47 protein-coding genes, 2 tRNA genes and 2 rRNA genes (1 of these 51 running past the window's edge) are annotated in these 57,671 nt (G+C 61.2%); 33 read left to right on the forward strand and 18 right to left on the reverse strand.

The features are described from left to right. The 6 genes from PHAMO_RS15675 to PHAMO_RS15705 all read left to right on the forward strand — a co-directional run. A 23S ribosomal RNA gene (locus PHAMO_RS15675) occupies nucleotides 1-190 on the forward strand; the annotation flags it as partial. 83 nt (nucleotides 191-273) lie between these two features. Next, a 5S ribosomal RNA gene (rrf, locus tag PHAMO_RS15680) occupies nucleotides 274-388 on the forward strand. Nucleotides 389-450: 62 nt separating this feature from the next. Further along, a tRNA-Met gene (locus PHAMO_RS15685) sits at nucleotides 451-527 on the forward strand. 357 nt (nucleotides 528-884) lie between these two features. Further along, nucleotides 885-2,108 carry a polysaccharide biosynthesis/export family protein gene (locus tag PHAMO_RS15695; protein WP_002730738.1) on the forward strand — a complete coding sequence of 408 codons (1,224 nt, stop codon included), beginning with the start codon at nucleotides 885-887 and terminating at the stop codon, nucleotides 2,106-2,108. A 270-nt stretch (nucleotides 2,109-2,378) separates the two neighbouring features. After that, nucleotides 2,379-3,269 carry a glycosyltransferase family 4 protein gene (locus PHAMO_RS15700; RefSeq protein WP_456085344.1) on the forward strand — a complete coding sequence of 297 codons (891 nt, stop codon included), beginning with the start codon at nucleotides 2,379-2,381 and terminating at the stop codon, nucleotides 3,267-3,269. A gap of 185 nt (nucleotides 3,270-3,454) precedes the next feature. Beyond that, entirely contained in the window at nucleotides 3,455-5,245 is a 1,791-nt protein-coding gene (locus tag PHAMO_RS15705) for a capsular polysaccharide export protein, LipB/KpsS family (RefSeq protein WP_162136967.1), read from the forward strand. Here the strand turns inward: PHAMO_RS15705 and PHAMO_RS15710 are convergent, their stop codons facing one another. From PHAMO_RS15710 to PHAMO_RS15765, 12 genes are all read right to left on the reverse strand, one after another. Beyond that, nucleotides 5,246-6,484: a capsule biosynthesis protein gene (locus tag PHAMO_RS15710; protein ID WP_002730745.1), complete on the reverse strand. Its 1,239-nt coding sequence runs from the start codon at nucleotides 6,482-6,484 to the stop codon at nucleotides 5,246-5,248. Between the two features lie 38 nt (nucleotides 6,485-6,522). Then, nucleotides 6,523-8,148 carry an LTA synthase family protein gene (locus tag PHAMO_RS15715; RefSeq protein ID WP_002730754.1) on the reverse strand — a complete coding sequence of 542 codons (1,626 nt, stop codon included), beginning with the start codon at nucleotides 8,146-8,148 and terminating at the stop codon, nucleotides 6,523-6,525. A 184-nt stretch (nucleotides 8,149-8,332) separates the two neighbouring features. Beyond that, nucleotides 8,333-9,115, reverse strand: coding sequence for an SDR family NAD(P)-dependent oxidoreductase (locus PHAMO_RS15720; RefSeq protein WP_002730756.1), 783 nt, complete (start codon nucleotides 9,113-9,115; stop codon nucleotides 8,333-8,335). Then, complete coding sequence (locus tag PHAMO_RS18720; protein WP_002730758.1) at nucleotides 9,112-9,729, reverse strand: GNAT family N-acetyltransferase; 618 nt, start codon at nucleotides 9,727-9,729, stop codon at nucleotides 9,112-9,114. The genes PHAMO_RS15720 and PHAMO_RS18720 overlap by 4 nt, the downstream gene beginning before the upstream one ends. A 46-nt stretch (nucleotides 9,730-9,775) precedes the next feature. Further along, nucleotides 9,776-11,140: an aminotransferase class I/II-fold pyridoxal phosphate-dependent enzyme gene (locus tag PHAMO_RS15730; RefSeq protein ID WP_002730760.1), complete on the reverse strand. Its 1,365-nt coding sequence runs from the start codon at nucleotides 11,138-11,140 to the stop codon at nucleotides 9,776-9,778. Beyond that, nucleotides 11,137-18,618, reverse strand: coding sequence for a type I polyketide synthase (locus tag PHAMO_RS15735; RefSeq protein WP_002730767.1), 7,482 nt, complete (start codon nucleotides 18,616-18,618; stop codon nucleotides 11,137-11,139). Before PHAMO_RS15735 ends, PHAMO_RS15730 begins: the two co-directional genes overlap by 4 nt. 758 nt (nucleotides 18,619-19,376) lie before the next feature. Continuing rightward, a complete protein-coding gene (locus PHAMO_RS15740) occupies nucleotides 19,377-20,162 on the reverse strand; it encodes an ABC transporter ATP-binding protein (protein WP_002730768.1) in 786 nt (261 codons plus the stop codon). Further along, nucleotides 20,159-20,953 (reverse strand): ABC transporter permease, encoded by a 795-nt coding sequence (locus tag PHAMO_RS15745; protein ID WP_002730770.1) that lies wholly within the window; start codon nucleotides 20,951-20,953, stop codon nucleotides 20,159-20,161. Before PHAMO_RS15745 ends, PHAMO_RS15740 begins: the two co-directional genes overlap by 4 nt. A 1-nt stretch (nucleotide 20,954) precedes the next feature. Beyond that, a complete protein-coding gene (locus PHAMO_RS15750; RefSeq protein ID WP_002730772.1) occupies nucleotides 20,955-22,103 on the reverse strand; it encodes a capsule polysaccharide export inner-membrane protein BexC in 1,149 nt (382 codons plus the stop codon). After that, entirely contained in the window at nucleotides 22,100-23,467 is a 1,368-nt protein-coding gene (locus PHAMO_RS15755; RefSeq protein WP_002730774.1) for a phosphohexomutase domain-containing protein, read from the reverse strand. Before PHAMO_RS15755 ends, PHAMO_RS15750 begins: the two co-directional genes overlap by 4 nt. Then, complete coding sequence (locus PHAMO_RS15760; protein WP_040567604.1) at nucleotides 23,467-24,882, reverse strand: mannose-1-phosphate guanylyltransferase/mannose-6-phosphate isomerase; 1,416 nt, start codon at nucleotides 24,880-24,882, stop codon at nucleotides 23,467-23,469. The genes PHAMO_RS15755 and PHAMO_RS15760 overlap by 1 nt, the downstream gene beginning before the upstream one ends. Nucleotides 24,883-25,385: 503 nt before the next feature. Further along, entirely contained in the window at nucleotides 25,386-26,282 is an 897-nt protein-coding gene (locus PHAMO_RS15765) for a prenyltransferase (RefSeq protein ID WP_002730780.1), read from the reverse strand. Between the two features lie 266 nt (nucleotides 26,283-26,548). On the opposite strand from PHAMO_RS15765, the gene PHAMO_RS15770 reads away from it, so the two are divergent. Then, the gene (locus PHAMO_RS15770; RefSeq protein ID WP_002730782.1) at nucleotides 26,549-27,640 is read left to right on the forward strand and encodes a GGDEF domain-containing protein; all 1,092 of its coding nucleotides are present in this window, start codon (nucleotides 26,549-26,551) and stop codon (nucleotides 27,638-27,640) included. A gap of 31 nt (nucleotides 27,641-27,671) precedes the next feature. Beyond that, entirely contained in the window at nucleotides 27,672-28,199 is a 528-nt protein-coding gene (locus tag PHAMO_RS15775; protein ID WP_235720867.1) for a gamma-glutamylcyclotransferase, read from the forward strand. A 123-nt stretch (nucleotides 28,200-28,322) separates the two neighbouring features. On the opposite strand, the gene PHAMO_RS15780 is transcribed toward PHAMO_RS15775, so the two are convergent. Continuing rightward, nucleotides 28,323-29,537: a class I SAM-dependent rRNA methyltransferase gene (locus PHAMO_RS15780; RefSeq protein ID WP_051002458.1), complete on the reverse strand. Its 1,215-nt coding sequence runs from the start codon at nucleotides 29,535-29,537 to the stop codon at nucleotides 28,323-28,325. 143 nt (nucleotides 29,538-29,680) lie between these two features. On the opposite strand from PHAMO_RS15780, the gene ccoN reads away from it, so the two are divergent. The 10 genes from ccoN to panC are packed head-to-tail and all read left to right on the forward strand — an operon-like array spanning nucleotide 29,681 to nucleotide 39,069. After that, nucleotides 29,681-31,117, forward strand: coding sequence for a cytochrome-c oxidase, cbb3-type subunit I (gene ccoN / locus PHAMO_RS15785; protein WP_002730789.1), 1,437 nt, complete (start codon nucleotides 29,681-29,683; stop codon nucleotides 31,115-31,117). A gap of 15 nt (nucleotides 31,118-31,132) precedes the next feature. Then, nucleotides 31,133-31,873 carry a cytochrome-c oxidase, cbb3-type subunit II gene (gene ccoO / locus PHAMO_RS15790; protein ID WP_002730790.1) on the forward strand — a complete coding sequence of 247 codons (741 nt, stop codon included), beginning with the start codon at nucleotides 31,133-31,135 and terminating at the stop codon, nucleotides 31,871-31,873. Between the two features lie 16 nt (nucleotides 31,874-31,889). Next, nucleotides 31,890-32,069, forward strand: coding sequence for a cbb3-type cytochrome oxidase subunit 3 (locus PHAMO_RS15795; protein WP_002730791.1), 180 nt, complete (start codon nucleotides 31,890-31,892; stop codon nucleotides 32,067-32,069). After that, the gene (ccoP, locus tag PHAMO_RS15800; RefSeq protein ID WP_002730792.1) at nucleotides 32,057-32,956 is read left to right on the forward strand and encodes a cytochrome-c oxidase, cbb3-type subunit III; all 900 of its coding nucleotides are present in this window, start codon (nucleotides 32,057-32,059) and stop codon (nucleotides 32,954-32,956) included. The genes PHAMO_RS15795 and ccoP overlap by 13 nt, the downstream gene beginning before the upstream one ends. Continuing rightward, nucleotides 32,953-34,359, forward strand: a complete 1,407-nt coding sequence (ccoG, locus tag PHAMO_RS15805; RefSeq protein WP_002730793.1) for a cytochrome c oxidase accessory protein CcoG — start codon at nucleotides 32,953-32,955, stop codon at nucleotides 34,357-34,359. Before ccoP ends, ccoG begins: the two co-directional genes overlap by 4 nt. Further along, nucleotides 34,356-34,841: a FixH family protein gene (locus PHAMO_RS15810; RefSeq protein WP_002730794.1), complete on the forward strand. Its 486-nt coding sequence runs from the start codon at nucleotides 34,356-34,358 to the stop codon at nucleotides 34,839-34,841. The genes ccoG and PHAMO_RS15810 overlap by 4 nt, the downstream gene beginning before the upstream one ends. Beyond that, complete coding sequence (locus tag PHAMO_RS15815; protein ID WP_002730795.1) at nucleotides 34,838-37,186, forward strand: heavy metal translocating P-type ATPase; 2,349 nt, start codon at nucleotides 34,838-34,840, stop codon at nucleotides 37,184-37,186. The genes PHAMO_RS15810 and PHAMO_RS15815 overlap by 4 nt, the downstream gene beginning before the upstream one ends. A 3-nt stretch (nucleotides 37,187-37,189) precedes the next feature. Then, nucleotides 37,190-37,384: a cbb3-type cytochrome oxidase assembly protein CcoS gene (ccoS, locus tag PHAMO_RS15820; RefSeq protein ID WP_002730796.1), complete on the forward strand. Its 195-nt coding sequence runs from the start codon at nucleotides 37,190-37,192 to the stop codon at nucleotides 37,382-37,384. Further along, nucleotides 37,381-38,211 (forward strand): 3-methyl-2-oxobutanoate hydroxymethyltransferase, encoded by an 831-nt coding sequence (panB, locus tag PHAMO_RS15825; RefSeq protein ID WP_002730797.1) that lies wholly within the window; start codon nucleotides 37,381-37,383, stop codon nucleotides 38,209-38,211. The genes ccoS and panB overlap by 4 nt, the downstream gene beginning before the upstream one ends. Before the next feature lie 3 nt (nucleotides 38,212-38,214). Further along, nucleotides 38,215-39,069: a pantoate--beta-alanine ligase gene (gene panC, locus PHAMO_RS15830; protein WP_002730798.1), complete on the forward strand. Its 855-nt coding sequence runs from the start codon at nucleotides 38,215-38,217 to the stop codon at nucleotides 39,067-39,069. Between the two features lie 69 nt (nucleotides 39,070-39,138). Here the strand turns inward: panC and PHAMO_RS15835 are convergent, their stop codons facing one another. Together PHAMO_RS15835 and PHAMO_RS15840 are read right to left on the reverse strand one after the other, a co-directional pair. Continuing rightward, nucleotides 39,139-40,005, reverse strand: coding sequence for a TIGR01459 family HAD-type hydrolase (locus tag PHAMO_RS15835; RefSeq protein WP_002730799.1), 867 nt, complete (start codon nucleotides 40,003-40,005; stop codon nucleotides 39,139-39,141). After that, nucleotides 40,002-41,078 (reverse strand): quinone-dependent dihydroorotate dehydrogenase, encoded by a 1,077-nt coding sequence (locus PHAMO_RS15840; RefSeq protein ID WP_002730800.1) that lies wholly within the window; start codon nucleotides 41,076-41,078, stop codon nucleotides 40,002-40,004. The genes PHAMO_RS15835 and PHAMO_RS15840 overlap by 4 nt, the downstream gene beginning before the upstream one ends. Before the next feature lie 267 nt (nucleotides 41,079-41,345). On the opposite strand from PHAMO_RS15840, the gene PHAMO_RS15845 reads away from it, so the two are divergent. After that, nucleotides 41,346-42,008 carry a response regulator gene (locus PHAMO_RS15845; RefSeq protein ID WP_002730801.1) on the forward strand — a complete coding sequence of 221 codons (663 nt, stop codon included), beginning with the start codon at nucleotides 41,346-41,348 and terminating at the stop codon, nucleotides 42,006-42,008. A 43-nt stretch (nucleotides 42,009-42,051) separates the two neighbouring features. Here the strand turns inward: PHAMO_RS15845 and PHAMO_RS15850 are convergent, their stop codons facing one another. Together PHAMO_RS15850 and fliI are read right to left on the reverse strand one after the other, a co-directional pair. After that, the gene (locus tag PHAMO_RS15850) at nucleotides 42,052-42,492 is read right to left on the reverse strand and encodes a hypothetical protein (RefSeq protein ID WP_002730802.1); all 441 of its coding nucleotides are present in this window, start codon (nucleotides 42,490-42,492) and stop codon (nucleotides 42,052-42,054) included. Between the two features lie 3 nt (nucleotides 42,493-42,495). After that, nucleotides 42,496-43,857, reverse strand: a complete 1,362-nt coding sequence (fliI, locus tag PHAMO_RS15855; RefSeq protein ID WP_193372226.1) for a flagellar protein export ATPase FliI — start codon at nucleotides 43,855-43,857, stop codon at nucleotides 42,496-42,498. Between the two features lie 108 nt (nucleotides 43,858-43,965). Here fliI and ctrA point away from each other — a divergent pair, with 108 nt between their 5' ends. Further along, a complete protein-coding gene (ctrA, locus tag PHAMO_RS15860; protein WP_040567607.1) occupies nucleotides 43,966-44,697 on the forward strand; it encodes a response regulator transcription factor CtrA in 732 nt (243 codons plus the stop codon). Nucleotides 44,698-44,802: 105 nt separating this feature from the next. Here the strand turns inward: ctrA and PHAMO_RS15865 are convergent, their stop codons facing one another. Beyond that, nucleotides 44,803-45,315 carry a helix-turn-helix domain-containing protein gene (locus PHAMO_RS15865; RefSeq protein WP_002730805.1) on the reverse strand — a complete coding sequence of 171 codons (513 nt, stop codon included), beginning with the start codon at nucleotides 45,313-45,315 and terminating at the stop codon, nucleotides 44,803-44,805. 99 nt (nucleotides 45,316-45,414) lie between these two features. Between PHAMO_RS15865 and PHAMO_RS15870 the strand changes: the two genes are divergently transcribed. The 13 genes from PHAMO_RS15870 to PHAMO_RS15925 all read left to right on the forward strand — a co-directional run. Then, the gene (locus PHAMO_RS15870) at nucleotides 45,415-47,118 is read left to right on the forward strand and encodes a sensor domain-containing phosphodiesterase (RefSeq protein ID WP_002730807.1); all 1,704 of its coding nucleotides are present in this window, start codon (nucleotides 45,415-45,417) and stop codon (nucleotides 47,116-47,118) included. After that, complete coding sequence (gene ubiA, locus PHAMO_RS15875; protein ID WP_002730808.1) at nucleotides 47,115-48,029, forward strand: 4-hydroxybenzoate octaprenyltransferase; 915 nt, start codon at nucleotides 47,115-47,117, stop codon at nucleotides 48,027-48,029. Before PHAMO_RS15870 ends, ubiA begins: the two co-directional genes overlap by 4 nt. A gap of 230 nt (nucleotides 48,030-48,259) precedes the next feature. Continuing rightward, nucleotides 48,260-48,919, forward strand: a complete 660-nt coding sequence (locus PHAMO_RS15880; RefSeq protein ID WP_002730811.1) for a class I SAM-dependent methyltransferase — start codon at nucleotides 48,260-48,262, stop codon at nucleotides 48,917-48,919. A 105-nt stretch (nucleotides 48,920-49,024) separates the two neighbouring features. Beyond that, nucleotides 49,025-49,486 carry a hypothetical protein gene (locus tag PHAMO_RS15885; RefSeq protein ID WP_002730813.1) on the forward strand — a complete coding sequence of 154 codons (462 nt, stop codon included), beginning with the start codon at nucleotides 49,025-49,027 and terminating at the stop codon, nucleotides 49,484-49,486. Between the two features lie 271 nt (nucleotides 49,487-49,757). Further along, nucleotides 49,758-50,216, forward strand: coding sequence for a cache domain-containing protein (locus tag PHAMO_RS15890; protein ID WP_002730815.1), 459 nt, complete (start codon nucleotides 49,758-49,760; stop codon nucleotides 50,214-50,216). 38 nt (nucleotides 50,217-50,254) lie between these two features. Continuing rightward, on the forward strand, nucleotides 50,255-51,952 hold the full coding sequence (locus PHAMO_RS15895; protein ID WP_002730817.1) for a methyl-accepting chemotaxis protein: 1,698 nt from the start codon (nucleotides 50,255-50,257) through the stop codon (nucleotides 51,950-51,952). A 99-nt stretch (nucleotides 51,953-52,051) separates the two neighbouring features. Next, nucleotides 52,052-52,138 (forward strand) — tRNA-Leu (locus tag PHAMO_RS15900). Between the two features lie 77 nt (nucleotides 52,139-52,215). Continuing rightward, nucleotides 52,216-52,911, forward strand: coding sequence for an RluA family pseudouridine synthase (locus tag PHAMO_RS15905; RefSeq protein WP_002730819.1), 696 nt, complete (start codon nucleotides 52,216-52,218; stop codon nucleotides 52,909-52,911). A gap of 54 nt (nucleotides 52,912-52,965) precedes the next feature. After that, nucleotides 52,966-53,823, forward strand: coding sequence for a DUF4743 domain-containing protein (locus PHAMO_RS15910; RefSeq protein ID WP_002730821.1), 858 nt, complete (start codon nucleotides 52,966-52,968; stop codon nucleotides 53,821-53,823). A gap of 35 nt (nucleotides 53,824-53,858) precedes the next feature. Further along, nucleotides 53,859-54,089 (forward strand): hypothetical protein, encoded by a 231-nt coding sequence (locus tag PHAMO_RS19615; RefSeq protein ID WP_002730823.1) that lies wholly within the window; start codon nucleotides 53,859-53,861, stop codon nucleotides 54,087-54,089. A 368-nt stretch (nucleotides 54,090-54,457) separates the two neighbouring features. Continuing rightward, complete coding sequence (locus tag PHAMO_RS15915) at nucleotides 54,458-56,305, forward strand: phosphoenolpyruvate carboxykinase (GTP) (protein WP_002730825.1); 1,848 nt, start codon at nucleotides 54,458-54,460, stop codon at nucleotides 56,303-56,305. Nucleotides 56,306-56,584: 279 nt separating this feature from the next. Beyond that, nucleotides 56,585-57,121 (forward strand): DUF1285 domain-containing protein, encoded by a 537-nt coding sequence (locus PHAMO_RS15920; RefSeq protein ID WP_235720868.1) that lies wholly within the window; start codon nucleotides 56,585-56,587, stop codon nucleotides 57,119-57,121. After that, on the forward strand, nucleotides 57,118-57,671 hold the 5' portion of the coding sequence (locus PHAMO_RS15925) for an NUDIX hydrolase (protein WP_235720869.1). The gene runs 58 nt beyond the window's last position; only the first 554 of its 612 coding nucleotides appear in the window; its start codon is at nucleotides 57,118-57,120; the stop codon falls past the right edge of the window. Before PHAMO_RS15920 ends, PHAMO_RS15925 begins: the two co-directional genes overlap by 4 nt.

Below are 57,671 nucleotides of genomic sequence, written 5' to 3' on the forward strand. Positions count from 1 at the left end.
CGCGCCAGCGGCATTGCCGGGTAGCCACGTGCGGACGAGATAACCGCTGAATGCATCTAAGCGGGAAGCTCCCCTCAAAACAAGGTTTCCCTATCAGAGCCGTGGAAGACCACCACGTTGATAGGTGGCGTGTGGAAGCGTGGTAACACGTGAAGCTAAGCCATACTAATCGCTCGATCGGCTTGATCGCCCATGCGCGGCGGCAAGCCCGACTATCTAGAACGCTAAATTGCACGCGGTTTACTCAGATCAGAAATAAGTTTCCTTCGACGACCTGGTGGTCATAGCGAGGGCCCCCCACCCGATCCCATCCCGAACTCGGACGTGAAACCCCTCTGCGCCCATGGTACTGTGTCTTAAGGCACGGGAGAGTCGGTCGCTGCCAGGTCTTCTAAGGAAACTTATACCTATACACAACGACATCCCCCAGCTCCACTTCTTCTCTCTTCTCGCGGGGTGGAGCAGCCCGGTAGCTCGTCAGGCTCATAACCTGAAGGTCGCAGGTTCAAATCCTGCCCCCGCAACCAAAAATATAAACGAATTCAAGGCGTTAGCTCAAAAAGCTAACGCCTTTTTCGCGTCCCAGTCCCGCCACAGGTAACACATAGGTAACGGACGAAAGCGTATTTGCGGCGGCCAGCCCCAACTGCCGCCCCCGCTTGACCGCAGGCCATCAGCCAGTCAAGGCTGGGCCGTGTGAAATATGATGATGCGGCCCATCGGCTTCGGCCTCGCTCGAAGCCTTCTTCCGTGTCTTGACGCTTTCGCTGAAATCGTCACATCTTTCTGCAGCATTTACGACCTTTCGTGTCAATGTATGACTCAATCGCTGGTCTGGCTGACCACTCACTTGTTTGTTCCCTTCCGCTTGAAAGATGTATCCAATGCCTGACTATGGAGGATCGCCAACCGCTGAACTGCGGCGCAACCCGCGACTCGCCTTGCTGCTGGTGGTCGTAGCGCTGTTCGGATTGTCCGGTTGCTCTAAAACGCAGGCATGGCTGGGGCTTAATGGTACTTGGCTACCGTCGACTGGACCAGGAGCCGTGCAGCTAAAAGAGCAGGTTGAGGCGACGCCTATTCCTGTAATCGCCATAACCAAGGAAGCGGCCGAGCGGCAGGTGACGCTGCGACAACGGCTGACGTTTGCTGAGGCATTGCCAGAAAAGAACAGTCTCAACGCCTATGCGGTTGGGTCCGGCGATGTACTGGAAGTTTCGGTGTGGGAAGCCCCGCCGGCGGTTTTGTTCAGTTCCGCATCCCTGGATTCGCGCAGCGGCACAGCCACGGCTAAGGTAACGACTTTTCCAGAAGAAATGGTCGCCGCCGATGGCTCGATCAATGTTCCTTTTGCCGGGGCGGTCCCCGTAAGGGGGCTGTCTCCTGCGCAGATTTCCGCGGAAATCGTCCGACGTCTGACGGGGAAGGCCCATCAGCCCCAGGTGATGGTGCGGGTGATTCGGAATGTCAGCTCGAACGTTACGGTTATCGGTGAGGTTGCTCGCAGCCTGCGCATGCCTTTGACCGCCAAGGGCGAACGACTGCTTGACACCCTGGCCGCCGCCGGAGGAGTTCAGCATCCCGTTGGCCAGATGACCATCCAACTTAGCCGAGATGGCCAAGTGCTGTCGATGCCGCTCGACAGCATTATCCGCGACCCCAAGCAAGATATCTCCCTTCAGCCCGGCGATGTAATCACCGCATTATTCAAGTCCAACAATTTCACCGTCCTGGGGGCTTCCGGCAAGAACGACGAGATTCAGTTCGAAGCTCAGGGGATATCTCTCGCCCAAGCGCTGGGACGTATCGGTGGATTGATGCCAGGGGCGGCAGATCCGAAAGGGCTATTTATCTTCCGATTCGAGGAGCCTGCGGCGCTGCCCGATGCCAGCAAGAAAATCTCACGAACTTCCGAGGGTAAGGTGCCGGTGATCTATCAGGCGGATCTGAAGAACCCAGCCACGTTCCTCGTGATGCAGAAATTCCCGATGCAGGATAAAGACGTTGTCTATGTCGCAACCGCTCCGGCAGCAGAGTTGCAGGCATTCATCAACATCATCACCTCGTCGGTTTATTCAGCGAACACAATCGCCAACGTCGGAAACTAAGCATCAATGAGCACTCCCCCTGTACTCATCGACATGACGCGACTGGTCGGTCGCTGTTTGCAGGGGAAGCTGCCAACAGGGGTTGACCGGGTTAGCCTCGCCTATATCACTCATTTTCGCGAGCGCGCCTCGGCTCTGATCCGCTATGGGGGACGTTGGCTGATCCTGGGGGCCGACGCATCGAAGCAAGTTNTTGATGAGGTGCTTGCCCCAGAAAAAAAGACCCCACGGCGGCTGAAATGGATTGTCAGCCGCGCTTATCTGCTGCCGATGCAGTCCAATCGACCAGCGATTCTGCTTAATACCGGCCATAGCGGTCTTGAGAAGCCGGACTACATCCGTCGCATTCGTCGCGCTTCTTATTCGCCGGTCTTCTTCCTTCATGATCTAATTCCGATCACCCACCCTGAATATTGCCGCATAGGGGAGGCGGATAAGCATCACCGCCGCCTGGATGCAATCCTCTCGGTCGGGGCGGGGATTATCGTTAATTCCACGGTGACCGAGGCTGTGCTTACTCGGTACGCGGAAGAACGTGGCTACCGGATGCCCATTTGCACGGTGGCTCCTCTTGCCCCTCCCGACTGGCCGACGCCAGCGAGGGCACGGCCCTTGGCTTCCCCCTACTTCGTCATTCTCGGGACGATCGAGCCGCGCAAGAACCACCTGTTGCTGCTTCAGATATGGCAACGACTGGCGGAGCAATTCGGCGATCAGGCACCTCGGTTGATGATCATTGGTCAGCGAGGGTGGGAGTGCGAACAGGTTTTTAACCGGCTCGACCGCTGCGACAAGTTGCGCGGCTTGGTGATCGAGCACTCACGCTGTTCCGATGCCGACCTCTCGACAGCCCTGCACCATTCCCAGGGCTTGCTGTTTCCATCATTCGAGGAGGGCTACGGCTTGCCTTTAGTGGAGGCGCTGGCCGCTGGGGTGCCCGTGATTGCTAGTCCGTTGCCAGTTTTTCGGGAAATCGCTGGGGATTATCCAGATTATCTCGATCCTCTCGACGGGAATGGCTGGCTGCAACGAATTCTTGATTATGCGGCTCCAGACAGTCCCGAGCGGGAGGCGCAGAAACAACGGATCGCTGAGTTTCGTTCTCCGTCATGGCGGCAGCATTTCGAGCGGGTCGATGCCCTGTTAGAGAGAATCGGATAACGGCAGGGCGTTGGCATGCAGGTTACCCGAGGCTACCGATGGAAAAACTGCGTTGAGCAAACGGTTGCGGTATACGCGAAATGCACATGAGTCAGGTGACCGGATCTCATCGCGTATTGCGCGCTCTAGCAGAGCGATCAGCTTTTAAATGAGAGCGTGTTTCACGCATGCACGAAGGAAACATCTTGTCTGAAGAAGATGTCGGGTTATCCGGGCTTGGTGTGCTGCGCCTTTCCCCATGGCAAAGACGAACTCTTGGCAAAGTCGTGGCCCCATCTCCTCTAGAGTTTGCCACCGCACTGGACGATCCAGCGCTGCTGGAACGGGCGGCGCATGGTTTGCGCGCTATTGTTGAAGAGGGGGTGGGTGGTGTCTGGTGGGAGAAAAGCTGGTCTCCCCCTGCTGATGGGGGGCGTCCTGACGTTTTAGTGCTGATTGAGTCGGCTGCGGAGGAATGGTCAGACGCGGCGGCCTCAATTGATCGGATCTACACCCCGGATCGTCTGCTGGTTGCCGTCCAGCAACGGGGACCGATGCCGATCAGTTTTGCGGAGATACTGGACCGCTGGAGGCGCCACGGTGCCACGGTGCTAACTGATCCGCACGACCCCTGGTCTCTGTTTCCCGCAGTTCAATCAGTACATTCCTGCGGGGGTTCCACCGGATTCCTCGCCTTGCTCGCAGGGAAGAGCGTGGTCTGCCACTGTCCAACCTTCTTTTCCGGTTGGGGGCTGACCCAAGATGCGCTTGGGGTGTCATCCCGTTCCCGGTCTTTGAGTCTGATCGAGCTCTTTGCCGCCCATGCTCTGCTCGGGACCCGCTATTACGATCCGTATGACGGCCAGGAATGCTGTTTCGAGGAGGCTCTGGCTGTTGTCCGTCGTTGCCGTGCCCTCGACCGGATCAACCGTGGCATTGGCGTCTGCGTCGGTATGGCCTTCTGGAAGCGGCGGCGCATTGCCGAATTCGTGCGCACATCGGCGGGGAACCCTCGGTTCACCCAGCGGGCGCGCCGGGCCGTCGCCCTGGCCCAAGCTCAGGGGCGTGGGATTGCCGTGTGGGCCTCGCGTGAGCCGCCGGCCTTGGCATCCCTGGCTGCCGCCGCTGGGGTTCCTCTGATCCGGGTCGAGGACGGCTTCATCCGTTCGTCCGGGCTTGGAGCCGATTTTATTCCCCCGGCCTCGATCACCCTGGACGCATCGGGGCTTTATTACGATCCATCCCGTCCCAGCGATCTTGAGCGTCTGCTTGAGACCATTACCCTCGATGAAGCCACTCAACAACGGACGCGCCGGTTGATCGAGCTGATGGTGTCCCGCAATATCACCAAATATGCCGGTGGCGCCGCCAGTCTTCCAACATTACCGCCTGGGCGGATTCTGTTGGTTCCGGGGCAGGTCGAGGATGATCGCTCTGTCTTGTTGGGCGGAGCTGGCATTACCAGCAATCTCGATCTGCTGCGTCGGGTTCGTGCCGCGAACCCCGAGGCTCGGATTCTCTACAAACCTCATCCCGATGTCGATGCCGGACATCGCCGTGGTGCGATCGTGGATGACGAAGCCTTGCTCTACGCCGATCTGATCGTGCGGAGTGGGGCGATGGCGGATCTGATCCGCGCGATTGATGAAGTTCACTGCCTGACATCACTCGCCGGGTTCGAGGCTTTGTTGCGTGGCAAGAAGGTCACTGTTTATGGCCATCCTTTTTATGCGGGGTGGGGGCTGACCACCGATGTTTCTCCGCCGCCGCGCCGCCGCCGCCAGCTGACATTAGAGGAACTGGTGGCTGGTACTTTGCTGTTTTATCCTCGCTATCTTGATCCGTTGACCGGGATTCCCTGCGGTCCAGAGACTGTGATCGCCCGTTTTTCCGACAGCACTCTGTGGCGGCCGGGTTTGCTGGTGCAAGTCCGACGGATTCAAGGGCGGTTTCGCCGCTGGCTGTCCCGAACGTGTCGGTCAATCATACGGAAATGATCACGGGGAGGGCGCTGTCGCGAGAAGATCTCGATCGCCCTCCAGCCGGGGGAGGCTATTTTCCACGGCGATCGCAATACCCTCGGGGGTATAGAAATTTCCATTGATCAGGCATGCGGCGCGTACCACCGCTATAAAATCCTCGAAGAGGGCGAGGTCAGGCGATGATGCCTCGCGCCAGAACGCCTGTAGCGGCCCGGTAAAGGTCAGGCCAGGGATGTTGTAGATGGCTCGCCCCAGGCAGATCACCGGCCGCCCCCGCTCCAGCGCTGTCATCCCTACGGTACTATTGACTGTGACGATACCTCGCGCCTGATCGATCAGGGTGTTGAGGTCGCCACCGTCGATGAAATGCACCCGCGTATCGATTCCGAGCGCCTTGGCGCGTTGGCCGATGCGACGACGGTAGTTGATCCAGCCATTGTCGAGGGGGTGGTTCTTGATCACCAAACGTGCCGTCATTGGCGCATCGGCGGCGAAGGACTTAAGTACGGTCTCGATCGCCGCCATCATCCCACCAAAGCGGGAATGAACCCTGATCTGAGCGTCGGTATCAAGCTGTAGCGGAAACAGGTAGAACGGCGTTCCCTCTGCTTCCAACGTGCTGACGACACGCAGTGCCTGGGCCTGACGCCAGCGTAGCGTCGCCAGGCGGGTGGCCCAACTGGCATATTCCGCCCAGATCGGATAAGGCCGATGGGTGCGGTAATCGGGATAGCGCTTTGGGGCCAGGTAATTGGTGATCTGCCAGCGGAAGTCATACCAGATCCGCCTCCACAGACCCGTTCCGACCGGACGGGGTGTCGGCGTCGGTGGCAGATCTCGGGCGGTTTTTCGGTACCAGTCCGCATTGCTGGGAAGGCGGGAATAGCCATTGACCCCTTCGCGTTCCAGGGTAACCCAATGCGGGCGCAGATAGCCTTCCTCGAACACCCAGATCGCGGCTCCTCGCTGCCGCGCCTGCTCCAGGGCGGCGCGGTGCAGTGGGCGACAATCTCCGAACAAAATAACGGAATCAATCCCTCGTGCCGCCATCTCGGCGGCGATGAATGCGCCGAATCCGCTTTCGCCGCCTCTCCAGTCGATTGCCTGCCAGTCTCCCCAGAAATGACGGTCGCCGCCGCAGACATTGATTCGGGTGACCGCATGGCCACGCTGGACCAGTGCCTCGCCCAGGCGGCGATAAAACCAAGTCGCGTTTCCCTGGAGGAATAGGAAATGATGGTGGGACGAGGCCATGGATGGCTCCGAGGGTAGGGGACACACGGTTAATCGGATCAGATGTATTGGTCCTCGACCGGGCCGACTTTGTTGACCTGATTGAAAATCGCATCGAGCATCAGGCGGTTGAGGGTATCGGCGCTGATGTCGAGTTGGCGGGGATGTACCTTCCCAGTGCGCCATACGATGTAATCGGTGCGATCGTCTTCGTAGCCCACGGTTCGGAAGGCTTCGGCCAGTCCGGGTAGATGGTCTCCGAACATGCTGAACACCGCATCGCCCTCGCGCGTCTCCAGGAAATCGACCAGACGCGCCGCCATGCGGTCGGCATTGGCGAGGTGATGCAGGTACAGGCCGAGTTCGGGCGAGCCTAACGGTGTTTCGAGGTCGGCTGGCGCGACAACCTTGTCGAGGCGGCCCTTTTCCCAGCGACCATGATTTTCCATGGTGATGGCGAAAACGAAAATCGGGTTATTTTCGTTGGCGATCAGGTCCATCACTTTGTCGGCGACGGCGTTGTCGCTGACATAGGGACCGAACAGTTCGGCCCCTTCGAACGCAGTGATGTCAACGAACTCGTCGAAGCCAAGATTGGGATAGACTTGACCGCGATTGAAGAAATCTTCGTGGAAGGGGTGGATGCAAATCGTGCGATAGCCAAGCTGGCGCAGGTGATGGGCCAGGGTCCAGATCGGGCGATGGCATAAATGCAGGAAGGGGTTATAGCGATGCACCCCCAACGCCTCGGCCGGCAACCCGGACAGGAAGGCAAATTCTGTGCGCATGGTATTGGCGCCCCAGGCGGGGACGCTGAGACGGCCATGATATAGAGCGGAATCGCGGAGCATGTCCCAATGCGCCAGGACCCCGCGCTGGATCGAGGGGTCGAGTCGGCGGGCATCGAAAAAAGATTCGCTCTGGATCGCGACCACGGTTTTGGGCAACGGCCATACCGCTTTGATCAGCGGCGAGGGGAACGCCGGAAGATCCGGTCCCCCCCCCTCCGTCCCATCGCGTTCCCTGGCTCGTCGAGCGCTGCTGGATTGGGCCTTACTTTTGGTCAGGTCAGGCTCGTTGGCCAGGAAGAAATAGATGATCAGGCACACCACCAGCGGCAGGCTGTCCATGTCACGCTGCACGTCGGTGGAGGGACCAAATTTTCTCAGGAGTTGTAAGAATGCTCCCCGAAAGACTCCACGAGTGCACGCATGAATCATCCCGAACAGGAGAAAGAAATATAACAGCGTCGGAACCAGATCCTCGGCCGACTCTCGCTTGATGATTGGAGCCTCAAGCGAAAATCCGCAGAAGATCGTCGCCGGGATCGCTACGCAAATCACGATCGATCGCACGACGCCGATATGGCGGATGTAGAGCGCGGGGTAGACGAAGACCTGGCGCAGCAGGGCAAAATCGGAGAAGGACAGCGGCTCCTTCAATTCTCGGAACTTGACGTTGTTGATGGTGACGATGATTGCCAGGGTCGCGCAGGTCGTCAGCGCCGAGAAGAATGGCCGGTAACCAATCATGAAGATGGTGAGATAGAACATCACCACCGGCATCACCGACAGGAGCGCCATGCGGCGGAACAGGGGCGATGCCTTGGCGCGAGGCTCGATCAGGGTGTCCATGACCAGCATCGCGAGGATCGTCGCTGCAAGGCAGATAAAAAACAGGATCACCGTTTCCCCTCCTTTCCCCGTTCAGGCCAATTCCGGATGGTCTATCCGTCCCGTGTCTTATTCCTGGTTCCGCTAAGGTTTTGTGGTCTCGCCTGTGCGCGACGCCGACGAGGCCCGTCTTTGACCGCCTCTCATGAGGGCGGTTGAACTGGTGACCGCAGGTTATTCCTTACGATTGCCGGTCTTACTCTTCGCGGACGCTGAACGCGAACAGGGGTAAAACTAGGTCCGCGGCCCAGGGAGGGAGATGCGCCAGCAGACGGGTGCCGAACGCCAAAGAGAAGGGGAAGGCGATCCGTGATCGCCCTTGCGCCAGTCCGGCGCGGATGATGGCGGCCGCCTGATCCGCATCGATCTGCAATGGCTTGTGTCCGACGACACGAGCGCTCATCGCCGAGCGGACATAGCCGGGGCTGATGGTGCAGACCGCGATACCCTCGGGCCGGAGCTTGGCCCGCAACGCTTCGCCGTAGGTTTCCACCGCCGCCTTGCTCGCGCTATAGGCCGGGCAGAACGGCAGACCTCGCCATGCGGCCAGCGACCCGAGCAGCGCGATCTGGCCTCGTCCGCGTCGTCGCAGGCAACTCACGGCGGGATCGACCGTGTTCAGGGTGCCGCCGAGATTGACGGCGATGGTTCGTTGCGCATCCTCCAGGCTTTCGTTGCGGCCGTCCGGCCGTTCGCCCGAGGAGATTCCGGCATTGGCGATCACCAGATCAAGCGGTGCCCAGGCGTCGAAATCGAGAATCAAGGCGCGCATCGCCTCGCTGTCGGTGATATCGGCGATCTCGGTTCGGACTCGTGCTCCCTTGGCCGCACAGGCTTCCGCTACCTCCGCCAGCCGTCCGGTATCGCGTCCGGTCAGAGCGAGGGAAACGCCTTCGCGTGCATAGGCCTTGGCGAGGGCACCGCCAATCCCGCCTGAGGCTCCGGTAATCAGAATCGCCTGTGGCGTGACCGGATTCATCCTATTGCCTGTTGAGGCGAAGCCGTCAGCAATGGCAACGGGGCCTGCATCAACAGCATCGGTCCCTCGTGCATCTGTCGATCGAAAGGTTCAATCGCAACGCGGCCGACCACGTCAAATCCCAGGGAACGGTACAGATTGCAAGCAGAGAGGTTACCGCTCCAGGCGTGTAGCGTCAGTGACCTTATCCCACATTGTTCGGCCGTGTCGCCCAGGGTCTGCAACAGCAACCGGGCCAGCCCTCGCGACCGGAACGCGGGGTCAACTGCCACGGTATTGATATACCAGGAGAGCGGCAGCCGACTTTCGAAGAGGGGGCGCAGCGGTTGCAACCGCTTTTTGGGGATCAGGATCTTGGCCATTGTCGGCAAGCCGTATTCGTCGGAGGGATAGGCCAGAACCATCGCCGCGATCCGCCCCTGTTCCTCAGCCAGCAGGGCGTTGGAGAAATGCAGGCTGGCGTTGGAATCGCTGACCGCCATCCGCAGGACATCGTTGGCTTTCACCCCCGGCAGCACACCCTCGAACACCTGTTCGAAAATGCCCGCACCGGCAGCGACAATGAAATCGGCAATGAACGCGATGTCATCTGCCGTGCCGAACCTGATGTCCATCTCCGTTCCTTCCTGTTTCACCCAAATCCGCTTTATTCCGTCGGTGTCACAGGTCTTCCTTGGGCGGCTTTATCTCGGCCAAAGCCTCGGCGATCATTTCGACCGCTTGGTGGATTTGGTCTTTGGAGTGGAGGGAGGAAATGAACAGACGCAGGCGGGCTGCGCGCTCCTCAACCGCCGGGTGAATGATCGGTGGCGTTTCCATCCCTCGTTCATGCAGCATCGCAGCGAGGCGGGCGGCAAGAACCGACTGGCCGAGAATCACCGGCACCACGTTGATCCCCTGCGACAGCCCGGTATTCAGTCCCCGCGCCTTTGCCAGATTCAGGAACAACTGACCGTTGGCGCGCAACGTCGCGACCCGTTCCGGTTCGGCCAGCATGATCTCGATCGAGGCGAGGGCCGCGGCGGCCATCGGTGGCGGCAGGCCAACACTGTAAACGAAGCCCGACGCCGTAAGCTTCAACAGTTCGATCAGCGCACTGTTGCCTGCGATATAGCCGCCGCAGCTGGCGAAGCTCTTCGACAGCGTTCCCATCCAGATATCGACATCGGTGGATGCCAAGCCGAAATGCTCGCGGGCACCTCGTCCCGTTGCCCCTAGCACTCCCATCGAGTGGGCTTCGTCAACCATCAGCAAGGCTTTGTGGCGGCGCTTGATTTCGACGAAGCGATCGAGTGGGCAGATGTCGCCATCCATGCTGTACAGGCCTTCGACCACGATCAGCACTTTATCGAAGCGCCGTCGGGATTCAGCCAGGATCGCGTCGACTGCCTGCCAGTCATTGTGGGGGAAAGCCTGACGGGTTGCCCCCGACAGCATTGCTCCCTGCATGACGCTGTTGTGCACCAGACGGTCGTGCAGAACGAGATCCCCGGACCCCAGCAACGAAGCGATCACGCTGACATTCGTGGCGTGGCCGCTGACGAACGCCACCGCATCGTCGGCTTCGTGCAATTCGGCCAACCGGACTTCAAGCGCGCGGTGGATCGGCCGTTCGCCCGACACCACCCGGCTTGCCGAGGCCGAGGTGCCATACCGTTCGATGGAGGCCATCGCGGCGGCATTGACCCGAGGATCGCCATTGAGCCCCAGGTAATTGTACATGCCGAAATTCAGCAAATTCCGTCCGTCCACCACCGTGGTGGCACCGCCGTAACTGTCATGCTCGCGGAAATAGGGGTTTGGAATCCCGGCATTTTCCGCCAGCGTGCGCTGAAGATGCAGCCGGTAATATTCTGGAAACTTGTCGAAGCGGTAGGCTGATTCGGGAATCTGGTCGATGACGGCCCGGACGTCGTTATCCTTGGCCGAGCCATTGCTGGTTCCGCGCTTTTCCAGCGCACGTTGTAGCATCTCTCGCTTTTGTTCTTGCGAGAGGCCGGCGAGGGAAGGGGTGTTTACGGTCATGATAGGAGCTTGGCCCCTTCCGCCAGTTTTGTCTCCAGATCTTCGACCACCTCGCTGATATCTTCCGCGCCGGTGTCCACGGCATGGGAACGCAGCAATTCGGTGACCATTCCGGTCTCGACGGTTGTTTCTGTGGCCCCGGTTCCCAAAAGGTGTTCGCGCAAATACCCAGCCAACTTCATGATAGTGGTATCCGGGGTGATCGCCATGGCAGAAAGTTGAATTCCTGTTTTTTCCTCGATCTGCATCCGTAATTCAAGCGCCATCAGCGAATCCATCCCCATATCGAAAATCGGTCGCTCGATTTCGACCTTATCGGCCGACAGCCGCAGGACATGGCCGATCTGTTCCGCCAACAGTTCGGTCAGGAATTTCTGCAACTCTTCCGGGGGCATCGATGCTGCCAAAGCCCGGAAGTCGATGCTGTCGCCAACGCTATCCTCGCTCCCGGCCCCGACCACCGCGCGGAAGCGTGGCGCGGTCAGCGCGGGCAGGCCGCCGCGAAGGGTCCGCCAGTCCAGGTCGGCGACCGTCACGACGGCTGGACCCGGCCGTTCCAGCAACCGTTCCAGCCAGACGAAAGCCTGGGCCGATTTCAGCAGCCGGACGCCCATCCGCTGTTCCAGTGTTTCCGCCACCGTGACATTGCGAGTCAGGTAACCGGCATCGCCGATCGGCCCCCAACCCACCGCCAGAGCCGGTTGGCCAGCGGCGCGTCGCGCCACGATCAGCCGCTCCAGGGCGAGATTGGCGGCAACATAATTGCTCTGGCCGGGATTGCCGAACAGGGTTGTCACCGACGAATAGACCACGAAGAAATCAAGCGGCACATCCAGGGTCGCCTGATGCAAAGCCCACGCTCCGGTCAGCTTCGGTGCCAGAACCCGATGGAGTCGCTCTGGAGTCATGGCCTCGACAGCGCCATCGTCGAAGCAGGCGGCCGCATGAATAAGTCCCTTTAGCGGCGAGGGACCGGCGGCGATTTCGGACACCAATGCTGCCACCTGGGCGGGGTCACTGACGTCGCAGGCCCGTTCGTCCACCCTCACTCCGGCGTCTCGCAGCGCCGTTACCGTTTCCTGCTCGGGGCCGTCTTGGGCGGTGCCCCGCCGAGAGACCAGCACCAGCGACCGCGCGCCCTTTTCTGCCAGCCACTGGGCCGTAGACAAGCCAAAACCGCCCAGACCGCCGGTTACCAGATAGCAGGCGGTGGGATCGAGCGGGAAGGGCGAGCGAGAGATCGCAACAGGGGTTTCTTCTCGCTGAAGCGGCGGCAACACGACAATTTTACCGGTGTGCCGGGCCTGCTGCATGTGGCGGAACGCCTCGATCGCCCGCGGTGCCGTGAACTCCCGGAACGGCAGCGGATGGAAAACTCCTTGAGTAAACAGGGCGATCACCTCGCCGAACAATCGCCGGGCGAGGTCTGGCCGTGCTTCCAGCAACTGGTCGGCGTCGATGCCGAAATAGGACAGGTTGTTCCGGAACGGACGCAATCCGATCGACGAATCCGCATAGAAATCGCGCTTGCCCAATTCCAGGAAGGAACCGAACGGGCGCAGCACAGCCAGACTCTTGTGAATCGCCTCGCCCGCCAGTGAGTTCAGAACCACGTCCACGCCTTCGCCGCCGGTCATGGCCATCACCTGATCGGCGAATGCGGTCGAACGGCTGTCCATGATGTGGTCGGCGGGCACCCCCAGCAGAGCGACGATCGAGCGCTTTTCCGGTGACCCGGCGGTGGCATAGATCTCTGCCCCGACGTGGCGGGCATACTGGATCGCCGCCATTCCCACCCCGCCAGCGGCGGCATGGATCAGGATACGGTCGCCGCGTCCCAGCCGGGCGAGGTGGGCGAGGGCGTAATAGACGGTGAAGAACACCGTCGGCACCGTTGCCGCCTCGGCAAAGCTAAGTGCTGTCGGGATTGGCGCGACCGCCGTGGTCCGAGTGGTGACGTGACCGGAGAAGCAGGAGGGGGCAAAGAACAGCACGCGCTGCCCCACCGTCAAATCCTTGACTTCGGCACCGACACGGGTGATGACCCCGGAACCCTCCATCCCGATGGTCGCCCCGGCGAAACCGGCCTCGACCGCTTCCTCCGGCAAGAGCCCCATCGCGAACATCACGTCGCGGAAATTGAGTCCGGTGGCGCGCACCTCGATCTCGACCTCGCCAGCGGCGGGGGCGATTCGTGCCTTGCTTTTCCAGCGCAGATGATCGAGCGAGCCGGGAGTGAAGGTCAGTGTCGGGGTGCTGCTGTCTCCCGCCGCCACTGTGTCTTCCGCGAGATCGAGCCGTTCGACCCGGAAGCCGAATCGTCGTCCCGCGCCCAACCTCACCTCGCTCTCGCCGCCGGTTGCCGCGCCCAGCACGATTTCCCGCGCCAGATCGATGATCCCGGCGTCGGCATCGAGATCGATCTGTCGCAGATCGATTTCCGGGCGCTCGTTGCGCACGACCCGGCCAACTCCCCATGGCACGGCCTGTTCCGGCCTCGCGGTGCCATCGCTCATCGCCTCGCGGGTCACCAGGATCAAGGTCGGGCGGCGGGTGTCTCCCTCGCGTGGGGTCCAGCCCTGCGCCGCCGCCAACAGGCTCCAGCCGCGCCGGTTCGCCAGCGCCAGCGGCCCGGTTTCCGGGTCAGCATTCTCGCCGAGACCGCCGAGGTCGATCACTCCGGCTGGTGTCTCGTTCCATATCGCGGCCCAGCCTTCCGGCTGGTCGGGCGGGTCCATGACGATTTGCGCTGCGGAGCCGAGGCTGGTCAGAGCCTCGACCAGCGCCTCCGCGTGGGCCGTTTCCGCTGTTCCGGCCACGATCAGCCAAGGCGCACCCCCCGCAATGGGGGTGGCGAAATCCGGTGCTGATTCCGACTCGGGACGGCGCGCGGCAAGCACCAAGGCTCCGGCCACTGGGGCCACCATCGCCTCGTCGAGCGCCGCCGCTGTTGCCGCCTGAGTCAATTCCTCGGCAGACAGTGGCCTGCCGCTCCACGTGCCGTCATCGCGCATCCGCCACCAGGACGAAGTGCCACCGAACGCCAGATCCAGCCATGCCGCCGGAGCGGGTTCGGAAATCACCACCGCCCCGCCGGGACGAACCAGATGGGCGATGCCGTCCAGCGCCATTGCCGTGCTGGCGGCAACGTGCAGGATTCCATGTCCGACCACGAGATCGACCCCGCCAGGTTGGGGCAACTCGTCCCGTGCGGCTTCAGCCATCATCAGATCGATCCGGCAGACCCGCACCTCGGGGCGATCGGCGAATTCGGCGCGCAGATGATCGAGCGCATTCTCGTCGATGTCGGATACAACGAGGTCGAAGTCTCCCGGAGGCAACACTCCGAGCAGACGCCGGGTCAGGCCGCCCGCGCCCGCGCCGACTTCCAGGATCGCCAGTCGGCGTCCGGGCGGCCATGCCGCGGCGAACCGGGCGGTGGCGTCGGCGACCGCGTCGGCACCGGCAGCCAGCGTCGGCGACGCCTCGTGGAAGTGGGCGAGTGTGGCCGCCGTCGGGGCCGTTCCGTCCAGCTGTTCGCCCCGCAACAGTGCGGGCAGGGCGCTTGCGCTTCGTCCCAACAGGGTCAATTCCGCCAGGGCATCGAGATGGCTGGCGAGCGTTCGCCGCCACGTAGCGTCAGGATCGTTCCCATCGGTCCCAGCCTCTGGCCGCGCCGCCAGTTCCAGCACGCGCGACAGCAACCCGAACCGATCGAGGTCGAGGTGGACCAGTGCCGCGGCTTCGATCGGACTCATCGCCGGATCAAGCCCCAGCGCCATCACGGCTTGCCGGGCCTGCTGTGCGGCCAAACGATCGAAATCTGCCGTCAGGGGATTGATCGCAGGCGGTGGGAACAGGGCGGTACGTGCGGCGGCAACGGCCTGCTTCGGCACCGCGAACGCCATGACCGGCGGCAAGGGATGGGACCGTTCGACATAAAGCGGGGTCGTTCCCTCGCTGCTCCGCTTGAGGGCGGCGCGTTGGAACCGGAATCCATGGATCTCGGCGAGAACCCGTCCTTCGGAATCGATGACCGTGAAATCGGCGACCAGTGATCGGGTTCCGGCCCGTACCAATCTGATCCCGCACCGCACCGCGAGGCCGATCACCGGGTAAAGCAGGAAGCGCTGGAATCGCACCGGAAGGTAGGCCAAGGGCCTATGGTTGCCGAGGCGACTGGCCGCCAGGTCGAACAGGCCCTGAAGACAGCCGTCGATCAGAGCCGGATGCAAACGAAAACGATCGAACCCATCGATAATTCCATCGGGGATCGTCAGTTCAACCCAGGCGGTATCGTCATCGATTGCGACCGTCGATACCGTCTGGAAGCAGGGGCCGTAATCCAGGCCGATCCGTCGCGCGAGGGCGTAATGCGCCTCGGCCTCGACCGTCACCGCCGTATTCGGGCAGGTTGGCAAGGGGGCTGGTGCGGGCAGATACCCCGGCCGGGACAGTCGGGCGACGACATGCAGCAACCAAGGCTCGTCCTGCATCCGGGTGCGGCTCTCGATGCGCAGCTTGCTCTCGGCCGCGCTCCACGTCACCCGCATCATCTTCGACCGGCCGGGGTCCAGCACCAGCGGACGGGAAATCTCGAAGGCTTCGATATCGGCTTGCTCGCCGGGGAAAAGGCACGTTGCCGCTTCGATCAGCACTTCGAGGAAGCCGGTGGCCGGGAACAGCACGGCTCCGCCAACGACATGATCGGCCAGGAACGGGAACAGGGCGGCGTCGATCTGACGCTCCCACAGCGGTTGATCCGGGATGACGCGGGTTCCCAGCAGGGAACCTTCGTCCTGCTGCCAGAGCGGTCCCCGCGCTTCCGGCGTATGCGGGTGCCAAAAGCGCTCGCGCTGCCAGGGATAGGGCGGCAAATCGACTGGGGCACCGGGACGGGGAAGCAACTGGGAGAAGGCAATCGGAGCACCCAGCGTATAGGCGCGATCGACTGCCAGCGAGACCCGTTCCGCCTCGCCGCTCTTGTTGCTGGTGACGAACATCACCTGACCGGGCTGGTTGCTGGCGCGCAGGGTTTGCCGCACGTAGGATTGCATGATCGGATGCGGGCCGATCTCGACGAACACCGAGACCCCTTCCTCCGCCATCCGCGTGATCGCCTCCCGGAAATAGACCGGCTCGCGCAGATTCCGCCACCAATACTCGGCGTCGAGACGTTCGCCATCGATCCGCGCGCCGAGCACGGTCGAATGGATCTCGACCCGCGCCGGGGCCGGTTGCAAATTGGCCAGTCCGACGAGCAGATCTTCACGCACCGGATCGAGCAGGTGGCTGTGGAAGGCGTAATCCAGCTTCAGCACCCGCACCGTCAGCCCATCGCCGGTCAGCCGATCGGTCAAGGCCAGCAGCGGATCGGTCTCTCCCGACAGGGTCAGGCCATGCGGGCTGTTGTACGCCGCGATCTCGACCTGTCCCGCCAGTGGGGCAAGATACGAAGCGATATCGCCCGAGGGAGGCAACTCAACCGCGGCCATCCGCCCCAGGCCCTTGGTGCGCCCCTGGACCGCGCTGCGGGTGAGGATCAGCTTCACCGCCTGATCGAGGGTCAAGGCTCCGGCACAATAAGCTGCGGCAACCTCGCCGACGCTATGGCCTGTCACGGCTTCGGCGACCAGTCCCCGCGCGGCGAGGCTGGCGACCAGCCCGGCCTGGAACGCGAACAGCAGGGGTTGTGCCACCTCGGTATCGGCAAGGCGGCTATTCTCCGGGTCGGCCTGCATCTCCGCGATCACCGACCAGCCCGCGATCTGCTGGATCAGCGTATCGATCCGGTCCACCTCGGCACGGAATACCGGGTCTTGGACCAGCAGAGAGCGCCCCATTCCGGCGAACTGGGCACCGTTCCCGGAAAAGACAAAGCCAACCCGACGGCGGGTCGGTGACACCACTTTGCCGGAAACGATCCGCTCGTCCCGCCCGGTTTCCGAAAATTGCCGCAGATGTGGAATGGCGTCTCCGGCATGGACCACCAGACGGTGGTCGTGGTGATCGCGTCGTAATGCGGTGGTGTGGGCGAGGTCATACCAAGCCGGGGGTGACGTGCGCTCCAGCAGGTCGGCGATCTGCCCGGCCATCGCCCGCAACGCCGGTTCGGACCGTGCCGACAGCACCAGCGGCGGCTCGGATTGCCCCGGCTGCGGGGGTGTCGTCGCCGGTGCGGGCTGGGGATATTCCTCCAGGATCACGTGGACGTTGGCACCGCCGAAGCCGAAGGAGTTGATGCCAATGACCGCTGGATGGTCGTCATGGCGGGGCAGGGGAGCCAGCGCACGCGCCAAGGTAAGGTTCATGCCCTCGAAATCGATATCCGGATTGGGAGTCTCGATATGCAATGAACGCGGGATCTGGCCGTGCTTCAGCATCAGCAGGGCCTTGATCATCCCGGCCATCCCCGAAGCCGGTTCCAGGTGGCCAATATTGCTTTTGACCGAACCAATCGGCAGGGGACGTCCGGCAGGACGGTGGCAGCCGATCGCCCGGCCGATTGCTCCGGCCTCGGCCGGATCGCCGACGGCGGTACCGGTGCCGTGGGCCTCTATGTAGCTGACCGCAGCGGGATCGACACCGAACCTCTGGTAAACCTGCCGCAACAGGGCTTCCTGCCGCTCCGACGAGGGCAGGGCGATTCCCGAGGTGTGGCCGTCGCAATTGGTGTCGGCCCCCCGAACGATCGCCAGGATACGGTCGCCATCGCGTTGGGCCTGGGCCAGGGGCTTTAGTACCAGCACCCCGCCACCCTCGGCGCGGACATAACCCGCGGCCAGCTTGTCGAATGCCCGGCAGCGGCCATAATTCGATAACATCGACGCTTTGGAAAAGCCGATGAATGGATAGGGACTGAGCAGCAGATTGACGCTGCCGACCACCGCTTGCGGAACCCGGCCCGACTGTACCGCCTGGAAGGCTTCATGCATCGCCATCATGCCCGAGGAGCAGGCGGTATCGATCGCCATGCTCGGGCCATTGAAATCGAAGCAGAAGGAAATGCGGTTGGCTGCGATCGATAGCGTCGAACCCAGCATGAAATAGGCGTTGGCCGAGGACGGATCGTCCTGGCGGGCGTTGGAATAATCCATTCCAGAGATGCCGACGAACACCGCCGTGTCGGTTCCGGCCAGGGTAGAGGGGCGTTGCCCCCCTTGCTCCAGCGCTTCCCAGGTCAGTTCCAGCAACAGACGCTGTTGCGGGTCGATCTGCTCGGCCTCACGAGGGGAAATACCAAAGAAAGCAGCGTCGAAGCCGGACAAATCCCCCAGCACCCCAGCGGAGAAGGTGTAGCTCCGTCCGGGTTCCGCTTTGTCGGGGTGAAAGAATGAAGATTGATTCCAGCGCTCAGGCGGAATCGTGCTGACGACATCCCGTCCTTCGGTGAGGATCTTCCAGAAATCGTCTGGATTTGATGCGGCAGGGAAACGGCACGCGCAACCCACAATGGCGACTGTATTCTTAAGAACCATAGATTCCATTATGTATTTCTTTTGCAGATGGAGCGTGAAGTGGGATGCGTATTTTTTTAAAAAATACTCTGATGTTGTCCTTCAGCTGGCCTATGAGTTTTTTCTAAAAAATGAAAGGGAGTTTGGGCCTCAAAATATTTATTTTTGTCTGAGGCGTAATCAATAGAGCGTCTCGCGGATCAAAAATTGTCTTTTTTCGTCATGTGGGGTGCATAAATTATGATTTGTTGCATTATCAATTAATATGACGTGATTCGCCCATGCTGCTACCGAGACGGGGACCCGTCAAGATATGCCTCAGTTTCTCGTCGAGCAATCTGATCGCATCTCGATCAGATGGGTATGGCCCTGCGGGAGGCGGGGCATGTCTCCATATCAAGCCAGATCGTGGGGACGAGCCTAATTTTGCGCACCCAAGCCGCGCAATACTCGTGACGAGAATCGGGTGAGCAAGACGGCGCGTTTCGGCGGATTGAGAAATAAGCGGGCCAAATTACGGCACAAGGCCTGTGATACGCAAGGATGGAACCGCTCTGCCGCTCTACATCCGTTTGATCGGACTCGCGCAGATTGGGCGGTCTCGATGGCGAGACGATTCGTTAACATTCAGTCAAATTTAAGCCGACGGACAACTGCAAAGCCATCTGTGCGGATTGCGAATGAAATATCAATTAAAGATTGTTCGTTACGCGGGACGTTCTTCGGCTGTTTAGGTCATCTGACCGACTTTATCGATGAAGGTCCGCTTGGTATCGAGGTCAAGCCGAAGGTTGCGCCAAATCATTTGCCGCGGAAGGGCAAGGTGGGGCCTCCTCCAATGAGGGCTGCGTGGCTTCTTTTTCAGCGCGTTCCCTTGTCCGTAGAACCTCATGCAGGGCGGTGATGCTGTTGATCTCGCCCAGCTCCCGGTAGAAGTCGAAGGCTTCATCCATGTTGTCGAAGAGGCTGAGGTGACCTTTGATCAGGACACCCGCGCGCTGGCACTGGGTGCGGATGGTGTGTTCATCGTGAGAGACCAGCAACAGCGCCCGATCCGCTCGTCGTTCGAACAATTCGTGCTGGCATTTAGCGTGGAAGCGGGCATCTCCCACGGCGATGATCTCATCGACCAGGAAGCCGTCGAACTCAATCGCCATGGATATGGCAAAGGCCAAGCGCGCCCGCATTCCCGAGGAATAGGTCTTTACCGGTTCGCGCAAAAAGCGCCCAAGTTCGGAGAAGTCATCGACGAAATCAATCTTCTCGCGATAATCTACCCCGTAGATTCTACAAATAAACTTTAGGTTGTCGAGGCCGGTCAGGCTTCCCTGGAACGCTCCACCGAAGGCGAGCGGCCACGACAGCTTCATCCCCCGAAAGATCCGCCCCTGGGTCGGCTGTTCGGCACCGCTGAGAATCCGGATTAGAGTCGATTTGCCCGATCCGTTACGGCCAAGAATGCCGATCTTCTCGCCAGGATGGAGGGTCAAGTTCAGATTCTTGAGAACGATGTGCTGGCCACCGCGAATCGGATAGATTTTGCTGATGTTCTCAAGCGCTATCATTCTGGCTGAACTCGCTTCTCACAATCCCGCACCAAAACCAAGCCGACCATCGTCATGATCAGATTGATGCTGGCGAAATACAGAGGATCTTCCATGGTGATCGTGCTTTTTCCAAAATAGCCATGGCGAACCATTTCGGTACCATGGACCATCGGCAGCCATAGCACTATTTTTTGAAAGCTTTGTGGCAACCAGTGGGCCATAAACATCGCCCCCGACAGGGGAAACATGATGTAGGTTGCGACGTGCCAAAGACGCTCAAAGGTCTCCGAGCGTTCCGAGATCGAGCCGACGATGAAGCCTAGAGCTAAGGCGAACCAGCCGATCAATCCCCACCCTGCCGCGACGGTTACGATGTCTTCAGGCCAGTCCATCGCTCCGACCAAAGCAAAGAATATAGTCAACAGGATAAGGGATCCTGTGGCGCCAATGAGTTCCAGCAATATCCTGGCCATAAAGATATCTATGACCTTAACATTGCGGTGATACATTAAGCTGAGATTGGGTTCGATTGCTTTGGCGCAGCGAGAGGCCGTATTGCGCCATCCCAGGACACAGGAATAACCGGTTACCGCGAAGGCGATGACCGGGATATCTGCAACGGTGTGCATCTTCACCGTCGCCCACAGGCCCGCGACACCGAGTGTGAACAGCATCGGCTCTCCGACCATCCAAAGGAGGCCGATATTGTGTCGGCCATAACGAGTGATTGCCTCTCGTAATAAGAGGGCTCCAATCACTCGCAGTTGGATCGCGGCGGCTCGTCGCAGAGAAATAGGGACAGGAGCCATATCAGTCCTGATGTTCCTTGATGCCTGCGGTAACCATCGTCAAGATTAACCAGAGCATCAACCCGACCAAAAAGACCGCAACGATGCTTCGGATACGTTTGGGTTCCAGAGCTTTGTCCGGAATGTTCGGCTCAACGATACGTTCCAAATACAACTGCTTGCGCAGAGCTTCGTTGTGAGCCTGTTCAAGTGTGCCGAGCGCTCCTGCAAGTAATTTTTCAGAAAATTCTTTATCAAGTGAGAGGCGTTGGTAATCTGATGCCTTGCTGGCTAAGGAATAATCGCCGCCAGCGATCTGATCGGATACTTTCTGGATCTCATTTTTTAGAATTTCAATCCGTTTGTCCATGGATGGGATTTGAGGATTGTCTTTGGCAAGCATTTGCAGCTGTGTCCGCTGCGCGATAGCGGATATCAGTTCATCCTGAAGCCTGGATATTTGCTGCATTGGAATCTGGCTCTGCTTTTCCGGATCGATCACTCCGTGGCGATTCCGATAATTTGCGAGAGCTACAACAGCCGCTTTATTCTTTGATTGTGCATTTATTACCTCTCTCAATGCAAAAGAGATGAGGTCTTTTCTGGCCCGTTCGTTAAGTTTATTAACGAGGTCTTCGCTTAGATCTAACAGAAGTTCGTTCGCAAATACGGCTTCCTGACCGTTGAATGCCCGAGTTTCCAGAGTGATGATCGACGAATCGGCACCAATGGTTACATCAATATGCTTCAAATAATATTTGAAGAGCGTCTCGAAGCTGTCGTCTGGGATTATTCCAGCAAAGCGACTGAATATATCAATGTCTTTGCTAGAAAATGTGCGGCGAAGATCGAGTTTTTTATCTAATTCTATTAATGCATCGCGCGACATGATGTATTCGCGCACGGTATAGGTGTCGTCTTGCGACTGACTAAAGCTACTTCCTTTTAAAAGGAGGCCAAGAGCGGACGATGATTGCTGGGATGGCTTCCGGATGATGAAGCGAGATTCCGAGATATAAACATCGGACGCAATTGCCCCATAATACAACGTCGCCAAGAGAGTCGGGAGGAGGACAACAGAGACAAAAAGGATATTAACCCGTCTGAGCGCTGCGGTCATCGATGACAGGATAGAACTCGTCTCGCTGCTGGTCGGAAGTGGCAAAATCATACGATTGTCCCGATCAGGCTCTCGATCTCCGCGACTCGTCTCGAGACCTCACCTAAGTCTCTCCGGCTTTCAACGTTGAGGCGGAGTAGCGGCTCGGTATTGGAGGCGCGCAGGTTGAAGCGCCACTGATCGAAATCAAGGCTAAGGCCATCGGTTTCATCGAGAGCCGGATTGGCCGGAGCATAGTGCTTTCGAACCCGTGCTAACGCCGTTCCGACATCGGCGACCTGGAAATTGATTTCGCCGCTACAAGGGTAGGCCGCGATTCGCTCTCCAACGAGTTGAGACAATGGTTTGCCGCTACGACTCAGGAGCTCGGAAACCAGTAACCAGGGAATCATCCCGCTGTCGCAATAGGCGAAGTCGCGAAAATAGTGATGCGCGCTCATTTCGCCGCCATAGATCGCGTTTTCCGCCCGCATCCGTTCCTTGATGAAGGCGTGGCCGGTCTTCGACTGGATCGGCACGCCTCCGGCCTGTCGAACGATGTCTATGGTGTTCCAGGCTAGGCGCGGGTCGTGGATGATTTTCTCCCCTGGTGCCTTGGCCAGGAACGCTTCGGCCAATAGACCGACGATATAGTATCCCTCGATAAACGTGCCGGTCTCGTCATAGAGGAAGCAGCGGTCGAAGTCGCCGTCCCAGGCGATCCCCATGTTGGCACCATGTGCCCGTACTGCCTCGGCGGTTGCGTGGCGATTTTCCGGCAATAGCGGGTTGGGAATGCCATTAGGAAAAGTGCCGTCGGGCTGCTGATGAATTTTGATGAAGGAGATCTGAGCTCCCCGTGCCTGTAACGCCGCTTCCAGGGCATCAACCACCGGGCCGGCGGCACCGTTGCCGGGATCGACCACCAGCGTGAGCGGCCCAATCGCCTTCGGCTCGACATAACCGAGCAGATGTTCGACATAGGCATCGCGCAACGAGCGCTTTTCCAGGGTGCCGCGCTGTTCTGGTGTTGGCCACTGGTTGGTCTCGGCCAGCGTTTGGATTGCGCGCAGACCGCTATCGCCACTGATCGGCTTTGCTCCGCGCCCAACAAACTTCATGCCGTTATAATCAAGCGGATTGTGGCTGGCGGTAACCTCGATGCCGCCATCGACATCAAGGTGGAAGGCGGCGAAGTAAACCTCCTCCGTTCCGGTCAGGCCGAGGTCGATCACGTCGGCTCCGCTCTTCATCAGCCCCTCGGCCAGGGCCTGTTTCAGGGATTCGCTCGACAGTCGGACGTCCGCACCAACCACGACACGTCGTGCTCCGAGGTGGTGAGCATAGGCGCGGCCGATGCGGTGGGCAATATCCTCGTTCAACTCATTGCCGAGTTTGCCGCGAACGTCGTAAGCCTTAAAGCAGGTCAGGGTCATCAGCAGCGCCCATATAAATCTTCATACCGAACGATATCGTCTTCGCCAAGATAATCGCCGCTCTGGACCTCGATCATGGACAAATCGAGGATGCCAGGGTTTTCGAGTCTGTGAAGACAGCCGGCGGGAATATAAGTGGACTGGTTGGGGCCAACCAGCATTTCTTTATCCCCATTCGTGACCTTGGCCATTCCGGCCACAACTATCCAGTGCTCACTTCTGTGGTGATGTGCCTGCAAGCTGAGTCTTGCGCCAGGCTTAACCGTTATGCGCTTTATCTTGTGGCGTTCCCCTTCATCAAGCACCGTGTAGGTGCCCCACGGACGGTGCACGGTTAGATGCATCTTGTGCGACTCGTGGTTGCGGCGTTTCAGCTCGGTGAAAAGCCGTTTGACGTCCTGGGTTCGATCCTTATGAGTGATCAGAACGGCGTCGGGGGTATCGACGACGATCAGATCCTCGACGCCAAGAACCCCGAACAGCCGTCCCGCACTCTGGATGAAGCAATTCTTGCTGTCTTCTATCAACACGTCGCCTTGGAGGCGGTTGCCGTTGGCATCTGCGGGGAGCAGAGCACTGAGGGCGTCCCACGAGCCGATATCGCTCCAGCCGATGTCGCAGGCCACCACCGCGCCCCGCTGCGATTTTTCCATTACAGCGATGTCGATTGACGTGTCGCGCACGCGTTCGAACAGACGAGGATCGAATTCGATAACCCGCTTGTCCTTCGTCGCGGCCATCGCGGCCTCGATGCTGACGCGCGTTGCCTCTAAAACGTCGGGGCAATGCTCGGCAAGTTCCCGGAGCATGGTGCCTGCGGTGAAGCAGAACATCCCCGAATTCCAGAAGAACCGGCCCGAGCGGACAAATTCCTCCGCCTTTTCCAGAGACGGTTTTTCGACGAAGCGGAGGATATCGGTTCCGTTCGCCTCAATGTAACCATAGCCGGTTTCCGGCGCGTCGGGCTGGATTCCGAAGGTGACGATTTTTCCGTTCCGTGCCAAAGCTTCCGCCTGCGCAACCGCCCCGGCAAAGGCAACCGGGTCGGTGATCAGATGGTCGGCGGCGAGTATTAACTGAACCGTGTCTTCGCCATGTGTCTGGGCAACATAGAGGGCGCTGGCGGCGACTGCTGCGGCGGTGTTGCGTCCGAATGGCTCAAGGATAAAAGTGAGGTCGGGCTTGGTCCCTGCAAGCTGGCGAATTTCGGACTCGACCCTGAAGAACAGGCTCTGTCGGGTGATGGTGATAACTTCCCGCACGTCCGGCAAGCCCGCTCCCAACACGTAGCTTTTTTGCAGCAGAGTCTGGCCGTCTGGCAAGGCAATGAACGGTTTCGGGTCCAATTCCCGCGAAACCGGCCACAAGCGTGATCCCGAACCCCCGCACAAAATCGTTGGAACCAACACGACCACCTCTCTTTTCGCTTTGTTGCCGGGGTGAGGAACGATCCTCAACGGCGTCCCCGCCTCGGTTACCCTTGGGACGCCGGTACTGTCACGCCCTCCATTAAAAATTTCAAGAGTGGAGCTTCGCTGGAATGGTCATATCGCTGGAGGCGGGCGGATAAATCCAGCTGGGGAAGTAAGCTAATAATTTAAATTGACGGAGATAATATTTTTCAATTATGCCCTGTATCGGGTGTCTCTTGATCTTATCCGTTTAATTTTTAGCATATATTAAAAATTAGGTGTTATTCTTTTATAAAAGTTATGTACAAAGCGTTCCTTATTAATAATAGGGCGTTGCGATTTTGTTCGTTTGTGTTTTAATTTTTTCTATTTTATCTCGATGAGAAGCCGATGCCTTCTTTGATCGGAAGGGCTTGGGTTGTGTCGTTGCTGTGAGGTCTTGCCAAGGGGCATATCATCACGGCTGCACCTCATCAATGATGATGATGCTGTGTTTCGCAGCCTCTCTAGGATAGTGCCGCCAGGATCAGCATCAATCCGCCGGTGATATGAATGCCGAGGGTCAGACGGATGGCGCTGAGTTGCGAGGGCCGGTCACGCATCATCATCGGGGCTGCCGCCAGCGCGACCAGCATCGTTATCACCGGAGGCAGCGTGGCCCAGGCGGGCAGGTCGGACAGCCAGCCCAGGCCCAACTGCAACGCCGAGGCGGTGGCCTGGACCCCCAGATAGAGCGATGGCGCCCGTTTAATGCCGAGTCGGACCACCAGGGTTCGCTTGCCGGCGGCGGCGTCAGGGCGGATGTCGGGGATTTCGGTGCAGATCAGCATCGCCGCCGTCCAGCAGCCGACAATTGCCGCCGCGACCAGTGCTTCAAGGGTGAAATGGCCGCTTTGCAGCCATGCGGCAAAGGGGACCGGAAGTCCAAACGCGATTGCCACCGTTCCCTCGCCTAATCCGCGTGCCGCCAAGGTCATTGGCGGCAGCGAATAGGCCAGAGCCAGAACGAAGCAGACCAGGGCGAACATCAGAGCGACCGGCCCCTTGACCATCGTCAGGATGCCGCCCAATCCGCCCCCTACCGTCATCAGGATCGCCCCCCACACCGCCATCGAGCGGACGGACAAACGCCCGTTCTGGATAAGGCGCGAGCCGCCGGTAAAAGGCTGGATATGGACGTGATTGAGCCGGTCTGCGCCGTTGATCTCGTCGCCGACGTCGTTGACGACATTCCCCCCCGCATGCAGGCAGACAGCGCAGGATAGAGCCAGCAAAAACAAGGCCGGGTGGAAGTTTCCCCCGCCATGAATCCCCCACGCGGTCCCCACCGCGACGGGGACGGCCGAAGCGTGGAACGAAAGGGGGCGGGTCGCTTGAAACAGGGTACGTGCGAGATCCGACATCGACGCTCACACTGACACCGGCAAACCAAAAACAGGAAGAGCAGAGACTGTAATCACGACTGAATGTGTGATTAGCGTGTAACTTAGGTATGTAGGTGCTATCCGTGCATCTGGTGTGATAAGGAATTTCACAAGTGCGGTGAAGCCGATATATCATCGTGCCGCAATCATCGGGCGCACCCGCGCCCGGCGACCGATGGCGACGTTGGGCACGGGCCCCGGCGCTTTCGGACGATCCGCGAATGGGCTGCCGGGAGGACCCATCCATGCAGGCTCTGGTGGCGAAAGTGATGGACAAACGGCTGATCGATCTGCTGGATCTCTGGCGGGCGGCAGGACCGATCGCAGATCCATCCGCCCGTTTCTCAGCCCATGCCGACCATCTTCTGGTGATCGACATCGATACGGCTGGCAATCGCTATACCCATTACGGCCGGGCTTTTGTCCGTCATTTCGGGGCCGATTTGGCTGGCTGTGTCATTGATCGCCTGCCCGCCGACATCCTGCCCGCCGACCGGCGCGGCATGCTTGATTTCGATTACGCCTATGCCCGTCGGGTCAGGCGGCCGCTGTGGCGTTCCTATACCGCCATGTTCGATAACGGCGCGCAGGAAGAAACGTGGCAACGGCTGGTTCTTCCCGCCGGAGGGGATCGGCTGGTGGTCGGTGCCTATCCGGTGATGGTTCGCCATCATGAAGATCCCGGCGCGGAATTGCTGCGGATGGTGCTCGACCGGGTGCCGGTTGTGCTGAACGACGACGACGGGATTGACGATCTGGCGCTGTCGCTGCGTGCCTTCTGCGATCACCAGATCCATCTGGCCGAACTGGAATGGCGGGCCACGCGCGATTCACTGACCGGCATCGCCAATCGCGCCCATTTCCATCATCTGGCTGGGATGGAATTGGATCATGCCCGACGGATGGGGCGTCCCTTCACCGTTCTGGCGCTCGACCTGGACCATTTCAAGCGGATCAACGATCGCTGGGGCCATGCCACCGGCGACACGGCGCTGCGGGCTTTTGTCACCGCGTGCCGCCAAGCCCTACGCGAAGGCGATATCCTGGGCCGGATCGGCGGCGAGGAATTCGCCATCGCCCTGCCAGGCACCGGCGGTGAGGGAGCCCGGCTGATCGCCGAGCGTCTGCGTCAGCAGGTTGAGCAGGTGGTTCTGCGCACCGAAAGCGGGGAGACCTGTGCGATGACGGTCAGCATTGGCGTCGTCTCGTGGACGGAACGAGCGCCCGCGTCAGTGTCGCCGGACGATATTGCCGCGATGCTGAACCGCGCAGATACCGCGCTTTACCGCGCCAAGGACGGCGGGCGGAATCGGGTCGAGGTCGCGCCGGAAGAGTGATCCCGGCGATTGGAACAGAATGGAGCCGAGTGTGCGGGACGGATTGTGGGTGTTTGCCTATGGGTCGCTGATGTGGCGGCCGGATTTTCCCCATGTCGAGGTTCTGGCGGCCCGGTTATGGGGATTTCATCGCGCCTTATGCATCCTGTCCAACCATTACCGCGGTACGCCGGAACGGCCGGGGCTGGTGCTGGGACTCGACCGAGGCGGGTCTTGCCTGGGCCGGGCGTTTTGGGTTGCTCCCGACGATGTTGAGGAAGCGCAACGACGCCTGATCGCCCGCGAAATGATCGGCGGGGTTTATCGGCCGTGCCATCTACCCACACGCCTTAATGACGGGCGGATGGTCTCTGCCTGGGCCTTTGTCGCGGATCGCGGCCACGATCAGTATTACCGAGCCGCCGATCCCGCCGCGCTGGTGTCGCTGGTGCGTCAGGGGGTTGGCCATGCCGGGACCAGTCGCGATTATCTTGCCGAAACGGTGGCACATCTGACTGAACTCGGCATCGCCGACAGCGCGCTGCATCGCTTGCTGTCGAAGGTCGATGCAGGTTGCTAAAGCGTGCTGCCTTAAATCGGCATCACGCTTTAGGCTTTCATCAATGTCCTTCGCCAGGCGCGGGCCTCCGCCGCAATGGCGGCTGGAGCGCCTCGCTTCAGGTTTAAAGCTCGGCGCTTCTCGCTAATCCAGTTGGTACATCAGCGCCTTGAGATAGGCGCTTTCCGGCAGCCAGGGATGAACCGGGTGGTCGGACGAGGCTCCGGCGGAGCGGATGATGCGACCGGAGCGCCCAGCCTGTTGCAGGCCGCGTGCGGTTTCCAGGGCAAAAGCCTCGACCGGCATGTGGTGCGAACACGAGGCGCAAAACAAGAAGCCGCCGGGTTCGACCAGGGCGGCGGCAAGGCGGGTCATCTTGCGATATCCCTTGGCCCCCGCGCCAAGATCCTTGCGCGATTTGACGAAGGCGGGCGGATCGACCACCACCACACCGAACCGCTCTCCCGCTGCGGCCAGCCGTTCCATTTCGGCGAAGGATTCGGCGCGGACGGTTTCGACGGCGACCTCGTTCAGTTTCGCCGCCTGGGCCGCGAGAGCCAGCGAGATTTCCGACCGATCGATTGCGATCACTTCACGGGCACCGGCGACCGCCGCCTGGACCGCGAATCCGCCAGCATAGGTATAGACGTCAAGGACGCGCCGTCCCGGCGCGACGCGGGCGACGGCGGCGCGGTTATCGCGCTGGTCGTAGAACCAGCCGGTCTTTTGTCCTTCCTGAAGATCGGCGACGAAGCGGCAGCCGTTTTCTTCCAGTTCGACCGGGCCGTCGATGGCACCGGCGACGACGCGGTGTTCGGGCTGCAATCCCTCATGTATGCGGGCCGGGCTATCATTCACCAGCACCACGGCGCGGGGCGACAGCAGATCGTCGAAGACCGCCAACAGGTCGGGGAGCAGACGTTCCATCCCGGCGGTATTGGTCTGGACCGCCAGCACGTCGCCGAAGCGGTCAACCACGAGGCCGGGCAGGCCATCGGCTTCGGAATGAACCAGTCGGTAGAATGGACGGGGGAACAGAGCCTGACGGAGGGTCAGGGCGGCGGACAGCCGAGCCGACAGGAAGGCCCGGTCGATTTTTTGGGTCGGATCGCGCGACAGCAGCCGCACTGAAATCAGAGAATGAGGATTGAAGGTCGCGATCCCCAGCCGTTCGCCGCCGGCATCGATCAGGGAGACCAAGCCGCCGGGTGGCAGCAGCCGGGTTTCTGCGGTCATCTCGATTTCGTTGGAGAAGACCCACGGATGACCGGCGCGCAGCCGCTTCGAATGGCCTTTGGCCAAAGTCAGGGTGGGAAGGGGAGTGGTGGCGATTTCGGGGGGGTTGTCTGTATGCGTCATGCAAGGCACTGTAAGGCTCCCGACCGCCGCCGCCAAGAGGCTGATCTGCGGAAGGATGATGCCTTACCCCTTTTTGGTGTATATCTTGAGGCGCAGGGGCTTCCCCTCTTCCGCTTCGATTCGTCGGAAATCAGGAGTTCCGCATGGGACAAACCTACGATTCTTCCCCTTATTGCGAAGCGGCGATCCGCAAATTCACCCTGGCGGCTGTGGTTTGGGGCATTCTGGGCTTCCTGGTCGGCGATTTTATCGCGTGGCAGTTGGCCTTTCCCGTGCTTAACCTTGACCTCGAATGGACCACATTCGGTCGGTTACGGCCAGTTCATACCACCACGGTGATTTTCGCATTCGGCGGCAATGTGTTGATGGCGACTTCGCTGTATGTCGTGCAGCGCACCTGTCGCGCCGCTTTATTCGGGGGCGAACGGCTGGGGGCGGCTCTGTTCTGGGGCTATAATCTGTTCCTGGTTCTGGCGCTGATTTCCTATGTGCTGGGCTATAGCCAAGGACAGGAATATGCCGAGCCGGAATGGCTGCTCGACCTGCTTTTCCTGGTGGTGTGGGTGCTCTATCTCGCCGTCTTTGCCGGAACGCTGCTGAAGCGGCGCGAGCCTCATATCTATGTCGCCAACTGGTTCTTTCTGGCGATGATCCTGACCATGGCGCTGCTTCACATCGGCAACAACCTCGCGGTGCCGGTCAGTTTGACCAAAAGTTATCCACTGTTCGGCGGTGTCCAGAATGCAATGACGCAATGGTGGTACGGGCATAATGCGGTCGGCTTCTTCCTGACCGCCGGTTTTCTTGGGATCATGTACTATTTCGTTCCCAAGCGAGCCGAGCGACCCGTCTATTCCTATCGCCTGTCGATCGTCCATTTCTGGGCGCTGATCTTCCTGTACATTTGGGCCGGCCCACATCATCTTCACTATACGGCCTTGCCCGATTGGGCCCAGACCCTGGGAATGACCTTCTCGGTGATGCTGTGGATGCCGTCCTGGGGCGGTATGCTGAACGGGCTGATGACGCTTTCGGGTGCCTGGGACAAGCTGCGCACCGATCCGGTGATCCGCTTCATGGTTACCGCCGTTGCGTTTTATGGCATTGCGACCTTCGAGGGGCCGTTGATGGCGATCCGGTCGGTCAATGCATTGTCGCATTACACCGATTGGGGGATCGGCCACGTTCATTCGGGGGCGTTGGGCTGGGTTGCCTTCATTTCTTTCGGCGCGATCTATTTCCTGGTGCCGAAGCTGTGGGGCAAGTCCGAGATGTATTCGTTGCGTCTGGTTGGGATTCACTTCTGGATCGCGACCCTGGGCATCGTCCTCTACATCGCCGCGATGTGGATTTCGGGGATCATGCAAGGTCTGATGTGGCGAGCCTATGACAGCTATGGATTCCTTGAATACTCATTCATCGAGACGGTCAAGGCGATGCATCCCTATTACGTTATCCGTGCCATCGGCGGGGTGCTGTTCGCGGTCGGAGGTCTAGTGATGGCCTACAACGTGGTGCGGACGATTTTTGGCGAAGACACGGTAACGGCTGCCGTGCCCGCGCCCAGCCCGGCCCGTTAAAGGAGAACCCGGACGATGTCGCTGTTCAAACATCACGCCCGGATCGAGACCAACGCTCTGCTGCTGACGATCGGTATCGTGGTCACGGTGTCGGTGGGGGGGCTTGTCGAGGTGGCCCCGCTGTTCTCGATTGAATCGACGATCGAGCGGGTCGAGGGGGTGCGCCCCTATAGCCCGTTGGAGCAGGCTGGACGCGACATCTACTTGCGCGAGGGCTGCTACAACTGCCACAGCCAGATGATCCGTCCCTTCAAGGACGAGGCCGAGCGTTATGGCCATTACAGTCTGGCCGCCGAGTCGAAATACGATCACCCGTTCCAGTGGGGGTCGAAACGTACCGGCCCCGATCTGGCCCGTGTCGGTGGGAAATATGCGAGCGATTGGCATGTTCGCCATCTGATCGATCCGCGTTCGGTGGTGCCGGGTTCGGTGATGCCCGGCTACCCCCATCTGATGCGGCCGCTTGATTACAGCGATATCGGCGTCCGGCTGCGGGTGCTGCGGTCGGTCGGCGTCCCTTATAACGATACCCAGATCGATGGTGCGGCCCACGATTTGGAAGAACAAGCTCTGGCCGATCCTAACGCGGCTCCGCCTCCCGTGATGGCGAGTTATCCCAAGGCCCGGCTGGGCCGCGCGGTCGAAAGCCCCGAGAACGGGCCAGTCACTGAGATGGATGCACTGGTGGCGTATCTTCAGGTGCTGGGAACGATGGTCGATTTCACGCAGGTCGATCCCGCCTTGATCCGCCGCTGACCGAAGGGACACGCCAATGCCGTCTGCCTTTGTCGATGAGATCTTGAGGCCGTTTTGGGGGCTGTGGTTGATGGCCGTTTTCATCGCGATCATCGCCGCTGTCTATTGGCCGGGCAATCGCAAGCGGTTGGAAGAACATGGCAGCATTCCGCTGCGCGACGACGAGGAGCAGGAGAGCGCGCCATGGCACCGGTAGAAAAAGACCCTGTCACCGGCCGCTACACCACGGGCCATGAGTGGGACGGCATCCGCGAGCTGAACACGCCATTGCCGCGCTGGTGGATCATCGTTTTTTGGGTCAGCGTGGTGTGGTCGATCGGCTATTGGGTGCTGATGCCAAGCTGGCCGTTGCTGAACGGCTTTACGCCGGGCTTGCTGGGCTATTCCTCGCGCGCCGATCTGGAAAGCGAAATCGCCGAGCAGAAGGCGGCTCGTGCCGTCTGGCTGAATCGGATCGAATCGTTGCCTGCCGCGGCGGTCGAGGCCGATTCCGAACTGCTGACCTATGCCCGCGCCGGAGGACGGATCGCCTTTGAGGAAAATTGCGCTCCCTGCCATGGTGTCGGTGGGGTGGGAGCCTTTGGCTATCCGACTCTGGCCGATGACGAATGGCTGTGGGGCGGTACCATCGACGAGATCGAGCAGACGATCAAATTCGGTGTGCGCAATTCCAACCCCAATTCGCACCAGAGCGAGATGCCGAAATTTGGAGCCGACGGCATCCTGACACCCCAACAGATCGAGCAGGTCGCCGATTATGTTTTGACCGTTGCCGATCGCGCTCCGGTGGCGAGTCTGCCGGGTGCCGAAATCTTCGCCGAGAATTGCGCGGTCTGCCATGGCGAGGTCGGAGAAGGGAACAAGGATATCGGCGCACCGGCCCTTAACAATCAGATTTGGCTTTATGCCAGCAAGCTGGGCAACCAGAAACCCGAGGTCCGCGCGGCCGAGATTCGCGCCACGGTGATTTCTCAGGTGACCCGGCCCCGCCATGGTGCGATGCCGGCTTGGTCCGAGCGGCTGGGGCCGGGCACGATCCGCATGCTGGCGGTTTACGTCCATACTCTGGGAGGCGGACGGTGACTGAGCCAGAGGGCAGTTCTCTCTATGCCCGCTCCGAAACCGTCCAGTCCCGCTCGGTTCGTGGACGATTTCGGTCCTGGAAATTTCTGGCGATGGTGGTGTTGCTGCCCTGGTGGTATCTGGCCCCGTTCCTGCGCTGGAATCGTGGCCCTGGCGCCCCGGATCAGGCGATCCTGATCGACATGGGGGGGCGGCGGGCTTATTTCCTCGGCCTCGAAATCTGGCCGCAGGAAGTCTATTACCTGACCGGAATTCTGGTCGTCGCCGCCATCGTCCTGTTCCTCGTCAGCGCGTTGTACGGGCGGGTCTGGTGCGGGTTTCTGTGTTGGCAGACCGTCTATACCGATCTGTTCGTTCAAATCGAGCGGATGCTGATCGGCGACCGGACCCGTCGTCTGGCACTGGACCGCGCCCCCTGGAATCTGGACAAGCTGGCTCGCAAGGGTGCCGTCCATCTGCTCTGGATGCTGATCGCCGGATCTTGCGGCATTGCCTTCGCGCTGTATTTCGGCAATGCGCCAACGATGTTGCCCGCCATCCTGACGGGGCGCGAAAGCGTGGCGATCTATGGCGCGATCGCTGTCGTTGGCGGCTTTTGCTATTTGCTGGCTGGTTTTGCCCGCGAGCAGGTTTGCCTGTACATGTGCCCTTATTCTCGCTTTCAGGCGGCGATGTTCGACGAGCATTCGCTGATCGTCGGCTATGAAGCCTGGCGGGGCGAGCGGCGCGGGCGCTGGCGCAAGGGGCAGACGTTCGAGGGACGCGGCCATTGCATCGATTGCGGAGTCTGCGTGGCGGTCTGCCCGACCGGAATCGACATTCGAAACGGTTCGCAACTGGGCTGTATCGGCTGCGGTCTGTGCATCGACGGTTGCGATGCGATGATGGACCGGGTTGGGTTGCCGCGTGGACTGATTACCTGGGATTCAATCGCCAGTCAGGCTGCCCGCGCACGGGGGGAGACTCCCCGGCATCGGCTGGTGCGCCCGCGTACCCTGGTCTATGGCGCGATTCTGGCGCTTTCCCTCGGGGTGATCGGTTGGTCTCTGATCGCGCGGACCACGACCGAGATGACCATTCTGCACGAGCGGGCATTGCTGTATGTGCGCCTTTCGGATGGATCTATCCGTAACGGCTATGTCGTCAAGGTTCAGAACAAGGTGCGGTCGGAACGGATCTTCGATCTGCAAATCGAGGGGCTGGAGGGGGTTCGCATGTCGGTGATCGGCGGCGGCCCACCTCTAAAGGTTGCGTCGGATTCAGTCGGCAGCTTCACCGTGTTCGTGACTGCCGCCGCCGGGATCGCCACGGGACGGCGGGTATCCCTGGCCTTTGTTTTGCGCGATCTGAAAGACGGTAGCGAAACCCGCGCCGAATCTCTGTTCGTCGGGCCGGACAGATGACCGCCGACCGCCGCCCCGGCTGGTGGTATCCCTATATTTTCGTCGCCGTCTTCGGGGTGGTGGTGGCGGTTAATGCGACGATGGCTTGGCTGGCGGGCAGCACCTTTCCCGGTCTCTCGGCCGAGCGGGCCTATGACAAGGGGCTTGCCTACAATCAAGCGCTGGAGGCGGCGAGACGGCAAGAAGCGCTGGGCTGGTCCGTCATGACGATGACCGATCCGATTCCCAATGGGTCCGGGATCGTCATTGCCCAGACGTATCGCGACCGCGATGGACATCCGATCGACGGGTTGCAGGTTCGGGTCCATCTGTCCCGTCCCGCCGTCCAGAACGACGACCGCAATGTCGTTCTCAGCCCGTCCGGTCCCGGCGATTATGCCGTTATCGTCGTCTTGCCTTTGCCCGGTCTGTGGGATCTTCAGGCGGTAGCCGAGGGTGGCGGAGTGAGTTACCAAAGCTTCCGCCGCTTCGTCGCGCCGTGACCGGCCCGGCCGCGCTCTGCCGTCATTGCGGTTCGCCGCTGGGGGGAGAGAGCGCGGCGGTCGGCGGTTTTTGCTGCGCCGGGTGCGCCGCCGCCTATGAGCTGATCTCGGCCCAGGGGCTGGATCTCTACTACCGACGCCGTTGTCTCGATCCCACCGCCCAGCCGCCACGCCCCGACGGCGACGGCGTTGCCGCCGCTTTGTCCGATCATGTCACCGCCCTGCCGGGAGGCGAGTCCGCTCTGTCCTTGATGGTCGATGGCGTCCAATGCGGCGCCTGTGTCTGGCTGATCGAATCGCTGCTGACCCGCCAGCCCGGCGTGACCTGGGCCAGGGTCAACCTCACCACCCGGCGACTGGCGTTGCGCTTTCGCCCCGAGGAGAACGATCCGGCCGCGATTCTCGCTCCGGTGTTCGCGGTGGGCTACCGACTGGTGCCATTCGATCCCGACCGGCTGGAATCCGACGATCTCCGCCATGAACGGGGGCTGTTGAAGGCGATGGCGGTGACCGGATTCGCCGCCGGAAATGTCATGTTGCTGTCGGTATCGGTCTGGGCCGGGCATGCCCAAGGGATGGGACCGGCGACGCGGGGGTTGCTGCATTGGGTGTCGGCGCTGGTGGCGCTCCCAGCGGTGGTCTATGGCCTGCGTCCTTTTGCCGCCTCGGCGCTTGGAGCGCTGCGGGCGGGGCGAACCAATATGGACGTGCCGATCACTATCGGCGTCGTGCTGACCTCGGCGATGAGCTTGTGGGAGACCGTCAACGGGGGGCCGCATGCTTACTTCGATTCGGCGGTCAGCCTGCTGTTCTTTCTGTTGATCGGACGCTATCTGGAGGCGCGGGCCCGCGGCCGGGCACGGTCGGCGGTCGAGCATCTGCTGGCGCTCGATGCCCGCGCCGTGCTGGTGATCGATTCCGATGGACATCGGAGGCTGGTGCCACCGCGCCGGGTGATGGTGGGGCAGACCGTTCTGGTGGCGGCGGGCGAGCGGGTAGGGATCGACGGCGTGGTAATCGATGGCCGTTCCGACATTGAATCCGGGCTGTTGACCGGAGAAAGCGTGCCAATGGCGGCCGGTCCGGGCAGTCCACTTTACGCCGGGACGATGAACCTGACCGCGCCGTTGCGGCTGCGGGTCACGGCGGTTGGCGAGGACACGCTGTTGGCCGGGATCGTCCGCATGATGGAGGTCGCCGAACAGGGCCGCGCCCGCTATGTCGCCTTCGCCGAACGGGTGGCGCGCTGGTACGCCCCGGTGGTGCATCTGACCGCTCTGGTCACGTTTATCGGTTGGATCGTGCTGGCGGGGATGGCGTGGCAGCCGGCGCTGCTGATTGCGGTATCGGTGCTGATCGTCACCTGCCCCTGCGCTCTGGCTCTGGCGGTGCCCGTGGTGCAGGTGATCGCCAGCGGACGGTTGATGCGGCGGGGCGTTCTGGTCAAATCGGCGACGGCGCTGGAACGGCTGGCCGAGATCGATCATGTCGTCTTCGATAAGACCGGGACGTTGACCGCCGGGCGGCCGGTTCTGCGGCCAGAGGGCGGCTGGAACGCCGACGATCTGGCGGTGGCGGCATCGTTGGCGGTAGCGTCGTCGCATCCGCTCGCCCGCGCTCTGGTGGCGGCCTGTCCCGATGTCCGTTCCGCCGAGGCGGTGACCGAGCATCCCGGCCAGGGATTGAGCGGATGCGGGGGAGACCGGCTCGGCTCGCGGGCCTTTGTCGCCGTCCTGGAATCCGACGAGGCCGACGGGCCGGAATTATGGCTGGCCCGGCCGGGCGAGACTCCGGTTCGCTTCGCCTTTGCCGATCGTCCGCGCGCGGATGCGAACGACGCGATTGCCGCTCTGCGGCACCTGGGGCTGTCGGTCGAATTGCTGTCGGGCGACCGTCGCGTCATCGTCGCCGCGTTGGCGGATACGGTTGGAATCACCGATTGGCGTGGCGGCTGCGATCCGGCGGCGAAGGTGGCCCGGCTGACCACGCTGGCCGCCCGTGGCCGCCGGGTGCTGATGGTCGGTGACGGTCTCAATGACGCTCCGGCCCTGGCCGCCGCCCATGTCTCGATTTCGCCCGCCAGCGGCGCGGATATCAGCCGGGCCGCTGCGGATCTGGTCTTCCAGGGAGAGCGGCTGGCTCCGCTGGTCGAAGCCATCGCGGTGGCGCGTCAGGCTCGGACGTTGACCCGGCAGAACTTTGCGCTCGCACTCGGTTATAATCTGCTGGCGGTGCCGTTGGCGATCAGTGGTGTCGTTACGCCCCTGATCGCGGCGATTGCCATGTCCGCCTCGTCGCTGCTAGTAATTGTGAACGCCCTACGTCTGTCCGGCGGGAGGCGGTGACCGATGGAAACCCTTCTGATGCTGATCCCTGTCGCCCTGATCCTGGGCTTGCTCGGGTTGGTCGGGTTCCTGTGGTCATTGCGCTCTGGCCAATTCGACGATATGGACGGTGCCGCCCAGCGCATTCTGTTCGACAACGACGACGACAAAGCGCCGCCGCCGCCTGGGCACCGACAAGAAAAAGGGAGCAACAGGTGAGCCGCGAAATCACAACCCGGCGGGTGACGACCCGCGACATCCGTGCCCATAAGGGTGGCGAACCGCTGGTGGTGTTGACTGCTTATACCGCCCCGATCGCCCGCCTGCTCGATCCGGTCTGCGACATTCTGCTGGTCGGTGATTCGCTTGGCATGGTCGTCTATGGCATGGAGACAACCCTGGGGGTGACGCTCGACATGATGATCAACCATGGCCGCGCCGTGGTGACATCGTCGTCTCGTGCTTGCGTGGTGGTCGATCTGCCGTTCGGCAGTTATCAGGAAAGTCGGGAACAAGCCTTCCGTGCCTCGGCCCGTTTGCTGGCCGAGACCGGCTGTGCCGCGGTCAAGCTGGAAGGCGGGCGCGAGATGGCCGACACCATCGCCTTTCTGGTCGAACGCGGCGTCCCGGTGATGGCCCATATCGGGCTAAAGCCCCAGATGGTGCATGCGATCGGTGGATTCCGCGCCCAGGGGCGTAGTGAGCTTGAGGCCGAGGCGATCCGGGCTGACGCTCGCGCCGTCGCCGATGCAGGTGCTTTTTCCGTGGTGGTCGAGGGGACGGTCGAGCCGGTCGCCCGCGCCCTGTCCGCCGAGATCGATATCCCGACCATCGGCATCGGCGCTTCGCCCGCCTGTGACGGTCAGGTGCTGGTGATTGACGACGTGTTGGGACTCTTCGACGATTTCACCCCGAAATTCGTCAAGCGCTATACCGATGTGCGCCCGGCGATCCGCGCGGCGGTAGAAAGCTATGCCGCCGATGTCCGGTCCCGCGCCTTTCCCGCGCCGGAGCACTGCTTCGGCCTGCCTCGTAAGGAGGGTTGATCGATGAGCCATGAGGTAGACATTGTTCGCGCCGTCGCCGATTTGCGCAACCGCGTCCGCTATTGGCGCGACCAGGGGTTGGGCGTTGCGCTGGTGCCGACCATGGGGGCGCTGCACCAGGGGCATATGAGCCTGATCTCGCACGCTCTGGAAGTGGCTGACCGGGTGGTGGCTTCGATCTTCGTTAATCCGATTCAGTTCGGTCCGGGCGAGGATTTCGCACGCTATCCCCGCCAGGAGGCCGAGGACGCCGCGCAATTGTCCAAGGCCGGGTGCCATCTGCTCTTCGCTCCCCAGGTCGCCGAGATGTATCCCGATGGCTTTTCGACCCAGGTCCGCGTTACGGGGCTGTCCGAGGGGCTGTGCGGAGCCGCCCGTCCCGGTCATTTCGACGGGGTATCGACGGTAGTGAGCAAGCTGCTGCTTCAGGTTCAGCCCAGCGTCGCCCTGTTCGGGGAAAAGGATTATCAGCAATTGGCGGTGATTCGCCGGATGGTGCGTGACCTCGACATTCCGGTGTCGGTGCGCGGGGTCGAGATCGTCCGCGAAGAGGACGGGCTGGCTCTGTCGTCGCGCAATGCCTATCTGACCGCCGAGCAGCGCGCCATTGCTCCGGCGCTGTACCGGGTCTTGTGTGCGACCGCCGAGGCGCTGGCCGCCGGTGGAGCGGCGTCCGATCTGTGCCCTGCTGCGGCGCAATCCCTGGTGGCGGCTGGGTTCGATTCGGTCGATTACCTCGAACTGCGTGAGGCCGATACCCTGGCCCCGGTCGAGTCTGTCGTCCGTCCGTCGCGGTTGCTCGTCGCGGCTCGTCTGGGGACGACCCGTCTGATCGACAATGTTGCGCTGACGCCATAGGACGAAGTTTCCGTCTGCAATGGCGGTGGGGCCAGCGGCCGCAAGTCTTGGCTTGCGGGTCGCGGCCTTTTACCAGACCAGACGCGTCAAGGCCGCGCGGGGGCGGTCGCCGTGGCGGCGGATCAGGGCGTCGAGGCGGGCCAGATCGGGCTGTTCGCCCCAGGTAATGCCCAGTTCATCGGCATGAATGCCGCCGACCACCAGCACCGAAGCGATCCCGGCCTTGCGGGCGCCGCGAATATCGGTGTGCAACGCATCTCCGATCGCGAGAATCCGGTTCCGGTCGGCGATGCCGAGTCGCTCCAGGGCGGTGTCGTAGATCGCTGGATCGGGCTTGCCGCGTTCGATCACCACGCCGCCCAGCGAGCGGTAAATGTCGCCCAAGGCTCCGGCGCAGGCGATACGCTTTCCCTGACGGATCACTTCGCGATCCGGGTTGGCGCAGATCATCGGCAAGGCGCGGGCACGGGCGACGGTGAGAATCGGGCGGTAATCGGCGGCGCTTTCCCCTAGATCGACCGGCCCGGTATTAAGAACGAAATCGGCTTCGCCCAATTCGACCGCTTCGTAATCGAGATCGTCGAAGATGTTACGGTCGCGCTCTGGCCCCAGGTGATAGAGCCGTCGCCCCAGCGTAGCAAAGTCGGCCTCGTCGCGCCGTTCGAGCGCCTGATGCACCGCATCGCCCGAAGACAGCGCTTCGTCATACATGTCGCGGCCGATCCCCATTCCCGACAATTGGGCGATCAGGGCGGTGGAGCGACGGGGCGCGTTCGACAGCAAAAGAGTCCGTTTACCTGCGGCGCGTAGCGCGGCCAAGCACTCGATAACGTCGGGGTAGGCGACGACACCATCGTGGATCACGCCCCATAGATCGAGAATAACGCCGTCATATCCCTCGACCAGTTCCGACACTCCGGCGGCCAGGACGGTCATAACGGTCTGCTTTCGCGTAGATCGGCCCCGACCGCTTCGGTGATCGAGGAAAAGCCGTCGCGGAGCAACAGGTCGTGCATCTCGCGTTTGATGCGGGTGACCAGACCGGGACCGCCGTAAATCAGGGCGGAATAGAGCTGAACCAGCGACGCGCCGGCCCGGATCTTGGCATAGGCTTCCGAACCCGAGGCGATGCCGCCCACACCGATGATCGGCAGCTTGCCGTGGGTCAGTTCGTACATTCGCCGCAGCATCGCCGTCGAGGAGGCAAAGAGCGGCGCGCCGGACAGGCCCCCCGTCTCGGTCGCCTGGGGCGAGCGCAGCCAGTCCGGTCGGGCGACAGTGGTGTTCGAAACGATCAATCCGTCGAGATCGCCAGCCAGGGCAACGGCGGCGATATCCGACAGATCTTCCCAGGCAAGGTCGGGGGCGATCTTCAACAACAGCGGCGGGGCCGCCTTGGGCATCGAACGGATCAGGGCGGCGCGGGTGCGCCGGACCAGCGATTCGAGTTGGTCTCGTCCCTGTAGCGCCCGCAAGCCGGGGGTATTGGGGGACGAGACATTGATGACCAGATAATCGGACAATGGGGCCAGCCGGGCAGCGCCTTTTTCATAATCGGCGGCGGCGTCCTCGGTGGTTTTGTTCTTGCCCAGATTGGCGCCGACAATGCCCCCTCGGCTGCGTCGCGCCGCCAGTCGGGCCGCGACCGCCTCAAGCCCCTGATTGTTGAAGCCCATTCGGTTGATGATCGCCCCATCGGCGTTCAGTCGAAACAGGCGGGGGCGCGGATTACCGGGTTGCGGCAGTGGCGTTACCGATCCGATCTCGACAAAGCCGAAGCCCTGGGCCAGCATGGCATCTGGAACCTCGGCATTCTTGTCGAAGCCCGCCGCCAGACCCACCGGGTTCGGGAAGCTCCGCCCCCACAACCGGACCGCCAAGGCGGGCGGGTCATAGGACGGTTGAGCAGGAACAAGACCGGCCTGGAGCAGGCGCAGGGTCAGGCCATGGGCGGTTTCGGGATTGAGCAGGCGAAGCAGGGGGCCAGCCAGGCGGAAAAGATCGGGCATTCGTGTCCTCGAACGGCGGGCGGCGCATAACGGCGGCGGACCATAGCCGATGGCGCTGCCAAAGGCCAGATGTCCCGCGCGGGGAATAAAGTTAGCCACATTGCCTCAATTACGGTGTTATGGCGAATCAAGGGGCTCAAGGTAAGCGTCTAGTGCGATTGCCCTATGTCCAAGAGCGTTTTTTGTGGCGGAGGCCACACAGGTTTGCCACCATAGTGATGGGAGGGTGGGTGTGACGACGACCGAAAGACTGACGGTGAATGTGAAATGAAAATTCTTATCGCCGATGACCACGAATTATTTCGCGACGGGTTGCGGCATGTTCTTAGCCAGTTCGAAGGCCCGCCGATCGTAATCGAGGCCAGCGACTTTCCTCAGGCGATTGCCGCCGCCGAGAACGAAACCGATATCGGTATCGTTCTGCTCGACCTCGCCATGCCGGGGATGAGCTGGGGAGATGGGCTGGCTAAGTTACGCGACGTGCTGCCGTCCGATGTGCCGGTGATCGTTCTCTCTGCCTCCGACGACCGTCGGCACGTTTTGCAAGCGGTCAATATGGGAGCGGCTGGGTTCATCCCGAAAACTTCGTCGAGCCGGGTGATGCTGTCGGCGTTGAAGCTGGTTTTGTCGGGAGGCGTCTATCTGCCGCCAGCCCTGCTTGATCAGGGGCCGTCGGGCAGCGATGCCGCCGGTCTGCCAGTTGCTGGAGAATCCGCATTGGCGGCCTTGACCCCGCGTCAGCGCGAGGTGCTGGCTCTGCTCGGCCAGGGCAAATCGAACAAGGAAATCGCTCGCGTGCTCGAACTGGCCGAAGGGACGGTCAAACTGCACGTTACTGCGATCCTGAAGGCGCTGAACGTCAACAACCGCACCCGTGCGGTGGTGGCGGCCTCGCATTTGGGTCTGAACGGTTCCGATCTCAACACCTGATGTCCGGTGGCCGATGAGGAGAAGCTCATCGGACTCCGCCGCTTTACGTCGGAGGGTCGTCCTGATTCCGGCGACGGTGGATGTTGAGGCCGATTTCGTCGAGAAAGGCCTGTTCCTTGCGGTCGCGCTCTTCTGTGGCGCGGCGCTTCCGCTCGCGTTCAGTGATCTCGTAGGTTTTTAGCTGGTTGAAGGCTTCGGACAATTCGTCCCCGGCTCGGACGATCTCGGCCCGGATCTGTGCCAGCATCGTATCGAGCTGGGCGCGGCGGTCGAGCCATAACCGGGCATAGGCTCCATATAGGAAGCCGACCCCGGTGGCGTCCTCGGCCGCGGTCCGCTGTTCTTCGATCAGCCGTGCCTCAGCGGCGTCGATGTCGGCTAGGATTTCGTCCTCGCGGGCCTGAAGCGCGGTGAGGGCGCGGCGTTTGTCGTCCACGGCCCATTTCGACAGCCGGATCAGGGTGGCCAATCCCTTGGTGGCCATCGCCTAGCGCCGTCCCATGCCGTCGCCGGTGAACGGCATATCCAGGATTTCGGCCAACCGGGTATAGCAGTCGGGCAGGGTGGTGGCGTCGCTCTTCAATTGCGACAGGAACGAATCGAGCAACGGGTAATAGTGGATCGCCTCGTCCACCATCGGGTCGGTGCCGCGCCGATAGGCCCCCAGCCGGATCAGTTCGGCCATATCCTCATAGGTGGCGAGCAGCGAGCGGGCGCGGCGGACCAGCGCGTTTTCCTCGTCATTATTACAGGCGGGCATCGTTCGCGACACGCTACGCAGGATATTGACGGCGGGATAGCGCCCCCGGTCGGCGATTGAGCGGTCGAGGACGATATGGCCGTCGAGAATGCCGCGTACCGCGTCGGCGATCGGCTCGTTGTGATCGTCAGCATCGACCAGCACGGTGAACAGGCCGGTGATCGAGCCTTTGCCTGCACCGGGACCGGCCCGTTCCAGCAATCGGGGCAGTTCGGCGAACACGGTGGGGGTATAGCCCTTCGACGCTGGAGGTTCGCCCGCCGACAGCGAAATCTCGCGCTGGGCCATCGCGAAGCGTGTGACCGAATCCATCATGCACAGCACGTCGAGCCCCTGGTCGCGGAAATGCTCGGCGACGGTCAGGGTGACATAGGCGGCCTGGCGGCGCATCAGCGGGCTTTCGTCCGAGGTCGAAACCACTACCACCGCGCGCTTCAGTCCTTCGACCCCCAGATCGTCCTCGATGAATTCGCGGGCCTCGCGGCCACGTTCGCCGATTAGCCCGATCACCGAGACATCGGCCGAGGTGTTGCGCGCCATCATCGACAGCAGCGAGGATTTGCCGACGCCCGATCCTGCGAAGATTCCCATGCGCTGGCCCCGGCAGCAGGTCAGAAAGGTATTAACCGCCCGGACCCCCAGATCGATCTTGCCCGCAACCCGCGCCCGCGAATGCGCTGGCGGCGGTGGGGTGCGGATCAGGCGAGGGGTGTCACCGCTGGGCAGCGGCCCCAATCCATCGACCGGCTCGCCGAAACCGTTGACGACTCGCCCCAGCCAGCCATTCTCGGGAAAGATCACCGGGTCGGAATCCTGGATCTCGGTGCGGCAGCCCAGGCCGATTCCTTCGATTGCCGAAAACGGCATCAACAGGGCGCGGCCCTGGCGGAAGCCGATCACTTCGCACACCACGCGCCGCCCATCGCGCGCCACCACGGCGCAGCGGTCGCCGACCGACAGAGTGCGTTGGATTCCGCCTGCTTCCAGCAGGAGTCCCTGCACTCCCGAAACGCGGCCATAAACCTGGATCGCCGGCACCCGCTCAATATCGTTGATTAGATTTCGGACCAGGAATTTCACCGTCGCCATCCCCATATGTGAAGCGGTGCCAAGTCGATCCGGCACGAACTGGTCAGAATAGGCCGTTCAGGTTAAAATATGGTGGAAGTCTACTCCACCAAGTTCGGGGATCGTTCCATGAGAGTTCTGGTTGTCGAGGACGACCCGTTGATGTCGCGTACCATCGAATCGATGCTGCGGTCCGAAGGCATGGTCGTTGACGTCAGCTCCCTGGGTGAGGACGGGCTGGAGATCGGTAAGATCTATGAATACGACATCATCCTGCTCGATCTGATTTTGCCCGATATGGATGGGTACGAGGTTCTGCGCCGTCTGCGCGCCTCGAAGATTGAGACTCCCGTGCTGATTCTGTCGGGGATGACCGATCCCGATAAGAAAATTAAAGGATTAGGCTCGGGGGCCGACGATTACCTGACCAAGCCGTTCGATCGCGGCGAACTGGTCGCCCGTATTCAGGCCATCGTCCGCCGCTCCAACGGCCATTCTCAATCGGTGATCGTCACGGGGCGGCTGTCGGTTAATCTTGACGCCCGTACCGTCGCGGTCGGCGGCGAGCCGCTGCACCTGACCGCCAAGGAATATGGCATCTTGGAACTGCTGTCCCTGCGCAAGGGGCAGACCCTGACCAAGGAGCAGTTCCTCAACCATCTTTACGGCGGCATCGATGAGCCGGAACTCAAGATCATCGATGTCTTTATCTGCAAGCTGCGCAAGAAGCTTGCCGTCGCCACCGGCGGCGGTTCGTGCATCGAAACAGTGTGGGGGCGTGGCTATGTCCTGCGCGATCCCGACGCTCCTCGGATTGAGATCGATATGCCGCGCCGGGGTCGTGCGTCGCACCATCCGTGAGATCTTTCGCACTCAGATCCTCGGAAATGAGAGCAAAAGAAAGCCACCTTCTCCCTCTGGGGAGACGGTGGCGCATGGAGCCGGACGAGAAGAAGGGGCGGGAGCTTACAGAGAGCGAACGCGGCCATACTGGACGAAATCGGTCCAGGTGCGTTCTAGCCGTTGTAAGGTGTTCAGGGTCGACTCAAGCTGTTCCTTCGCCTGCGAATCGGAACCGAGCGCGGTGGCCAGCCCGTCCTGAAGCGTGCGGATCGCGGTGCACAAATCCAGCCCCTTGTCCGTCAGGCGCAGGCGGACCGAACGACGGTCGTGGGGCGAGCGTTCCTGAGTCAGGTAGCCGGTTTCAGTAAGGGCCTTGATGTTATAAGAGACGTTCGACCCATGGTAGTATCCGCGATCCTTTAAATCGCGAATTACGACCTCATTGTCGCCGATGTTGCAGAGTAGGAGAGCTTGAACGGCGTTGATATCCTCAATGCCAAGGCGGCGCATCTCGGTACGCAGCACATCGAGGAAGTGCCGGTGAAGCCGTTCGATTAAGCGGATGGTGTCGAGATATGTCTGATTCACGGCGGGGACTATAAGGGGTTCCGCCAAAGCCGACAATAGTCGATTCATAATTGCCGGCCAGGGACGCGCACCGACGCGATAGCGTCTCGTGACAGGGTGCGTAATCCGGGATAGGGTTACCGGCTTTTGGAGTTTGGGAAGCAGGAGATGCTGGCAAACCGGGAAGACCTTGGCCGCACCAGCGATGTCTATGTGGCGTTTGCTTTTGCCGCCGCCGACGTTCTGGTCGAGATCGATGCCCAGGGAGAGACCGTTTTTGCGGTTGGTGCGGCGATGGCCTTGTTCGGGCGTAGCGCACGCGGGCTGGTCGGTCAGCCGTTCCGCCGGATCGTTCACCCTTCGGACTTGAAAATTCTGGACCGCGCCCTGGACCAGATGGGGCAGGGGGAACGGGTGCGCAACGCGCTGGTGCGGGTACTTCGCCCCGACGGCAAGGCGGTCGAGTTAACTCTGTCCGGCTATCGAAGCCCTTGCGATCCCGGTCACATCTTGCTGGCGCTGGGCCATCCCGGCGGTTTGCCAGCGGCGGCGAACCGGGTGGTGGGAACTCAACTGCTCGATAAAGACAGCTTCCAGGCGATGGCGGCTCAGTTGATCGAGGCCGCCGGTCCCGACGAGCCTTATCAGTTGTCCCTGGTCGAATTGCCCGATCTGCCCGCGCTTCATGCCGAGGAAGGCGGAGGGGGGTTATCCGCCGCGTTTGCCGCCGAGTTGGGGCACCGGCTGAAAACGCTGTCGGTTGGGGGCGATGCCGTCGGTCAGATCGACAATACCCGGTTCGGGGTGTTGCATGACGCTTCGGTCTCGGCCGACGCTATCAGCGATTCGATCTCGCAGGCGGCACAATCCGCACTTCCCGACGCCCCGCCGATTTCGGCACGGGTCGCCACCTTGGTGCTTGATGTCGCCGACATTCCGCCGGAAGAGGCGGCGCGCGCGCTGACCTACACTTTGAACCGCTTTGCGCGTGAGGCCCAGAATGGCGGCGATCTCGCCGCCATGATGAAAGACATCCAGCCCCGTCTGTCCGAGACGGTGCGGCAGATGAACGATGTCCGCCAGACCGTCGAGAGCGGCAATTTCGATCTGGTGTTCCAGCCGATTGTCGATATGTGGACCAATATCGTCCATCATTTCGAGTGTCTGGTCCGCTTCAAGGGCAACGATACTCTGTCTCCCTATGAAACGGTTACCTTCGCCGAGGATGTCGGCATGGTCGGGATGCTCGACATCGCGCTGCTTGAACGCGCGATCGAGGTGATGCGTTCGCCTGTCGCCAATACCGAGTCGCTGCGATTCGCGGTCAATCTGTCGGGGCGGTCGCTGTCGGACCCGGCGGTGGTGCGACGGTTGCGCGAAATCCTGGTGACCACCGGCGATTTGCGTCGGCGGTTGATGTTCGAGATGACCGAATCCGCTGATATCCTCGATCTCAAAGCGGTCAATGACGTGATCCAGGGCATTCGCCAATTGGGGCACGAGGTCAGCATCGACGATTTCGGCGCGGGCAATGCCGCATTCCACTATTTACGGGCGTTGAAGGTCGATAACGTCAAGATCGATGGCAGCTACATCAAGGACGCGATGCGTAGCAACGAGGACGTTTCGTTCATCAAGGCGATTGTCCAGCTCTGTAGCGATCTTGGTGTCACCACGACCGCGGAATATGTCGAGGATCAGGAAACCGCGAACCTGCTGCGCCTGCTGAAGGTGCGGTTCGGTCAGGGGTGGTATTTTGGCAAGCCCCAGCGTCCAGTTGGCGACGACATCCGCACCGCCTGGAAAACGCCAGTGCTGGAATGGCGCAAAGGGCTATTGTATTTCAAAAGCGGAGCGGGTGTCCCGTCATGATCTCTCCCCAAATTCTGCACGGTGACATTCCGGCCGATACTTGGTTCGACCGCTGGTTGCCCGCTTCGTGGCGGCCTTATTCCCGTTTGATGCGGCTTGATCGTCCGATCGGTACATGGTTGCTGCTGTTTCCCTGCTGGTGGAGCGCGGCCATGGCCGCCGAAGGCTGGCCCGACCTCTGGCTGTTCGCCTTGTTCGCGATCGGTGCGGTTGTGATGCGGGGGGCGGGGTGTACCGTCAACGATTGGGCCGACCGCGATTTCGACGGCAAGGTCGCCCGTACCGCCGCCCGGCCGATTCCGTCCGGGGCGGTCAGCCCGCGTCAGGCGCTGATCTTTCTGGTGGCGCAGCTTCTGGTCGGGCTGTTGGTGCTGCTCCAACTGAATTGGTTCGCGATCGGGGTCGGGGCCGCGTCGCTGCTGCTGGTGTTCCCCTATCCATTCATGAAGAGAATTACGTACTGGCCGCAGGCGTGGTTGGGCTTGACCTTCAATTGGGGTGCGCTGGTCGGCTGGGCGGCGGTGCGGAACGACCTCGCCCTGGCTCCGGTCCTGCTTTATATCGCCGGTGTGTTCTGGACCTTGGGCTACGACACCATCTACGCCCACCAGGATAAAGAGGACGATATCCTGGTCGGGGTCAAATCGACGGCCCTGGCGCTGGGTGAAAACACCGTCGCCGCGTTGTGGGGATTTTACGGATTGGCGTTGATGCTGATCGCCGCCGCTGGGTGGGCCGCCGGCTTGTCCTGGCCGTTCTGGCCGCTGCTTGCCGTCGCCGCCGGTCATCTGGTGTGGCAGGCGTTGCGGGTCGATATCAACGATTCATCCGACTGCCTGTCCAAATTCAAATCGAACCGCCATTTTGGCTGGTTGCTGCTGTTGGCAATCGTCGTCGGGCGTCTGTGGTAACCGGTATCGATCGGTAAAACCAATTTGGTGGATTACAGGGCGCTGTTCAGGGGAGCGGTTGGGTTTGTTTTCGGACCCGCCGCTTGAGATGTCGGCTCTACGTTCTTTCCCTGATATCGTCACGATAGGCGCACGCCCTGCGACATGCGATACTGCCGAGATAAGGCAGGCTTCAATAATAAGGATAAATCCATGCATGCTATCCCCGACGTCTGGCGGAACAACGGCGCGTGACGGTCGCGCCTCCCGCCGATCCCGCAGCGTTCATCCGCGCTCACACTCTTCCGGCCAGTCCGCCCGCCTGTCCTGAAATCCGCCTGTGGAGCGCGACTGAAATCACCCCAATTTGGGAGGCAACCGAGGCATGGCTGGAGGCCAATGGCGTTCCTCCGCCGTATTGGGCGTTTTGCTGGGCCGGCGGACAGGCGCTGACCCGCTGGGTTCTGGACAATCCCGCCGAGGTGGCCGGGCTGCGGGTGCTGGACTTCGCCGCCGGATCGGGGGCGACAGCGATTGCCGCCGCGATGTCTGGCGCGGCGCGAGTCGAAGCCGCCGAGATCGACCCGATCGCCTGTGCCGCCATCGCGTTGAATGCCGAGTTGAACGGTGTTCAAGTCGAACTGGTCGAAGGTGATTTGGTTGGGGCGGCGTGTCGCTGGGATCTGGTTGTCGCCGGTGATGTCTGTTACGAAGCCCCGATGACGGCGCACATCTTGCCATGGTTGAAAAATCTTGCCGCCAGTGGCGCCAAGGTTATTCTGGCCGATCCCGGCCGCGCCTATCTTCCGCGCATCGGGCTGCGTCGGTTGGCCGATTACAGCGTGGTTACCAGCCTGGAACTGGAAGACCGCAATCTGCGCGAGGTATCCATCTATACTCTGGCCGGATAGCCCCCGTGCGCCCTTCTCCGCCGCTGTCTTTTCCGCTATTCTCCCCGGCGATCATGGACGAATGGGTCGTCCATCGGGGCAACATTTGGTTTCGGGGGATACGAGATGTCTGAGTCTGAGGGTACCGGACGCGAATTGCAGAGTGTGAGCCAGTCGCCCGCCCTGCCGGCTGAAAAGACGATCAATCTCGCTCAGAGCGATGTGCTTGACCTCACCGGTCTCGACGAGACGCAGATCTCCGAGATCAAGCAGCAGCAGGCCGAAGGTATTGTCGCCGTCCAGATCAAGGCCGCCGAAAAGAAGCTCGACGTTACCGCGCTTGATGCCGCGCTGACTTCGTTCACCGAACAGACCGCCCGCGCGGTCGAGGCCGGGACCCATGCCACGATCCAGCATTCCCAGACCAGCTCGATCGGCAAGACCGAAGTCGTGATCGGCAATACCGAGCGCGCCGCCTCGGGCAAGGTGTCGTCGAGCAGCGACAGCCTTCAGAACAACAGCCTGACCATCCTTGGTGTCATCGGTATCGTCATCATCTTGTTGGCGGTGTTCGCCAAGGGCGGCTGATCGCGCTACGGCATATCGCGTGATACACCGGTTTTAAGCATCGCCCACCGATCTCTGATCGGGGTGGGCTGCTGTCGTCGGGGGACGAGTAAAACCGGACAAAATAAGCGGGAGGGGGAGACCCTTCCCGCTTTTTTTCTCTCTTAACGAGATCGTTGTTCCGAGTAATTCCATTATCTTATCTTGAAACCATAGCCAATGGTCTACATCATAAGAGATGGGGCAGCCGATCTGTCGTCCTGCCTTGTGCCATGGTCAGGGGAGAATCGGGATGAGAAATTCAGGCATGGCTCTTATGGCTGCGTTAGCCACTATGCTGACGGTGCCGGCCCTGGCGGCGACCGAGAAGGGGACCGCTGACGAGGCGATTGCAATGACCCGCAAGGCGGTGGCGTTCCTGTCCAAGGAAGGGCCGGATGCGGCCCTTACCGCTTTTACCGGGAAGGACCCACGCTTCAACGACCGCGACCTCTACGTCATCGTTTATGGCCAGGACGGTAAATGCCTGGCTCATGGCGCCAACCCCAAGCTGGTCGGCAAGGATCTGATCGAGAACCAGGATACGGACGGAAAGTTCTATATCCGGGAACGGGTCGAGGCGGCCAAGTCAAAGTCGTCCTTCTGGTTGGATTACAAATTCACCAACCCGACGACGAAAAAAATAGAGCCGAAATCAACTTATTGCGAGACATCGACCGACAAAATCGTCTGTGTTGGAATCTATAAATAAAGAACCCGATGTAACAGTTTCTGGCGGGAGAATCTGCGATGCGTTGGGTCAATGACATGAGCATTCGGGCCAAGGTGTCGTTGGCTCCCGCTTTTATCGGATTGGTGCTGATCGCCCTCTCGATCAATGGCGTGGTTGCATTGAGCGGGGTTCTGAACCAAGTCGAGACCGATCGCGTGATCGCGGAAAAGTCCACTCGGATCGACGATTTCACCATCGGTGTCCTGGGGGTTAAATCGACTCTTTACCGGCTGGTGTCGATTGCTTCGAATGAGACCGACGAGGCCAAGGTGGCCCGCATGTCGAAGGAGACGCTGGCCGCTCTGGACGCACTGGCGCAGCCACTGGAGCAATTGAGGCAGGTTTCTGTCGAACTGGGCGTCGATGCCGCTCTGATCGACGAAACGGTCAAGCGTCAGCAGGCGTTCCTGAAAGCGGCTCATGTCGTTGCCGATATGGTTGAATCCGACGTCGGCACCGCACTGACGATGATGGGGCCGACTGATCGCGCCTATCTGGCGGCCGAGCAGAGCCTGAAGAGCCTCAACAGTTCGATCGATCGCAACCGTGCGGCGGAGGTTGCCGAGGGCACGTATTCGATGGAGGCGCAGCGCCGGACCTTCGTTATCCTGGCTGTCGTTGCGGTGCTGGTCGGGACTGTGATGTCTTGGCTGTTGTCGATGCGGATCGTCGGGCCGATCCACGCTCTAACCCAGTCGATGGGGCGGTTGGCTGGACGCGATTACACCTTCGAAATTCCGTCGCGGGACCAGAAGGATGAGGTTGGCCAGATGGCGCGCGCCGTCGAAGTGTTTCGCGATGGGATGATCCGCGCCGACCGCGCCGCCGCCGAGGCGGAAGCGTCGCGCCAGCGGCGTGAGGATCGTGTTCGCGCCATCGAGACTCTGACCGGAACATTCGACCGCGATGTCGGTTCGGCGCTGGGGGTGGTGGAGGGAGCCGTTGACGAATTGCAGCTCACTGCCCGCGAAATGGCTTCCAATGCCGACCAGACCAGCCAACAGGCCGGAATTGTCGCCGCCGCGACAACCCAGGCGTCGAGCAGCGTTCAAACCGTTGCCAGCGCTGCCGAGCAATTGTCCTCTTCTATCGCCGAAATCTCTCGTCAGGTCGAACAATCGTCGCGGATCGCCAGCACCGCTTCGACCGAGGCGGAGCAGACCGATTCGACCGTTCGGGGGTTGTCTGATAGTTCGGTTCGGATCGGGGCTGTCGTCAGTCTGATCAGCGATATTGCCAGCCAGACCAATTTGCTGGCCTTGAACGCCACCATCGAAGCGGCACGGGCGGGCGAAGCGGGCAAGGGCTTTGCCGTTGTCGCCAACGAGGTCAAGCACCTCGCCAACCAGACAGCGCGGGCGACCGAGGAAATCGGAGCCCAGATCGGCGCGGTTCAAAGCGCGACCGAACGAGTGGTTGCCGATATCGCCACCATCGTGGCCCGGATTCAGGAAATCAACGGCATCGCCGGAGCCATCGCCGCCGCTGTCGAGGAGCAATCGGCGGCGACCGCCGAAATCGCCCGCAACATTCAGCAGGCGGCGGTGGGCACCGGACAGGTCTCCGAGACGATCCGCCATGTCACCCTGGCGGCGGCCGAAACCGGGCGCGCATCGTCTCAAGTGCTGGACTCCACCGGGTCCTTGACCCGCGAGGCTGGCCATCTAAAGAGCCTCGTCGAGAGTTTTGTCTCGGAAATGCGAGCTGTTCGATAATTAAAGTGGGTTTGATGTGAACGCGGGCTTGATTCGTCGCGGCCGATTTGCTATTTCCCTGTCTCCCCGACGGCACAGGTCCGAAGGGAGCCAGGGTTTGCGGCCATGGCGGAATTGGTAGACGCGCAAGCTTGAGGTGCTTGTGGGGTAACTCCCGTGGAAGTTCGAGTCTTCTTGGCCGCACCACCTTACGACCCCAGGCCCGCCGGCTTCCCCCGGCGGGCCTTGTCGTTTCCGGCGGACCCCGTTGCGCGGAGGCGCCCTTGACCCCCGACGAAATCCTTGCCCGCGTGCTCTATCGCGATCAGGACGTGATCGTTCTCGATAAACCGGCCGGGCTGGCGGTGCACGCCGGTCCGGGGACGACCGATCATCTCGAGCTTTATCTCGATCCGCTTCGTTTCGGTTGGAGCCAGAATCCGCGTCTGGCTCACCGGCTGGACCGCGATACGTCCGGCTGTCTGATCCTGGGCCGCCACGACAAGGCGCTGAAGCGGCTGGGGCGGATGTTCGAAACTCACCGGATCGAGAAGGTTTATTGGTCGGTCTGTATCGGTGCGCCGCCGCAAGCGCGGGGCCGGGTCGAGGCTCCGCTGCTGAAAGTGTCCGAGCCGGGGAAGGGCTGGCGGGTTCGGGTCGATCCCGCTGGGCAGAGGGCGGTGACCGACTGGGTGGTGCTGGGGCAGGCAGATGGCCTTTGCTGGGTCGAGTGGCGGCCGCGTACCGGCCGTACCCACCAAATTCGTGCCCATGCCGCCCATCTCGGCTGTCCTTTGCTGGGGGACGCCGTTCACGGCGGCGATCCGGCTCCGGTCGCACCGTTGCACCTGCACTCGCGCGCGGTGACCATTCCGTCGCTGGCTCCGTCCCGTTCGTTCATCGAAGCAGAGGCTATGCCGCCGATTGCCCTGCGGGCCGCACTGGAGCTATGCGGGGCGTCGATCGCGAGGGCGTCTTGACACTCGTTCCCGGCGGGCGGACTCTGCCTCTCTAAACTGGGGGGAGAGCGGCAGATGGCTTATTTCGATCACATTATTGCATGTAACAAACACGATCTTTCGCGGTTCCGTCCCTTTCTGGTCGATGGAGCGGCGGTTGGGCGCGTTCGCCACGATGTCGCCCATCGTCTGGCCCAGTATCCAGAGGTGTTCCGGGTTACTCGCGATGGGGTCTTGCTTCATCCCCTCCTGACTCAGCCGGATGAGCGTACCGAGGCGGTTTGTTCTGTCGCGGCCGATTTGAATCGCGATTGGGGAACGCCGGCGCTGCGGGGGGAGATGTACCGAGTGGTGGCCCAGTTCGGTACCGCGCCGGTGATGAGTGTCGATCGGGGAGTCGTCAGTCTGTTCGGCATCCGGGCCTTTGGGGTTCATGTCAATGGCTTCGTCCGCCGTCCCGAAGGCGATGCGCTGTGGATTGGCCGCCGCGCCGCCAACAAGACCGTCGCACCGGGAGCGCTCGACAACATGGTCGCCGGAGGTCAGCCGTCCGGCCTGACCCTGTTCGAGAATTTGCGGAAGGAAGCCGCCGAGGAAGCCGATATCCCCGCCGCTCTGGCCGCGACCGCCCGCCCGGTCGGGGCTGTCTCCTATTGCATGGAAGACGAGTGGGGATTGAAGCCCGACGTGATGTATTGCTTCGATCTGGAGGTTCCGGCCGATTTCGTGCCTCGTAACACCGACGGCGAAATCGAGGACTTCACCCTGATGCCGGTGGAAGAGGTGGCTCGGCTAGTCCGCGACACCAACCGCTTCAAATTCAATGTCAATCTGGTGATCATCGATTTCCTGATCCGTCACGGATATCTGTCGCCCGATACCGAACCGACCTATCTTGATCTGATTGCCGGACTGCGCCGCGGCGTGGGGTGATCCCCCGCCGTTCCTACGGCTCGGAGCGCTCGCCCATGCATATGCTGTCTCGTCTTTGTGTCGTGATCGGCTTGGGCGTGTTGCCAACCGGGTCGTGGGAAGCCGCGACATCCGCATCTTTTCCCGCCGTTTCGTCGTTCTCATCCGGTCCCTATCGCGGGGCGTCGGTCCGGGGGCGCGCGTTCGCGCCCGTCCCTGTCGGTGGGGTGTTGGACGAGGACGAATCCGAGGACTTGACTTGTCCAGACTGGCGCTCGCGGCAATAGGGCGGGTTGACGCTTACCGCATGAATCGCGCGCCGAGCAGTTTGGACAGTTTATTTTCCCCCGCCTTGGCGCCTGGGTGTTTTTACTTACAGACGAAGGAATTATCCATCTCGGGTTGTGCTTTTTCCCAGCCAATGCCGCAGTTTAGGTGTTACAGTTTCGTTACGCCAGACCCGGCTGTGTTCCAACGACCAGAGCTTATTCTTGTGCGGTGCGGTAAGGGAGGGTGGGTGTTCTTTCCCTCATTCGGGTTGATTTTCCAGCCCAAAGTCATTGCTCCAACGGCTCTGCGGGTCTATGGTCGCACCTCTTTCGCGGCGGCGGCACGGCGTCTAGCTGCCACATCTAAGTCAGGGAGACGGGATCAGATGAGCGGACCAGGGATTCCCAGCGGTTTGACGACAAATACCAAGTTGCTGGGGTGGATTGAAGAGATGGCGCTTTTGTGCCGTCCCGACAGTATTCACATCTGTGATGGCTCCCAGGCTGAATACGATGCTCTGTGTGCGAAAATGGTCGCAAGCGGGACGATGATCCGACTCAATCCGGATCTGCGCCCCAACAGCTACCTGTCCCGATCCGACCCCCGAGACGTGGCTCGAGTCGAGGACCGAACTTTTATCTGCTCCTTGAACCGCAACGATGCCGGCCCAACCAATAATTGGGTCGATCCGAAGGAAATGAAGGCCCGGATGCGGCCTTTGTACGACGGTTGCATGCAGGGCCGCACCATGTACGTGGTGCCGTTCTCGATGGGACCGCTCGGTTCGTCGATCGCCCATATCGGCGTCGAGATCACCGACAGCCCCTATGTCGCCACCAACATGCGGATCATGACCCGCATGGGTAAGAAGGTGCTGGATCTGCTCGGCACCGATGGCGAGTTCGTCCGTTGCCTTCATTCGGTCGGCCTGCCGCTCGCGCCCGGTCAGGCGGATGTGCCTTGGCCGTGCAATCCCGACAACATCCACATCACCCACTTCCCCGAGGAACGGCAGATCTGGTCGTTCGGCTCGGGTTACGGCGGCAATGCCCTGTTGGGCAAGAAGTGCTTCGCGTTGCGTATCGCCTCGGTGATGGCGCGTGACGAAGGCTGGCTGGCCGAGCACATGCTGATCGTCGGCGTCGAGAACCCGGAAGGCGAGAAGACCTATGTCGCCGCCGCGTTCCCCTCCGCTTGCGGCAAGACCAATTTCGCGATGCTGGTTCCGCCGAAGGGCTTCGACGGCTGGAAGATCTGGACCGTTGGCGACGATATCGCCTGGATCAAGCCGGGTGCCGATGGACGTTTCCACGCCATCAATCCCGAGGCTGGTTTCTTCGGCGTTGCTCCCGGTACCGGTGCCAAGACCAATCCCAGCGCCATTGCCGCCTGCGCCAGCAATTCGATCTTCACCAATGTCGGCTTGACCGACGATGGCGACGTGTGGTGGGAAGGTCTCTCCGACGAGGCTCCGGCCCATCTGATCGATTGGCGCGGCAATGACTGGACCCCGGCCAGCGAGACCCCGGCGGCCCATCCCAACGCCCGCTTCACCGCCCCGGTCAGCCAGTGCCCGAGTGTCGATCCCGAGTGGGAGAATCCGGCCGGTGTGCCGATTTCGGCCTTCATCGTCGGTGGCCGTCTGTCGAAGAACGCTCCGTTGGTGACCCAGGCCTTTAATTGGGCCCATGGCGTCTATCTCGGCGCGACGATGGGGTCCGAGGCGACCGCCGCCGCCGTCGGTCAGGCCGCTATCCGCCGCGATCCCTTCGCCATGCTGCCGTTCTGCGGCTATAACATGGCCGATTACTTCAACCATTGGCTCAACATGGGGCGGGCGGTGAAGAACCCGCCGCCGATCTTCCGCGTCAATTGGTTCCGCAAGGGTGCCGACGGCAAGTTCATGTGGCCGGGCTATGGCCAGAACATGCGGGTGTTGAAGTGGATCGTCGATCGCGTCCATGGTCGCGCTCGTGCCGTGGAATGCCCGATTGGTCTGGTTCCGACCTATCACGATATCGAATGGGCCGGTCTTGATTACTCGCGGGAAACCTTCAAGGAATTGATGCGGATCGACCGTGAGGCCGGCGTTGCCGACGCGCGCAGCCAGGAAGATTTGTTCGACAAATTCCTGGACCGTGTGCCGAAGGAGATGCTGTTCGAGCGTGAGATGCTGAAGTCTCGCCTGTGGCGCGCTCCGGCGGTGTGGGAACTGGCCAGCGAGGTCGAGTAACCCGGCACGTTGCCGCAATGATCGGAAGGGGGGTCGGGAACAGTTGTTTCCGGCCCCTTTTCTCTGATGGGGTTCTGATCGCGGCAATTCCGTATCCTACAGCGGTGGCTGGGGTTTGCGTCGGCAATGGGCATCCCAATATAAGAAGAGGCAACGGACAGAAGGTGAATTCCCGCCTGGCCGCCCCTCTCTTGGCCGTATCCCAACATGGGTTCGGCATGGGAAAATCTTAAGAGTCAGAGCGCCCGTAAACGGTATGAAGGGCGCAAGGAGCGGCTGTTGGCACCTCTTTCCCAGACAGTTGACACAACTCATCGCGGTGCCACCGATTGCGGTGACCTTGGCATCAGCATTGATCGACAGGGGCGATGGTTTTACCACGGCTCGCCCATTGCCCGCCGCGAGATGGTGTGTCTCTTCGCCGGGATGATGTGCCGGGCCGAGGATGGCGGCTATCTGCTGGCGACCCCGGATGAGGTCGGGCGGATCGTGGTCGAGGATGTGCCCTTTCTTGCCGTCGAGATGTTCGTCTGCGGGTGTGGCCGCGAGGCGACGATTTCTTTTCGCACCAATGTCGATGCAATCGTGACTCTGGATGCCGATCATCCGCTACGGGTGGTCGAGACCCCCGAGACAGGCGAACCGTCGCCGTATGTCCTGATCGGTGACGGACTGGAAGCGCGCCTGACACGATCCGTGTATTATGAACTGGTAGCCCGAGGGTGGGAGGAAGACCTTGGGGGCGAAAGGGTTCATGGCTTATGGAGCAGAGGAACGTTTTTTCCTTTGGGTCAACTGGACGATCAGCCCGGTTGAACGTCGAGACTGTTTCCGGGCGTCTGGCCGCTCAGGCCAAGACAGCTCTGCGCGGCGATCCTGATCCTTCCGCGTCTCTTGTTCCGCCGGAATCCTCTGGCGCTCTGGTTCCTGCGGCGGTTCTGGTGCCTCTCGTCGATCACCCCGGCGAGATGACCGTTCTACTGACCCGGCGCACCCAACATCTGGCCCACCATCCCGGACAGATCAGCTTTCCCGGCGGACGGCTTGATCCCGAAGACGAGGGCGATCCGGTCGTTTGTGCCCTGCGCGAAACCGCCGAGGAAGTAGGGCTGGACTCCGATCGTATCCGGGTGCTGGGGCAGCTCGACCAGTATGTCACCGGCACCGGCTTTCTGATTACTCCGGTGGTCGGGTTGGTCCGGCCGCCATTCACCGTGATTCCCGACCCGTTCGAGGTCGCCGACGTGTTCGAGGTGCCATTGTCTTTTATTCTCGACCGCGCCAATCATCAGCACCATGTCCGTGTTGTCGGCGGACAAAGCCGATCGTTTTGGGCGTTGTCCTGGGGTGATTTCTTGATCTGGGG

Source organism: Magnetospirillum molischianum DSM 120, assembly GCF_000294655.1.
Taxonomy (GTDB): Bacteria; Pseudomonadota; Alphaproteobacteria; order Rhodospirillales; family Magnetospirillaceae; genus Phaeospirillum; species Phaeospirillum molischianum.

Excerpts from the sequence above, each read along its gene's own strand:
- PHAMO_RS15780 (WP_051002458.1), bottom strand. The coding sequence starts at position 29,537 with ATGACGCATACAGACAACCCCCCCGAAATCGCCACCACTCCCCTTCCC.
- PHAMO_RS15840 (WP_002730800.1), bottom strand. The coding sequence starts at position 41,078 with ATGCCCGATCTTTTCCGCCTGGCTGGCCCCCTGCTTCGCCTGCTCAAT.
- PHAMO_RS18720 (WP_002730758.1), bottom strand. The coding sequence starts at position 9,729 with ATGGACATCAGGTTCGGCACGGCAGATGACATCGCGTTCATTGCCGAT.
- PHAMO_RS15750 (WP_002730772.1), bottom strand. The coding sequence starts at position 22,103 with ATGATTTTGCCACTTCCGACCAGCAGCGAGACGAGTTCTATCCTGTCA.
- ccoO (WP_002730790.1), top strand. The coding sequence starts at position 31,133 with ATGTCGCTGTTCAAACATCACGCCCGGATCGAGACCAACGCTCTGCTG.
- PHAMO_RS15850 (WP_002730802.1), bottom strand. The coding sequence starts at position 42,492 with ATGGCCACCAAGGGATTGGCCACCCTGATCCGGCTGTCGAAATGGGCC.
- PHAMO_RS15795 (WP_002730791.1), top strand. The coding sequence starts at position 31,890 with ATGCCGTCTGCCTTTGTCGATGAGATCTTGAGGCCGTTTTGGGGGCTG.
- PHAMO_RS15700 (WP_456085344.1), top strand. The coding sequence starts at position 2,379 with ATGCAGTCCAATCGACCAGCGATTCTGCTTAATACCGGCCATAGCGGT.
- PHAMO_RS15895 (WP_002730817.1), top strand. The coding sequence starts at position 50,255 with ATGCGTTGGGTCAATGACATGAGCATTCGGGCCAAGGTGTCGTTGGCT.
- PHAMO_RS15735 (WP_002730767.1), bottom strand. The coding sequence starts at position 18,618 with ATGGTTCTTAAGAATACAGTCGCCATTGTGGGTTGCGCGTGCCGTTTC.
- fliI (WP_193372226.1), bottom strand. The coding sequence starts at position 43,857 with ATGGCGACGGTGAAATTCCTGGTCCGAAATCTAATCAACGATATTGAG.
- panC (WP_002730798.1), top strand. The coding sequence starts at position 38,215 with ATGAGCCATGAGGTAGACATTGTTCGCGCCGTCGCCGATTTGCGCAAC.
- PHAMO_RS15870 (WP_002730807.1), top strand. The coding sequence starts at position 45,415 with ATGCTGGCAAACCGGGAAGACCTTGGCCGCACCAGCGATGTCTATGTG.
- PHAMO_RS15720 (WP_002730756.1), bottom strand. The coding sequence starts at position 9,115 with ATGAATCCGGTCACGCCACAGGCGATTCTGATTACCGGAGCCTCAGGC.
- PHAMO_RS15710 (WP_002730745.1), bottom strand. The coding sequence starts at position 6,484 with ATGGCCTCGTCCCACCATCATTTCCTATTCCTCCAGGGAAACGCGACT.
- ccoP (WP_002730792.1), top strand. The coding sequence starts at position 32,057 with ATGGCACCGGTAGAAAAAGACCCTGTCACCGGCCGCTACACCACGGGC.
- PHAMO_RS15910 (WP_002730821.1), top strand. The coding sequence starts at position 52,966 with ATGGCTTATTTCGATCACATTATTGCATGTAACAAACACGATCTTTCG.
- PHAMO_RS15835 (WP_002730799.1), bottom strand. The coding sequence starts at position 40,005 with ATGACCGTCCTGGCCGCCGGAGTGTCGGAACTGGTCGAGGGATATGAC.
- ccoS (WP_002730796.1), top strand. The coding sequence starts at position 37,190 with ATGGAAACCCTTCTGATGCTGATCCCTGTCGCCCTGATCCTGGGCTTG.
- PHAMO_RS15740 (WP_002730768.1), bottom strand. The coding sequence starts at position 20,162 with ATGATAGCGCTTGAGAACATCAGCAAAATCTATCCGATTCGCGGTGGC.
- PHAMO_RS15890 (WP_002730815.1), top strand. The coding sequence starts at position 49,758 with ATGAGAAATTCAGGCATGGCTCTTATGGCTGCGTTAGCCACTATGCTG.
- PHAMO_RS15770 (WP_002730782.1), top strand. The coding sequence starts at position 26,549 with ATGCAGGCTCTGGTGGCGAAAGTGATGGACAAACGGCTGATCGATCTG.
- ccoN (WP_002730789.1), top strand. The coding sequence starts at position 29,681 with ATGGGACAAACCTACGATTCTTCCCCTTATTGCGAAGCGGCGATCCGC.
- PHAMO_RS15765 (WP_002730780.1), bottom strand. The coding sequence starts at position 26,282 with ATGTCGGATCTCGCACGTACCCTGTTTCAAGCGACCCGCCCCCTTTCG.
- PHAMO_RS15745 (WP_002730770.1), bottom strand. The coding sequence starts at position 20,953 with ATGGCTCCTGTCCCTATTTCTCTGCGACGAGCCGCCGCGATCCAACTG.
- PHAMO_RS15845 (WP_002730801.1), top strand. The coding sequence starts at position 41,346 with ATGAAAATTCTTATCGCCGATGACCACGAATTATTTCGCGACGGGTTG.
- PHAMO_RS15755 (WP_002730774.1), bottom strand. The coding sequence starts at position 23,467 with ATGACCCTGACCTGCTTTAAGGCTTACGACGTTCGCGGCAAACTCGGC.
- ctrA (WP_040567607.1), top strand. The coding sequence starts at position 43,966 with ATGAGAGTTCTGGTTGTCGAGGACGACCCGTTGATGTCGCGTACCATC.
- PHAMO_RS15865 (WP_002730805.1), bottom strand. The coding sequence starts at position 45,315 with ATGAATCGACTATTGTCGGCTTTGGCGGAACCCCTTATAGTCCCCGCC.
- PHAMO_RS15695 (WP_002730738.1), top strand. The coding sequence starts at position 885 with ATGCCTGACTATGGAGGATCGCCAACCGCTGAACTGCGGCGCAACCCG.
- PHAMO_RS19615 (WP_002730823.1), top strand. The coding sequence starts at position 53,859 with ATGCATATGCTGTCTCGTCTTTGTGTCGTGATCGGCTTGGGCGTGTTG.
- PHAMO_RS15885 (WP_002730813.1), top strand. The coding sequence starts at position 49,025 with ATGTCTGAGTCTGAGGGTACCGGACGCGAATTGCAGAGTGTGAGCCAG.
- PHAMO_RS15810 (WP_002730794.1), top strand. The coding sequence starts at position 34,356 with ATGACCGCCGACCGCCGCCCCGGCTGGTGGTATCCCTATATTTTCGTC.
- PHAMO_RS15915 (WP_002730825.1), top strand. The coding sequence starts at position 54,458 with ATGAGCGGACCAGGGATTCCCAGCGGTTTGACGACAAATACCAAGTTG.
- ubiA (WP_002730808.1), top strand. The coding sequence starts at position 47,115 with ATGATCTCTCCCCAAATTCTGCACGGTGACATTCCGGCCGATACTTGG.
- PHAMO_RS15730 (WP_002730760.1), bottom strand. The coding sequence starts at position 11,140 with ATGACCGTAAACACCCCTTCCCTCGCCGGCCTCTCGCAAGAACAAAAG.